The sequence below is a fragment of the Curtobacterium sp. SL109 genome (genome assembly GCF_026672405.1).
GTDB lineage: Bacteria > Actinomycetota > Actinomycetes > Actinomycetales > Microbacteriaceae > Curtobacterium.
Genome location: NZ_JAPPRB010000002.1, coordinates 731,189 through 788,211, shown reverse-complemented (window position 1 = coordinate 788,211; position 57,023 = coordinate 731,189). Strand labels below are relative to the sequence as shown.

The following is a 57,023-nucleotide window of genomic DNA, read 5'->3' as shown; positions in this document are numbered from 1 at the left end:
TTCGTCTCGGCGTCCGACGTCGTGAACGGCAGCAGGTTGACGGTCTTGATCTGGGCCTTCTGGCCGCCGTCGTACTTCGCGTTGGCGACGAGCTGGACCTTGCCGGCCGTGGTGAACGACTTGACGCCGTACGGGCCGGAGATGGTCTTCCACAGCGGGTCGGAGTCGTAGTCCGCGATCTTGCCGGCGGCGGTGTTGATGTACTTCCACACCTGCTTGGCGCCGGCGGGGGTCTCGTCGGCGTCGGTCACCGTCGCGTCGGCACCGGTCTTGTCCCAGGCGTGCTGCGGGAGCGGGACGACCAGGCTGAGCTGGTTGGCGAGCATCCAGTCGGAGTTGTAGGCCTTGTCGAACGTGATCGTGAAGTGGGTGTCGTCGACGGCCTTGAACGACGTCCAGTTGTCCGGGACCTTGCCCTCGGAGTAGGAGCCCCACTGCGCCTTGTTGGCCTTGATGAGGTTGTACCAGAACTCGACGTCGCGGCTCGTGATCGGCTTGCCGTCCGACCACGTGCGGTCGCCCAGGGTCACCGTGACGCTCTTGCCGTCGCTCGCGAAGTCAGCGGCGGTGGCGATCGAGCCCTGCTTGTTCCAGGCGATCTTGCCGGTGGAGCCGTCGTACGCCACCAGGGGCTCGTACAGGGACTGCGCGATGGAGCCGTTGTTCGTGTTGAGGTGCGCGGCGGTGCCGATCGGCAGGATCCAGTTCGGCGTGAAGTTCGCCGGCAGCGCGTAGTTGATCTCGTCGGACTTCGCGTTCGTGGTGGCGGAACCGCCTCCGGAACACCCGGCGAGCAGTGCGCTCACCGCGAGCGCGGCTCCGGTGAGGAGGGCCCAGCGACGGGGCTTGGTCATGCGGACTCCTAGTGCGAGTGGTTCTGGTGGTCGGGGTGGGGCACAGTCAATGGCAAAAGCCGTTGGAAAAACAAACGTTCTCGTGTAAATACTTCGTTTCTGCGGATCGGGCGAAAGGGCTCCGGCCTCGGCGAGGCAGCTAGGCTCCCGGAACGACGGCAGTTTCCTGGCCGTCGTCGGCCCTTGCGCTGGTCTTCGTGCCGGATTGGAGAAAGTCGTGCCGGACCTCAGTTCACGGGTGCTGGAACTCGTCGCGTCGGGGCAGGCGTCGAGCCGCACCGAGATCGCGCAGCTCCTGGGCGCCGCGCCGTCGACCGTCTCGCACGTCGTCGCCCAGCTGCTCGACCACGGGATCCTCGCCGAGGAGGGCACCGACGTCTCCACGGGCGGACGCCCCCGCAAGGTGCTCCGGATCGGCGGGGTGGACGAGTACGCGGTCGCCGCGGACGTCGGTGGCGGACACGCTCGGGTCGGCATCGTCCTGGCGGGAGGCTCGCTCGAGTCCGTCTCGAACGTCCCGTTCGCGCTCTCCGACGGCCCGACCGCCGGGCTGGCCCGGCTGGCGGAGCTGCTGGACTCGCTGATCGCGACCCGTGGCGCGGACGGCCTGCGCGGTGTCGGACTGAGCCTGCCCGGCCCGGTCGACGTCGAGGCCGGGGTGGTCGACCTGCCGAGCCGCATGCCCGGGTGGAACGGCTTCCCCGTGGCGGCGTGGCTCGAGGAGCACTTCGGCGTCCCGGCGGCCGTCGACAACGACGCGAACTGCATGGCCGCGGGCGAGCAGACCGTGCAGCCGTCGTCACGACGACAGGCCATCACGATCAAGGCCGGTTCGGCGATCGGTGCCGGGATCGTCATCGACGGCCGGCTCTACCGCGGCTCGACCGGGGCCGCCGGCGACATCACGCACGTGCGCATCGACGCGGCCGGGGACACCCCGTGCTCGTGCGGCAACACCGGGTGTCTGGAGACCGTGGCGTCCGGGGCCGCCCTCGTGCGGATCCTCAGCGCGGCCGGCGTGCCGGTGTCCTCGACCGCCGAGGTCGTCCGGCTCGCATCGGACGCGGACCCCGAGGCCACCAGGGCCGTGCGCCTGGCCGGTCGGTACCTCGGCGAGGTGCTCGCCGCCAACGTGAACTTCTTCAACCCGGACGCCGTCTACCTCGGCGGCATCCTCTCCACCCTCGACCCGTTCGTCGCCGCGGTGCGGAGCCAGCTCTACGAGAGCTGCCACCCGCTCGTGACGCAGCACCTCGTCATCGAGCGCGCGTCGCTCGGTGCGGACGCGGGTCTCGTCGGTGCCGGGCAGTTCGCCCTGCAGCGCGGCCTCGCGGCCTCGTTGCAGGAGCTGTCCGCGCCGATCCCCCAGTCGACCACCAGGAACAGGAGTGTCCGTGTCTGACACCGTGCCCAGCAGCACCCCCGCCCAGTCTCCGGCCGGTCCTCCGGCTCGGCGGCCGGTCATCGCCATCGCCGGGTTGGCCATCGAGACGTCGACGTTCACGCCGACCAGGACCCAGGCAGAGGCCTTCCACCCGGACCGTGGGGACGAGGTCGTGGCCCGCTACGACTTCCTCGCCGGGCTGTCCGACGCCGCCGACTTCCGCGGCGCGCTGATCGGGCACGCGCTGCCCGGCGGGATGGTGACGAGGGACGCGTACGAGTCGCTCGCGTCCGAGATCGTGGACCGGCTGCAGTCCCTGGTGTCGTCGACGACCGTGGACGGCCTCTGGTACGACATCCACGGCGCGATGGTGGTCGAGGGCCTGGACGACGCCGAGTCCGACCTGCTCGGACGCATCCGCGCGGTGATCGGTCCCGACGTCATCGTGTCGGCGTCGATGGACCTGCACGGCAACGTCACCGCGGAGCTCGCCCACCAGGTCGACCTGGTCACCTGCTACCGGATGGCCCCGCACGAGGACGCCATGGAGACGAAGGAGCGCGCCGTCCGGAACCTGGTCGACGTGCTCACCACCCGCCCGGTCGGGTCGCAGCGTCCGGTCAAGGCGTGGGTGCCGATCCCGGTGCTGCTGCCCGGCGAGCAGACCTCGACGCGCCTCGAACCCGCCGCGTCGCTCTACGCCCAGGTGCCCGTCGTCGAGGCCGAGGACGGCGTGCTCGACGCCGCGATCTGGGTCGGGTACGCGTGGGCCGACCAGCCGCGCGACCGTGCCGTCACCGTCGTCACCGGGTGGGACCAGGACGCCGTGGCCGCCGGGGCCGAACGACTGGCCCGCGCGTTCTGGGACGTGCGCGAGGACTTCGTGTTCGTCGCGCCGACGGGCTCGTTCGCCGAATGCCTCGACGCCGCGCTCGCTCCCGGCGCCGCACGGCCGTACTTCGTCTCGGACTCGGGCGACAACCCGACCGCCGGCGGGTCCGGCGACATGACATGGGGGCTGACGGAGGTGCTGGCACGGCAGGAGTTCCGGTCCGAGGACGGCCCGACGGTCATCTACGCGAGCGTCCCCGGCCCCGATGCCGTCGCCACCGCGGTCGCCGCGGGCGTCGGTGCGACCGTGACCGTGACGGCGGGTGCCGCGGTCGACGACGTCCACGCCGGACCGATCACGATGACCGGGCGGGTGCACGCGGTCAAGCACGGGGACCGCGACGCCGAGACCGAGGTCGTGCTGCAGGCCGGCAGCGTGTACGCCATCCTCACGACGTACCGGAAGCCGTACCACCACGAGCACGACTTCACGGACCTCGACCTCGCTCCGCGCCAGGCCGACGTCGTCATCGTGAAGATCGGGTACCTCGAGCCGGAGCTGTTCGACATGGCCGCCGACTGGATGCTCGCACTGACGCCGGGCGGGGTCGACCAGGACCTCGAGCGCCTCGGGCACCACCGGATCGCGCGGCCGATGTTCCCGTACGATCGGGTGTTCCCGTCGGCGCCGGACCTCGGTGCCCGGATCATCCCGCCCTCGAACGAACCGCTCGGAGCCATCGCGTGACCTCTGCCACTCTCGACTCCCCGGTCTCCCTCGAGATCGCCGTCACGTCGCCCGCGGGTGCGGTCGTCGCTCGAGACGGCGGCGCCGACCGGGTCGAGCTCTGCGTCGGGCTCGAACTCGGCGGACTGACCCCGTCGCACGGGCTCGTCGAGGCCGCGGTCGCGACGGGCATCCCCGTGCACGCCCTGGTCCGGTGCCGCCCGGGCGGGTTCGTGTACGACGCGGACGAGGTCGAGCTGATGGACCGCGAACTCGAGGCCATCGTGCGCTCGGGCGTCGCCGGTGTCGTCGTCGGTGCACTCGGGGCGGACGGGTCGCTCGACCACGACGTCCTGCGGCGCTTCGTCGGCACCGCCCGCGCACTCCGGAACGACGTCGAGGTCACCCTGCACCGGGCGATCGACCACGCGGCGGACCCCGTCGCCGCCGTCGCACTGCTCGCCGACCTCGGGTTCACCCGCGTCCTGACCTCGGGCGCCGCCCCCACCGCCCTCACCGGCGCGGCGACGATCGCCCGCATGGTGTCGGCTGCCGGGCCCGTGCAGGTCATGGCCGGCGCTGGGGTCATCCCCGCGGACGTGCCGGCCCTCGTCGCCACCGGAGCGGCCGCCGTGCACCTCTCCGCGAAGCGACCGGCCGCCGACAGCGCGCACGCGGGCGTGCCGATGGGCGGGGCGGACGACGGTTCCGCGCACTTCGTGACCGACAGTGACGTGGTGCGGGCAGCGCGGTCAGCACTCAGCGCCTCTGCCTGAGTGAACGAATAGGGTTCTCCTCATGCAGGCAGCTCCCTCCCGTCCCACCGCCGACGACGTCCTCCGCGCCGCCAGCGCGGCCTGAGACCGGGGACCGCACATGTCAGTCGGGTTGCTCGCCGTCGTCGACGACATCCTCTCCGCCGCACTCAAGGCCAGCGCGAAGACCGCCGGGGTCGTCATCGACGACGCGGCCGTCACCCCGCAGTACGTGCAGGGACTGGCGCCCGCGCGGGAGCTCCCCGTCGTCGGGCGGATCGCGCTCGGCAGCCTGTTCAACAAGTTCGTCATCATCATCCCGGTGGCGCTGCTGCTGTCGTCGTTCGCGCCGTGGGTGCTGCCGTGGCTGCTCGTCATCGGTGGCACCTACCTCTCCTTCGAGGGCGCGGAGAAGGTCGCCGAGTGGTTCGGCCACCACCACGTCTCCGCCGAGGACGACTCCCGCGACGAACGCAAGCTCGTGTTCGGCGCCATCCGGACCGACCTGATCCTCAGCACCGAGATCATGCTCATCGCCCTCGCCAGCCTCGACCCCGACATGGGCTTCTGGCTGACCCTCGGCGCGCTGGCGCTCATCGCCCTCGGCATGACCGCGCTGGTCTACGGCGCGGTGGCACTCCTGGTGAAGATCGACGACGTCGGCCTGCGACTGATGGAGCACCCCTCCGAAGGGCTGCGGCGGTTCGGTGACGGCATCGTGCGCTCGATGCCCGCCGTGTTCCGCACGATCGGCATCGTCGGGACCGTCGCCATGCTCTGGGTCGGTGGGCACCTCGTGATCGCCAACCTCGCCGAGACGTTCTGGCACGGACCGTACGACCTGCTGCACGTCATCACCCACGCGGTGGAGCCCGCCGGGCCCGTCGTGGAGTGGTTCGCGGACACCGCGTCCTCAGCCGTGTTCGGTCTCGTGCTCGGCGCCGTCGTCGTGCTCGTCCTCACCGGCATCCGACGCCTGCGTCCCGCCCGCGAAACACCGGCGTCCCACACCCAGACGCCGGCGTCGCACTGACTCCGGCCCCACCCCGCCCGCGCCCCACCCCCACCCCCACCCGCACGACACCGGTGTTGCGCTGAGACGCCGCGGAAAACGGCGGCGCCTCGGGAAGACACCGGCGTCTCGCTCCAAGACACCGGCGTCTCGCGCATGGACCGCCGCGGCACCCCCTCGGTTGACAGTTAGAGCTCGAACACTTAGAGTTCTGATCATGCAGGCACCGCACTTCGACACACCGCTCCAGCTCATGCGCTGGATCGGGTGGGCCCAGCGCAAGGCCGCGGACGAGTGGGTGCGGGAGCGCGAGCTCTCGCACGAGCAGAGCTTCGTGCTCGGCTACCTGCAGCAGAACCCGGGCGCCATCCAGCGCGACATCGCCGAGATGACCCGGACCAGTGCGGCCAGCGTGTCGAGCCTCCTGCAGGGGCTCGAGAAACGGGGCCTCATCGAACGACGAGCCGACGCCGGCAACGCCCGGACGAAGCTCGTGTACGCCACCCCCACCGGCATCGACCTGATCGCCGGGTTCGAGGACGCGATGCTCGCCCTCGACGACCGCCTGCTCGCTCCGCTCAGTCCGGACGAGCGCGCCACGCTCCGCGACCTCCTGCTCACGGTGACCGCCGAGCTGCCGGAACCCACCCGGTAACCGCAGCAGAGCCTCCCGGCCGTCCGCCGGAGGCGCCAGCCTGCCCACGCGACGGTCCCGCCGGGCCGGGACATCGCACGACGCGTGCGGTCTCGCCGAACGGACCACCGCGCCACGTGACGGCCCCTGCCGTCGCGCCGTCAGCCATGCCGTGCCGGCCGTCGTCGGCGCGCGCTCAGCCCTGCCCGGAAGGGGACAGCCATGAGCACCACCATCACCACCGCAGCGGAGAAGAACCGCTGGTACCTCTCCGCCGCCCCCATCGCCCGAGCCCTCGTGCACCTGTGTGTGCCGATGGCCGCGGCGATGGTCGTCAGCGCCCTGTACAACGTCATCAACGCGGGCTTCATCGGCGCGCAGCACGACACGTCGCTGCTCGCGGCGATCACCTTCGGCACGCCGCTGCTCGGGCTGGTGATGGCGGTCGGCGGCGTGTTCGGCGTCGGGGGCAGCTCGCTCATGTCGCGGTTGCTCGGTGCCTCCGAGCACGACCCCGCCACGGCGGGCGCAATCAAGCACGTCGCGTCCTTCGCCGTCTGGGGCTCGGTCGTGACGGGCATCGTGCTCGGCGGCCTCGGGCTGCTGTTCCTGCGGCCCCTGGTCGGGCTGCTCGGGGCGGACGCCGCGGCGGTGCCGGCGACCAGCGCCTACGTCGGCGTGATGCTCGCCTTCGTGCCGGTGCTCGCCGCGGCGTTCTGCCTGGAGCAGATGATCCGCGCCGAGGGAGCCGCCCGCCAGGCGATGGTCGGGTTAATGCTGTCGACCGTCGGGAACCTGGTGTTCGACGTGCTGTTCATCCTGGTGCTGCACTGGGGCGTCGCGGGCGCTGCGCTCGCGGTGGGGCTCGCGAACCTCGTGAGCATCGTCTACTGGGTGCGGTGGCTCGGCACGCACAGCGAGAACGTCAGCCTGTCGCTGCGCTGGTTCACGCTCCGCCGCTCGGTGCTCGGTCCGGTGTTCGGCATCGGCGTCAGCGAGCTGCTGCAGGCCGGGTTCCTCATCGTCACGACCCTCGTGCTCAACAACCTGGCCGCGCAGTACGGCGACGACCCCCTGGCCGCGATGGGCGTGGCCGTCCGGATCGCCCAGGTGCCGGAGTTCCTGGTGATGGGCGTCACGATCGGGGTCCTGCCGCTGCTGGCCTACGCGTACGGCAAGGGCGACCGGGAGCGCCTCCGCTCGGCACTGCGGGCCTCGGCGCTGACGGTCGGGGCGATCGTGCTGGTGTTCTCCGGCACGGTGTTCGTCTTCCGGGAGCAGGTCTTCACCGTCTTCTCCTCGGACCACTCGGTGCTGGCGATCGGCCTGACGATCCTGGTCGCGCAGCTCGTCGCGACGGTGGTGAACGGGTTCACGGGGTTGTTCACGTCGCTGTTCCAGGCGGCGGGGCTCGCGACCCCGGCGATCGCGATGTCCCTGGCGCAGGGCGTGCTGTTCATCCCGATCGTCCTGCTCGGCAACCTGTGGTTCGGGCTCGCCGGCATCATCTGGGCGCTGACGATCACCGAGGTCCTGGTCTTCCTGGCCGGCGTCGTGATCTGGCTCGCGGCGCGGGGCCGCATCGACCGCGGGCTCGACGCGGGCAGCGCGGAGCGCGCCGAGGCGGTGCTGGAACAGGCGGCGTGACGGACGGGCGGGCCACCGGACGGGAGGCTCCCCACCAGTCCGGTGGGGAGCCTCCCGTCTGTTCACCCGCACGTCCACCGCAGGTGGCAGGCTGGTCGGCGGGCATCGCCGCCCGCAGCCCAGCCAGCCGCGAGTGGAGACCGATGCCAGAACCCGACCTGATGGTCGTCACCGACCTCGACGGCACCCTGCTCGACCACCACGACTACACGTTCGACGCGGCGCTGCCGATGCTCGACCGGCTGCGGCGAGCGAGTGTCCCCGTGGTGTTCTGCAGCAGCAAGACCGCGGTCGAGATCACGGCGCTGCAGGCACGGACTGGCCTCACCGGGCAGCCGTTCGTCGCCGAGAACGGCGCGGTCGTCGTCGGCGTGGACGGCCGGCAGCTGACCGGGCCCGCAGACGGCGACCTCGGTCGACTCCACGCCGCACTCGAGCGGGTCCGACGCGCGCTGGGCCTGCAGCTCGCGACGTTCTCCGGCGCGTCGGACGTGGAGGTCGCGGCCTGGACGGGCCTCGACCTCGCCGGGGCGCGCGCTGCCCGGTGCCGCACCGCCTCCGAGGTCCTGCGCTGGGACCCGCGCGACGACCACCGCGCCGAAGCCGTCCGGTCGGCACTGACCGAGGCCGGCTTCGACCTGGTCCGCGGCGGCCGCTTCTGGCACGTGCTGCCGGCCGGAGCTGACAAGGGCGCCGCCGTCCGGACACTCGTCGCCGACCACGAACGACGGACCGGGTCCGTGCCGCGGACCATCGGCCTCGGCGACGGACCGAACGACACCGCGATGCTCGACGCCGTCGACCTGGCCGTCGTCGTCCGCGGCGTCGGACCGGCACCGGGACCACTCGCCGACGACCGGGCAGAGCGGGTCCACCGCACGACCACCACGGCCCCGCAGGGGTGGGCCGAGGGACTGAACCACTTCCTGAGGGGCGACCGATGAGCGACTTCCACCAGAACGGCGTCATCACGACGTTCCACGACCTGACCCGACGCAGCACCGCGAGCATCGAGGACGAGCTCCGGGGCTTCGCCGAGAAGCGCCCGATGAGCCTGATCCTGCCGGCGCTGTACTCGGAGCTCGAACGACCGGCCCTCGAGCGGATCGTCGACGAGCTGGCCGAGGCGGACTGGCTCAGCGAGATCGTCATCGGGCTCGACCGGGCCGACCGCGCACAGTTCGAGCACGCCCGGGAGTTCTTCTCGCGCCTGCCGCAGCGGCACCGGATCCTGTGGAACGACGGGCCGCGGCTCCGTGCCCTCGACGCCGAGCTCGACCGCGCCGGCCTGGCACCTGGTGAGCCGGGCAAGGGCCGCAACGTCTGGTACTGCACCGGGTACGCCTTGGCGTCGGAGCGGGCCGAGTGCATCGCCCTGCACGACAGCGACATCACGACGTACGAGCGGGGCATGCTCGCGCGGCTGCTGTACCCGCTCGCGAACCCGGCGTTCGACTACGAGTTCTCGAAGGGCTACTACGCCCGCGTCGCCGACGGTCGCATCAACGGACGGGTCGGACGGCTGCTCGTCGGGCCGCTGCTCCGGTCGCTCCGCCAGGTGTACGGGGAGTCCGAGTACCTGGAGTACCTCGCGAGCTTCCGCTACCCGCTGTCCGGTGAGTTCGCGATGCGCGCGCACGTGCTGAACGGCCTGAAGATCCCGGGCGGCTGGGGGCTCGAGATCGGGATGCTGTCCGAGGTGTACCGCGACTACGCGACGCGCCAGGTCTGTCAGGTCGAGATCGCCCACGACTACGACCACAAGCACCAGCCGCTCGCCGAGGCCGACGGCACCGGCGGACTTGCACGGATGGGCAACGACATCGTGCAGTCGCTGTTCCGGAAGCTCGCCACGATGGGGGTCCCGCTGACGTCGGACTCCTTCCGGGTGCTCAAGGCGACGTACTACCGGAACGCGCTCGACATCGTCGAGGTCTACCGGCACGAGGCCGTGATGAACGGGCTGGCGTTCGACCAACACGCCGAGGAGGCCGCGGTCGAGCTCTTCACGCAGGCCGTCCTCGACGCCGGCAGCGCGTTCACCGCGAGGCCGAACGACAAGCCGTTCATCCCGAGCTGGAGCCGGGTGCGGTCGGCGGTGCCGGACGTCCTCGAGCGCCTGAGCGCGGCGGTCGAGGCCGACCAGGTGGACTGACCCGCGGGCAGCACGGCCGGCGCGGGCAGCTGGCTAGCATGGGCAGCACCGTCACCGTCGACCCACCCGCAAGGAGCCCGATGCCCGCGACACCGCTCCGGATCGGCCTCGTCGGGGCCGGCGGCATCGCCCACGCCCACATGCCCGGGCTGCTGCGCCTGGGGCCGGTGGTCGTCTTCGCCCGGGACGGCGCCGAGGACCTCGCGGCAGCGTTCGCGGAGACCGCTGCCGACGCCGGGTCCTCGATCACGGTGGTCGACTCGCTCGCGGCACTGCTCGACGTCGTCGACGTGGTCGACGTCGTGACGCCGACGTTCGCCCACGCGGAGGTCGTCCCCGCAGCCCTCGGCGCCGGCAAGGACGTCATCTCCGAGAAGCCGCTCGCGCGGACCGACGCGGACGCGGCGGACCTGGTGCAGCGCGCTCGGGACGCAGGCCGAGCGCTGTACCCGGCCCAGGTGGTGCGCTGGTTCCCCGCGTACGCGCGCCTGCAGGAGGCCGTGGCCACGGGCCTCCTGGGCGATCTCGCGGTCCTGCGGTTCGTGCGGTCCGGCGCCTTCCCGATCCGGACCGCGTGGTTCGCGGACACGGAACTGTCGGGCGGGATCGTGATGGACCAGATGATCCACGACCTCGACATCGCGCGGTGGATCGCCGGCGAGGTCACCACCGTCTCCGCCGTCGCGGTGCGCTCCGGGACGGAGGCCGAGCCGGTCGCCGCAGCGCATGTGCTGCTCACGCACGCGTCCGGCGCGATCAGCCACGTCGCCGGGGTCTGGGGGCCGCAGCACCTGGCGTTCACGACCGAGTACTCGGTGACCGGGACCCTCGGCAGCCTGTCCCACCGGTCGCGTGACGAACTCGACTCCGTCGCGGACCTCGCGGTGCCCGAGGCCGTCGACGGGTTCCTGCCGCAGGTCGACCCGGCCGAGGACCCGTACGGGCTGGAGCTCGCCGACTTCGTGGGGGCGATCGCCGGCACCGGTCCCGCTCCCCGGGTCACGGCCGAGGACGGGGCGGCCGCCGTGCGGATCGCCAACGCCGCGCTGCGCTCGATCGCGAGCGGACAACCGGAGGTGCTGTCGTGACCGCGTTGCGGATCGGGGTGCTGTCCTTCGCGCACACGCACGCCCTCGGGTACCTGTCGGCGCTGCGGGCGATGCCGGACGTCGACGTCATCGGCTCCGACCCCGACGGCGTCAGCACCGGGACGACGAGTGACGAGCTGCGGGGACGCGAGCTGGCCGAGGCGCTCGGGGTCGAGTACGCGGACTCGTACGCCGACCTCTTCGCCTGGGGCCCGGACGCGGTCATCGTCACGAGCGAGAACGCCCGACACCGGGAGCTCGTGGAGCGCGCGGCGGCGGCCGGTGTGCACGTCCTCTGCGAGAAGCCGCTCGCCACCACGTGGGAGGACGGCCTGGCCATCCGCGACGCCGTCGAGCGGGCCGGCGTGCTGCTCATGGTGGCGTTCCCCGTGCGGTTCGCCTCGGCGTTCGCGACGCTGCGGGCCACGCACGAGGCCGGGGCACTCGGCCAGCTGTTCTCCGTGCGCGGAGCCAACAACGGGATGCTGCCGCTCAGCCGCGACTGGTTCACCGACCCGGCGCTGTCGGGCGGCGGGGCGCTGGCCGACCACGTCGTGCACATCGCCGACCTGCTCGAGGCGCTGACGGGGTCGGCGCCGCGGACGGTGACGGCGGTGACCAACCGGGTGCTGCACGCGGAGCGGGCGGGCGGTGGGGCCAGCGCCGATCCGGCGGGCGGCGCTCTGCCCAGCGCCGAGACCGGTGGGCTCGTCACGATCACGTACGCGGACGGCCTCATCGCGGCGATCGACTGCTCGTGGAGCATGCCGGACACGTCGGCAGTGTGGGGCGGTCTGACGCTCGACGTCGCGGGGACCGGTGGCACGGTGTCGCTCGACGTCTTCGGGCCGGCCGCGCACGGGGTCGTGGCCGCGACCGGGCTGCCGATCGAGGCACGCTACGGCGCCGACCTCGACGCCGTGATGCTCCGCACGTTCCTCGACGCGGTCCGCACCGGCGTGCAGCCCCAGCCCGACGTGCGGGTGGGGCTGCGGACGCTGTCGATCGTGCTGGCAGCGCAGGAGTCGGCGCGGACGGGGCGGACGGTCGCGATCAGCGAGTGAGTCGCCGACGCCCCGCGGCAGCGCCGACGCGTCAGCGCTGCAGTGCCTCGGTCAGCTTGACCCGACCGCCGGTCCGGAGCAGGGCGTTCTCGTAGACCCGGGCGCCGATGACCACGACGAGCGCGGCCGACGCGATGACGACGAGCAGCGACACGACCGGCTCCCACCACTCCGCGGTCCCCAAAAAGATCCGCATCGGCATCCCGATCGGGGCGCTGAACGGCACGTAGGACATGATCCCGAGGACCGTGGGGTCGTCCGCGGCGAAGATGATCAGGAAGTACGGGATCATCACGAGCATCATCACCGGGGTCGTCACGCTGCCGACGTCCTCCTGGCGGGACACCAGCGCTGCCGACGCCGCGAACAGCGCCGCGATGAGCACGAACCCGATCGCGAAGAACACGACGAACCAGAGCATGCTCGGCCCGAGCAGCGTGAACAGGTTGTCCTGCCCGGTCACGGCGAGCGTCACCGCCGCGGCGATCGCGATCGCGACGATCTGCCCGAGCGCCATCACGCTGTTGCCGAGCACCTTCCCCGCCAGCAGCGCACGGGCGGGGATCGCGGCCATCAGGATCTCGACGACCCTGGTCGACTTCTCCTCGACCACGCTCTGCGCGATGGACTGCCCGAACGTGACCGCGGCGGCGAAGAACACGACGCCGAACGCGACCCCGACGAGCGACACGAGCCCGGGCGGCAGGGCGTCCGGGTCGAGGAGCTCGACACGCGGCGACACGGCGAGCGCCTGCACCACGTCCGTCGGCGCCTGGTCGAGGCCGACCACGCCGAAGCCGAGCGGACCCGACTCGGGCACGATCGCGGCGTCGACGTCACCACTCCGGACCAGCTGCTCGGCGGCGGCACGGTCGTCGACGCGCGTCACGTCGAGGCCGCCGGTGGAGGGCAGCGAGACGCCGTCGACGACCGCGACCGGGGTGGTGTCGTCGGAGCTGGCCTTCCCGACGAGGCCACCGACGACGATCGAGGCGACGACCATCACGAGCAGGATGGCGGCCGACACGACGAAGGCCTTGCTGCGGAGCCGCGCCTGGATCTCGCGGACGGAGACGAGCCGCACCGCCTGGCTCGAGCTGTTCACTTGACGACCTCCCGGAAGACCTCGCTGAGACGGGGCACGCGGCGGCCGAACGACCCCACCGTCCCCGTGGTGACCGCGCGCTGGAGCACGCGTTGCGCGACGGCGTCGTCGGCTTCGAACACGGCGTACCCGCCGTCGAAGTCGCGCACGTGCACGCCGGGCTCGTCGCGGATCCATGCGGCGTCGCCGTCGACCAGCAGCTCCCACGCCGCCGGGCCAGCGCTGCGACGGAGTTCCTCCTGCGGGCCGGAGGCTCGGATGCGACCGTCCGCGATGACCACGACGTCGTCGCAGAGCCGCTCGACGACGTCGAGCTGGTGGCTGGAGAACAGCACCGGGACGCCCTCGGCCGCGGTCTCGCGGAGCACCCCGAGCACGGTCTCGACCGCCATCGGGTCGAGGCCGGAGAACGGTTCGTCGAGCACGAGCACCTCGGGCCGGTGCGCCAGCGCCGCGGCGACCTGCACGCGCTGCTGGTTGCCGAGCGACAGCTTCTCCACCGGGTCGCCGGCGTGCTTGCCGAGCTCCAACCGGTCGAGCAGCTCCGCCGTGCGGGCGGCTGCGGTCCGGCGCTCGACGCCGTGCAGTCGGGCCAGGTACGTGACCTGCTCGGCGACGGGCATCTTCGGGTAGAGCCCGCGTTCCTCGGGCATGTAGCCGAAGCGCCGACGGTCGGTGGGCCCGACGGCCTGGCCGTCGATCGACACGGTCCCGCTGTCGGCAGCGAGCACCCCGAGCATGATCCGCATGGTGGTCGTCTTGCCGGCGCCGTTGCCGCCGACGAACCCGGTGAGCCGTCCTCGGCCGACCGTGAACGTCACGTCGTCGAGCACGCGGCGGTCACCGAACTGCTTCGTGACCCCGTCGACACTGAGCATCGCGTCTTCCCCTCCTGCGGTGGGGTCCCCCACTGCACGTCCGACGCTACGGAGCGGGCCCCCACCGCGCCTCCCTCCCGGGGCGGGTCCTGGCCCTCCCCCGCTGGGAGGAGACCGGTCAGCCGGGCGAGCGGGCGTCAGCCGCGCGAGCGGACCACCCCGTGCTCGTACGCCCACACGACGGCCTGCACCCGGTCGCGGAGCTGGAGCTTCTGCAGCACGTTCGACACGTGCGTCTTCACCGTGGCGTCACCGACGAAGAGCAGTCCGGCGATCTCGGCGTTGCTCAGGCCCCGACCGAGCAGCTGGAGCACCTCGGTCTCGCGCTCGGTCAGCCCCGGCACCACGCACGGCTCGGCGACGTCCGGCGCGGACGCGGCAGAAGACACGGGCACGGACGCGGACGCTGAAGACGCAGCCGCAGCCGCCGCCCCTCCCGTGGACCCGGCACTCGCCCCCGCCGTCGCGCGGCTGATGACCCGCCTGGTGACGTCCGGTGCGAGCAACGCGTCCCCGGCCGCGACGGTCAGCACGGCGTCCACGAGCTGCTCCGGGGACGCGTTCTTCAGCAGGAACCCGCTCGCGCCGGCATCGAGGGCCTGGAACAGCGTGTCGTCGTTGTCGAACGTCGTCAGGACGAGGACGGCCGGCGGGTGCTCCAGTGCAGCGATCCGACGGGCGGCCTCGATCCCGTCGACGCCCGGCATCTGCACGTCGAGGCACACCACGTCCGGCCGGTGCGTCAACACGGCGTCGACCGCAGCGGCCCCGTCCGCCGCTTCACCGACGACGGAGATGCCGGGTTCCGACTCGAGGATGACCCGGAACCCCGCCCGCACCAGGACCTGGTCGTCGGCCAGGACCACACGGACGTTCACGGTGTCGGCAGCCATGCGCGCACCAGGTACCCTCCCCGGGCGCGCGGCCCGATCTCCACGGTCCCGCCGACGGCGGCCACCCGTTCCCGCATCCCGACGTGGCCGAGTCCGCTGCCCCGGCTGCGGTCGTCCTCGTCCCCGCTGGACGGCCGGGAGGCTCGGCCCCCGTTCCCGGTGTCCGTCACCTCGACCTCGACCGCGTCCGGCAGGTAGCGCAGGCGCAGGTCCGCACGGGCGTCCGGCCCGGCGTGCTTGAGCACGTTCGTCACGGCCTCCTGCGCGATCCGGTAGGCCACCGTGGCGACGGTCGGCGGGACCGGACGTTCCTCGCCGACGACCGAGTACCGCGACGGGTGCCCGGCGGTCGTCGCGGCGTCCACGAGTTCGGCGAGACGGCTGATGCCCTCGGTGCTCGGGGCGTCGTCGAGGGGCGCGCGGGTGACGTCGCCGTCGTTCTCGCGCAGCGTGCCGAGCATCCGCCGGAGCTCCTCCACGGCGGTGCGGGCGTTCTCCTCGACCACGCCGAGCGACGCCGCGGCCTGGGCGGGGTCGCGCTCGAGCACGCGTCGAGCAGCACCGGCCTGGACGCCCATGAGCGAGACGTGGTGCGCGACGACGTCGTGGAGCTCGCGCGCGATGCGGACCCGCTCGAGCGTGACGGCCTGCGCCGCGGTGCGCTCGCGTTCGACCGCGAGCTCGAGCGTCCGCTGGTCGAGGGCGTCCTTGGCGACCGCCGACGCCCAGGCACGGTTGCCCGAGTACCAGGCGGCGCCGAAGTAGACCAGGTTGATGATGATCGACAGGAGCGAGCTCGCGACGTACGACGGGATCAGGGTGTCGCTGTCCCCGGACACCGCCGAGGGGACGGACCAGCGGAACACGATCGCCAGGAACACCCACGCGAACATGCCCACGATGACGATCCACCGCACCGCTTCCGCGCGCACCCGGTCGGAGCACCACGCACCGACCGTGTACAGCCCGATGAACAGCGTGAAGTTGATGAACAGCCCCTCGGGCACGCGGAGGAGCTGTGTGCCGGCGAACGCCAGCGCGACGAGCACCGCCACGGTCATGGGGTACCGGCGCCGGAACGCGATCGGCCCCGCGTTCGCGACGACCATGAGGGCGCACACCCACCACGGTGCCGGGTCGTCGAACATGCCGGACGAGCCGTACAGCACCGTCGAGATCGCGATGCCCGCTGCCAGCACGAGGGCGAGCACCACGTCCTGCCGGTGCTCGCGAGGCCCGACGGGCAGGCGGGACCAGTCATCGCTCGTCGCCCCCGCGCTCGTCATGCCGACAACGGTAGCGGCTGCCCCGTCCCGCCCGCAGATCTCGTACTGGTCCGGCGGCGAGGGCGACCGACCGGTCGCCGACAGGGCGCGGACGCGACCGACAGCAGACGGGAGGCGCGGTGCCAGCTGGCACCGCGCCTCCCGTCCGTCACCTGCTCAGTTGGCCGGCGGTGCGTACAGCTGCAGGTCGTTGCCCTCGCTGTCCTTGAAGGGGACGATCTTGCCCCACGGGTGCTCGCTGATCTCGCCCTGGATGTCGGCGCCCTTCTCGCGGAGCGAGGCGACCTCGTCCTCGATGCTGCCGTCCGGCTGGAAGGACACGACCGCGCCGCCGTCCTTCGAGGGGCCGGCGGACTCGCGCGCGTTCAGGCCGATGCGCAGGCCGTTGGCGTCGATCTCGCTCCAGTCCTCGGACTGGTCGGTGACGGTGAGACCGAGGGTGTCGCGGTAGAACGCGACCGCGCGCTCCATGTCGGTGACCGGGACCCAGACTGCTGCAACTCCAGTTGCCATGGTGGTGCTTCCTCTCGTCGGTGGTACGCCCGGAACGGTAGGCAGCGGCGGTGCGTGCCGGCTCAGGAATGCGCCGGGAGCGCTGCGGGCGTAGGTTGCGCCCCATGAAACGGGTGACGGTCTCCATGAGCGTCTCGCTCGACGGGTTCATCGTCGGGCCCGACGGCGGCTTCGACTGGGCGCCGCCGGACGAGGAGGAGTTCGGCGCCTTCCTCGACGAGCTCCGCGGGGTCGACGTGCACCTGCTCGGCCGACGGCTGTACGAGACCATGTCCTCCTGGGAGGACCCGGACCAGGCCGACTCGTGGGACGCCGCCGAGCAGGAGTGGGCCGAGCGCTGGAGGCAGCTGCCGAAGGTCGTGTTCTCGCGGACCCTGTCGAGCGTGACCGGAACGAACACGCGGCTGGCCACGGACGGTGTCCCCGAGGAGGTCGCACGCCTCCGCGCCGAGCCCGGCGACGGCGAGATCGCAGTCGGCGGCGCGGACCTGGCGGCCTCGGCGGCGGAGCACGACCTGGTCGACGAGTACCGCCTGCGGGTGTGCCCGGTGCTCGTGGGCGGCGGCCGGCCGTTCTTCCCCCGCGGCGAGCGCCAGGTGGGTCTCGAGCTGCTGTCGACGCGGACGTTCCGCACGGGGGCGGTGGCGCTGCGGTACGCGGTGCGGCACTGATCTGCAACGGACGGCTCCCAGGCGCATGCCCACGCCCCGGGCCGAATTCGGAACGGGCGCTGACGGATCCGGTCGGCGGAATCCGAGGACCGTGAACCAGATCCGTCACCGCGCGATCCGAACTCCCACGTCCCGGAGAACCGGTCCCGGAGAACACCGCTGACACGTGGGAATGGACGAGACGCCCTCGGCTTTGCACTGGCCATGACATCGTCAGCAGAGCGCCGCGGGTGGCTCAGCGTGGTCTCCGTCGCACTCGGGTCCTTCGTCCTGGTGCTCTCCGAGTTCCTGCCCATCGGGCTCCTGCCTGCCATCGCCACCGACCTCGACGTGCCGATCGGCACGGCCGGCCTCATGGTGGTCGCGACCGGACTGGTCGGCGCCGTCGCCGCCCCGGTCGTCACCGTCGCCACGTCGCAGCTCGACCGCCGGGTCGTCCTGGTCGCCCTCACCGTGCTGCTCGTGGTCGCCGACGGCCTGGCGGCCATCGCCCCGTCCTTCGGCATCCTGTTGGTCGCACGCATGCTCCTCGGTGTCGGCATCGGCGGCTTCTGGGCGATCGGCGCGGGCATCGCCGGGAGGCTCGTCAAGCCCTCCGCCACGATCCGCGCGACGTCCTTCATCACCGCCGGCGTCTCGGTCGCCACCGTGGTGAGCCTGCCGCTCGGCGCGTTCGTGTCGTCGATCGGCAGCTGGCGTCTCGGATTCGTCATCGGCGGGGTGCTCGGCCTCGTCGCCCTCGTGCTGCAGCTGGTGATGCTGCCGAGCATCCCGGCCGTGCAGCGGGTGCGTTTCAGCACGCTCGGCGCACTGCTGCGGGTCCCTCGGGCCCGCGTGGGGCTCATCGCCGCCGCGTTCGTCTTCGCCGCGCAGTTCGCCGCCTACACGTACGTCGCGCCGTTCCTCCAGGAGCTCGTCGGGGTCGGCCCGGACACGGTGACCCTCGCACTGCTGGTGTTCGGCGTCGCCGGGATCGTCGGCAACTTCGCCGCGGGGTTCACCCTGAACCGCAGCGTGCTCGGGACGATCGGGGCGTCGAAGTTCGTCCTCGCCGCCGCCGTCGTCGCGCTCCCGCTCCTGGCGCACTCGGTCGTCGGCGTCTTCGCCCTGCTGGTCGTGTGGGGCCTGGTCTGGGGAGCGCTCCCCCTCGGGATGCAGACGTGGATGTCGACGGCGTCCCCCGGCGGCTCCGAGACCGGGCTCGCCCTGTTCGTCACGACGATCCAGCTCGCCATCGCCGCCGGGTCGGTCCTGGGCGGCGTGGCCGTCAGCACCGTCGGCATCGCCGGGGACTTCTGGCTGTCGGCCGGCATCGCCGTGGTGGGTGCGGTCGTGCTGGTCGGGCTGGGCCTGCGGCGGTCGAGTGCCGTGCCGCAGGTCACCGACGCCGAGGTCGGGGACCCGACGCCGACGGCATCGACGCCGGTCGTCTAGCTGGCGGACGCCCCGAGCGCTCGGTGTCGTGCGGTCACCAGGCTGACCGCCACGCGTGCCGCTCGGTCGGACGCATCGTCCAGGTGGGCCCGGAACTGCTCCCCCGTCGGCGCGCAGAGGTCGCTGATGCCCCGCACCGACACGAACGGGACGTCGTGGACGTGCGCGAACTGGGCGATCGCCGCCGACTCCATGTCGACAGCGCCGACGTCCGGGAAGACCTCCCGGAGGGCCCGAGCGCGCTGGTCCGCCACGAAGACCTCGCTCGAGCCGATGACGTGTGGGCGGACGCGGAACGGGACCACGGCGGCGAGGGCGTGGTCGACCAGCCGCGGGTCGGCCGCGTAGCGCTCGGGCATCCCGGGCACCTGCCCGATCCGGTAGCCGAAGACCGTGGCGTCCGCGTTGAGGTTCACGTAGTCCCGACCGACGACGACGTCGCCGAGCTCCACGTCCGTGGCGAGGCCGCCGGCGGAACCGATGCTGATCATCGGGACGGCCGCCCCGAACAGGTGGAAGCAGCGAGCGGCGGCGATCGTCGCGTTCGTGAACCCGATCCCGCTCCGCACCAGGGCGACGCGGGCCCCGTTGACGGTGACGAACCAGGGCGCGCCGCCGACCGGCTCCGCAGGAGGATCGGTGGCGAAGGCGGCGAACGCCGCGGCTTCCTCGGCCATGGCGGCGATCACCACGACCGACGGGAGGCTCGGGCCTGTCGGTCCTGCAGCCGCGTCGTTCTCCCTGGTGCTCACTGATTGATCCTGACACGGATGCCGGGCTGTCCCGTTCAGAGCGCGAGGAGCAGGACCACCAGGGTCGCGACCGCGAACACGAACAGGACCGCTGCGGGCTGCACGTTCTTCTCGTGTGCCCGCACGTGCGCGACGACCGCGCCGGCGAAGTAGACGACCGCGCCGATCGCGGCGGCGATGCCGATCGCGGGGACCCACAGGCCGACGACCAGTCCGACCGTGGCGAGGAGCTCGAGCACGCCGAGGACGCGCATCTGAGGCACGGACACGTTGACCACGCGCATGTTCTCGGTCATCTGTGCGGTGCCGAGGAGCTTCATCACCCCGGACCCGAGCATGGCGACGGCGAGCAGCAGCGAGAGGGCGACGGCGGCGATGTGCACGGGGACTCCAGGGTCGGTAGGACGAGGCTCGCTCATTCTCCCTGGCAGGCGCCACCGGTGGCAGTGGCATGCTGCGAACACGTCGTCCAGGGCGGACGGCCGGTGGAGGAGAACTCGATGTCCGGAGTGACGCACGTGGTCCTGGTCCAGTGGAACGCCGACGGGGACCGGTCCGCCGAGGCCGACTCCCTCGCACGGGAACACCTGACGAAGATCGAGGGGGTGCTCTCCGTGCAGTCGGGGTCGAGCGTGAGCACCGAGGGCAAGGAGGGCGACTTCGACTGGATGCTCGTGGTCGAGTTCCGCGACCGGGAGTCCCTGGCGGCCTACCTGCCGCACCCGTCGCACCAGCCCGTCGGACAGTTCATCGGGGCCGGCAGCCAGCACGTGGTCGTGTTCGACATCGACCAGAGCTGAGCTGCGCTGGTCGACGCCGGCGGGCTCAGCTCGCGAGCTCGAGGTCCCAGACGGGAGCGACGTACTCGCGGGCCCAGCCCTCGCGCAGGCGGGTGACGGCGCGGTCGTAGGCCTCGAGCAGGTCCATCTCCGGCCGGACCATCGACTGCAGCTGCAGTCCTTCGTACGTGGCGAGGAGCTGCTCGGAACCGCGCGCCGGCTCCATCGTGCCGGGCTCCCGGCCGAGCTGGACGTCACGCTCGAGGGCACGCTGCACGAACGCGTGGAACCGACGCCACCGCATGTGCAGCATCGGCGCGAGCGGGTGGTCGGGCGCGGCGGCGATGTTGAGCGTCGACGTCAGGAAGCGCATCAGCGACGGGTCGGCGATGTTCGACGTCACGATGGCGCGCAGGAACCGGATCGTGCCGTGCTGCTCGGCGATCCCCATGAGCGGGCCGGTGCGCTGCTCGTTCCACTGGTCGATCGTGGCGAGGAGCAGGCCGTCCCAGCTCGGGAACACGGCCTCGACGGTCGCAGCGGTGGTGTCGGCCTCGCGCGCGACGCTCTCGACGGTGACCTCGTGCAGCGGTCGGGTGCGCAGCGACTGCATCATCCCGGCGACGATGCGCGATCGCATCGACTCCGTGTCGTCGGCGGGGGCGTCAAGTTCGTGCGTGTGCATACACCGATCCCACCGCTCAGGGCCGCGAACGAGCCAGCCCCAGAATGAGGGGAACGCGCTTTCCGGCCGTCCGGAGACCCGGCACCGGCCCTTGGTAGCGTGCCCCCATGACGACGCTGCCTGCCGACCGACCGTCCTCCGAGGCCGAGGTGCGCGCCGCGCTGCTGGCCCTGGACCACGCGACGAAGCACCCCTTCTCGGTCGTCGACGAGGACGGTGCCGTCGTCGCCGGCTGGGGAGGAGCAACCGGCCGCGAGCGGTTCACCTACCGGTACACCGTGCGGCTGCTGCCCGAGACGGCCGAGTACACACGGCTGACGACGTCGACGACCAGGACGTCGTCGAACTCGACCGGCTCGTACGCGTTCAACTCCCTGTGGATCTCGAAGCCGGTGAACGAGGTGCTCCGCGCCCACGGGTGGCGGCCACGGCGCACCGCGGTCGGGAAGTTCCTCCGGCGCCTGGTCGGACGCGCGGACTGACCCGAGCGCCCGGCTCCGACACACGTGCACGGCGGGTGCGTGACGGCCTGGAGGCTCGTGGCGGGCCCGCCACGAGCCTCCAGGCCGTCATCTGGTCGCGCTCGACGCGACCCGGTCAGCGGGCGTCCGCGCTGATCGCCAGGGCGGCGCCGATGGCGCCGGCGTTGTCCCCGAGCACCGCTGCGCGCAGGTCCACGTCGACGCGGTAGTCCTCGGACCGGTCGAGGGTCCGGAGCAGGTCCTCGCGGATGAGCGGCAGGCAGATCGCCGCGCTGCCGCCGAGGACCGTGACCCTCGGCTGCCAGAGCGTGTGCAGGGCGGCGAGCCCGCGGCCGACGGCGACGGCGTAGTCACGGAAGACCGCTCGGACACGCTCGTCGTGCTCCGCCACCGTCATCGCCTCGGCGATCAGGGTGCGGTCGGCTGCGACGCCGCCCATGGCCTCACTCAGCCGCCGCTGCAGGGTGCTGCGCGCCGCGGCCTGCTCGAAGCACCCGGTGAGCCCGCAGTAGCAGCGCTCGGGGTCACTGCTGATCGGGATGTGGCCGCCCTCGGGGTGCGCGCCGTCGGCACCGCGGACCGGTCGGCCCTCGACGAGCATCGCGACGCCGACACCGGTACCGAGGGTCACCATGAGGAGCCGGTCGGTCTGGGTGCCCGCGCCGGCCCGGAGTTCCCCGTAGGCCGCAGCGACCGCGTCGTTGTCGATGCCGACGGGCACGCCGAGCCGGGCCCGGAGCTGGTCGACGACGGGGAAGCCCGTGAACCAGGGCAGCGTCGCGCTGTTGTGGACGACGCCGGCCGCGACGTCGACGGGGCCGCTCGCCCCGATGCCGACCGCTGCCAGGTCAGCACCGGACGGGACGACCCGCTCGACGAGCTGCGCGAGCCGGTCGACGCGATCCGCCTCGGTCCCCGCGCCGAGCTCGGCCGACGGGACGTCGACCGCGGCGACGACCTCGTCGTCCACCACGCCGATGACCCGCGAACCGGTCCCGCCGAGGTCGACGCCGACCCGGCAGACGGCCGGGGCGCTCACAGTGCGGCCGTCACCTTCTGGCCGAAGCGGAAGCGCCCGGCGACCTCGCCGGTGGCCTTCGCGAACGCGAGGGTGAGCAGCTGGGTGCGGACGGACCCGACGGCGAGCCGTGCGAGTGCGCTGTCCCGGTCCGGCGTGGCGAGGAGCTCGGTGCCGTCGTACGCGCGGGGACCCACGGTCAGGACGGTGGCGCCGGAGCGGACCAGGTCGCGGGCGAGCCCGGGCAGGAACGGGTCCTCGGCACCGCCCGGACCGAACAGCACGGCGGTCAGGCCGGGACCGGCGAGCTCGTACGGACCGTGGCGGAACGCGCCCCCGACGAAGCCCTCGACCGGCACCTTGCTCGACTCCTTCGTGATGAGGGCACCCGTGAGCGCGGTCGCCGCGTCGTCGCCGATCCCGATGTACGCGAACCGGGCGCGGGGGGCGTTCCAGGCCTGCTCGGCGAACGCGTCGGGGACGGGCCAGGCGTCGAGCAGCGCGGCGACGTCGTCCGCGATCCGGCGGACCTCCTCGTCGACGGCCTCGACCGAGCCACCCGTCAGCAGGGCGAGGGCTCGGTGTTGAGCGGCCAGGGTGTTGAGGTAGCTCTTCGTGCTGACCGTGGCCTCGGGGCCGCTGTGCAGCTCGAGCACGATGTCGGCCATGCCGGCGAGCGGGCTCGTCGTGTCGTCCGTCGTGGCGATGGTCAGCGCCGGCTTGCACGACCCGGTGAGCTGGTCGGCCAGGGCCGCGACCTCGCCGCTCCTGCCCGACTGGGACGTCGCCCACAGGAGCGTGCGGTTCGTGACGCGCTGCGGGACGTCGAGGAGCTGGCCGGCGTCGATCCGGACGACGGGCAGGCCGGCCGCGGCGAGCGCCCGTTCGATCGGGACCGCGGCGTAGTCGGACGAGCCCATCCCGGTCAGGACGATGCGGTCGTGGTCACGGAGGTCGACGTCGCGGAGCGCTGCCGGGAGCGGGGCGTCCGCCTGGCGCCGGAGCGCTGCCGGCTGCTCGGTGATGTCGTCGATGTAGGAGGAGGTCTCGGCGGTGCCGTTGGACATGGTGGTTCCCTCGTTGGTTCTGGGACGGGTGGATCTGGGAGGAGGAGGAGCAGGCGCGCTCAGCGCGGCACGGGCACGCAGCGGAGCACGTCCCCGTAGGCGGCGCGGTCGTCGACCGCGACACCGTCGTCGGTGATGACGGCGTCCACGTCGTCGAGCGCACACACGGTGGCGAGTGAGCGCCGGCCGAGCTTCGAGCTGTCGGCGACCACCGCGACGTGCTGTGCGGCGTCGATCATCGCCCGCTTCAGGGGCAGCTCGACGACGTTGATGTTGGTGATGCCGGCGTCGGGGTCGACGCCCTCGGCGCCGAGGAAGGCCCAGTCGACGTGCAGCCCCTCGACTGCGTGCGTCGCGACCGGTCCGACGAGCGTGAAGACCGTGTCGAGCAGCAGGCCGCCGGTCACGTGGACCTGGTGCGCGCGCTGCGCCCGGAGGCACATCGCGACCATGAGGTCGTTCGTCACCACGGTGAGGCCGCGGTGGTCGCCGAGCGCCGCCGCCACCTGGTACGCGGTGGACCCGTTGTCGATGAGGACCGACTGACCGTCGGCGACCAGCGCGGCCGCGGCGACGCCGATCGCGGTCTTCTCGGCGAGGTGTTGCGACCGCCGCACCTCGTAGGGGGTGTCGATCGTGTCGGCCGGGTCCGCGGGGAGCGCGCCGCCGTGCATGCGCCGGATCAGGCCCGCCCGCTCGAGGCGTTCCATGTCGCGCCGGATCGTCGACGAGTCCACGTGCAGGGCGGCGCTGAGGTCGACGGCTCGCACGTACCCGGTGTCCCGCACCTGGTCGAGGATCGCCTGACGCCGCTCGGCCGGTGTCTGCGGCATCGGCGACCCCCAGGAGTGGTGTGCAGGTGCCTCGATCGTAGTCATGCGCCGGTACGGACCTGCTCGGCGGTGGCACGCGCGGCGCCCCCGGTGCGGAAGTGCTCCTCGAGCTCCTCGAGCGTCCGGCCCTTGGTCTCCGGCATCTTCAGGCAGAAGCCGACGAAGACCAGGCACACGACCGCGAAGATCGACATCGTGGCAGGTGCCCCGATGGAGTCGAGCAGCGGGAGCGAGAAGACGCCGATGACCAGGTTCGTGGCGAAGATCACGAAGGTCGCGGCCGCGGTCGCCTTGGCCCGCACGTGCAGCGGGAAGATCTCCGAGATCACGACGTAGGCGACGAGGCCCGGGCTCACCGCGTACACGACGATGTACACGGCGAGGCAGATGAGCGAGAGCGCTGCGGTGCTGCTGTTCACGGGGAACGCGAGCAGGACGGCCAGGGCCCCGAGGGACACCGTCATGCCGATGGCGCCCACGAGCAGCATCGGACGGCGACCGACCCGGTCGACGAGGGCCATGCCGACCCCGGTGAAGACGACGTTGACGACCCCGAGGCCCACGGTCGCGAGCAGCGACGCCGATGCGCCCATGCCGATCGACTGCAGGATCTGCGGGGCGAAGTACACGATGAGGTTGATGCCGCAGCCGTTCGCGAAGAAGGCGACGAGGATCCCGATGACCACCATCGGACGCACCCAGCCGCGGAACAGGTCACGCCAGCGTCCGCGCTGTGCCGTGGCGTCCTCGCGGTTGACCGCCTCGATCTCCTCGATCTCGTGTGCGACGTCGTCCCGTCCGCGGATGCGACGCAGCACCGTGAGCGCGGCCTCGGGGCGGCCCTGCACGACGAGCCACCGCGGCGACTCGGGGATGAGCAGGACGCCGAGGGCCAGCAGGACGCCGGGCACCGCCGCGAGGCCGAGCGACCAGCGCCAGGCCTCGGTGGACGCCAGCGCGGCGTTGATGCCGTAGCCGGCGAGGATCCCGAGCGTGGTCAGCAGCTGGAACCCGGCCACGAGTGCGCCGCGGAGCCGGGACGGCGCGAGCTCGGCGATGTACACGGGGACCAGGACCGACGCTGCGACGACGCCCAGCCCGACGACCACGCGGCCGACCATCAGGACGGCCAGGTCCGGCGCGACCGCGGACACCAGGGCGCCGAGGCTGAACAGGACCCCGGAGAACAGGAGCGTCCATCGACGGCCGAACCGGTCGGCGAGGGGGCCACCCGCGAGGGCGCCGATCGCCCCGCCGAGCGTCGATCCGCTGACGACGGCGCCCGTGAGGAAGCTGCCGAGGTGGAAGTCACCGGCGACGAACCCGCCAGCGCCTCCGGAGACCCCGATGTCGTAGCCGAAGAGCAGACCGCCGAGGGTGCTGACGGCGATGGCGATGTACACGTAGCCCGTCATGCGGTCGTGAGTGCGCGGCACTCGGGTCGTCGATGTCATGCGGCTCAGTGTTGCTGCGCGGATTCGTGCAGACAAGAGGCCAAGCGTGCGCGTATTCGTGCACGCATCGGACACACGACGGAAACGCGCTCCGGCCTAGGATCACGGCCCCGAGGGGCCCCGCGCCCTCAGCTGATCGCCGCGAGCAGCACCGTCGGGTCGCCCTCCATCCAGCGGCAGTCCATCGTGAACCGAGCCACGCGCGGCCCCTCGGGCGTGACGCGGACGTGGAAGGTCCAGGTGTTGCCCATCAGGGCGTGGCGGGTCGACGTCGTGTCTGGACCTTCGCCGGGCAGGTGGTGCTGCGCGAGGGCGTAGGCCTCGACGAGGTACCCGTCGCCGAGGCCGCGGGCGGTGACGTTGCTGACCGCGTGCATCGTGTCGAGCGGGCCGACGGCGCCGATCATCGTCGGGATGACCGTCTCGCGGCCGCGCAGGACGGGGAACTCCAGGCCGATCTTCGTCGTGGCCGGCGTCATGTCGACGACGACGTCCTCGGTGAGGAGCCCGTCGAGCACGGCGGCGTCGGCGGTGTCCAGCGCCCGGGCCCAGAGGAGCGGCAGACGCCCGAGCTCCCACTCGGTCTCGAACGGCAGGGGCGTGGTGGTCTCGGTGCTGCTCATGGTGCTGCTCACGGTGGTGTTCCTCCGGTCGTGTGGTGGTGGTGGCGCCCCTGCTGGGGCGGATGTGGACGAGCACACCAGCTGCGTGTCGACGTCCCGTCGACACGCGATCGACGGCTCGTCGACGCGATCAAGGGGCCAGGAGGCTGTCGGCACCACCGGAGCGTCGCCGGGACCGACCGCGCCGTCATCCGTGGAACCACGGGTCATCGGTCACGCCCTGCCCAGCCAGCGACGGACACCGGCCCGGATGCTGCATGATCTGTGAGGGACCACGCACGCTGACGGGGATCGGGGGGCTCGTGACGCGACCACGGCTGCTCGTCGCGCGTGCTCGTGCCCGGCTCGCGCTCCTGGTGCCGGTCGCGTCCGTCGTCGCAGCGGCCGTCGCGCTGCCGCTCCTGGCGATCGGGCTCGGTGACGCGGGAGCCGAGTCGGGCGCCGCCACCGTCCTCGCCGCCCAGCCGGCGCGCGCCGCCGCCACCGTCGTCACCGAACAGCTCGGCGACGCGCCCACCACTCAGGCCCGCCGGGTGCGCGCAGCCATCGCGGACCGGCTGCCCGCCGACAGCGCAGACGTGACCTGGTCCGCGTCGGTGACCACGGCCGTCGCCGCGGGGAGCGCCGGACAGGAGGCCCGGATCGCCGCCGTCCCGAGCCTCCCGTCCGTCGCCCACGTCGTCTCGGGCACGTGGCCGGCCGAGCCCACCACGAGCGGTCCGGTGCCCACCGCCGTCCAGGCGGACGCAGCGCAGCGCCTCGGTCTCCGGGTCGGCGACACGGTCGCCGTCGGCCCCCGCTCGGCCCTGGTGCTCCGCGTCGCGGCGACGTGGCGGGCGCAGGACGCCGGCGCTGCGGTCTGGTCGGGTGCCTCGGACGTCGGGTCGGGCACGGACGACGGCGTGGCCGGCCCCTTCGTCGTGCCCCCGCGGTCGATCGCGGACGTCCCGGGCACGGCCACGGCGACCTGGACCACCACGCCGACCACCGACCGGGGGCGACTCGTCGCGCCGGACGGGCTGCGTCGAGGACTGAGCGCGGTCACCGCGGCGACCTCCGGCGACACCGGTGCGCTGGCTGGCGCGGACGTGTCCGGCACCCTCCCCGCGACGTTGGCGCGGATCGACGTCGGCATCGCGACCGCCCGCGCCCTCGTCCGGATCGGCGTCGCGGTCGCCGCGGTCCTCGGCGTCGTCGCCGTCAGCGTGCTGTTCGTGCTCCTGCGCGACGCGCGGTCCCGCGAGGACGCGCTCTTCACCGCACGCGGCGCGACCCGCGCCCAGCTCGTCCGCTGGACCTGCCTGGAGACCCTGGTGGTGGCAGGTGCCGGAGCCGTGGTCGGCGCCGTCGTGGCGGTCGTCCTCGCCGGTCTCCTCGGGCACGGAACCACACCGACCGTGTGGGTCGGCGTCCTGACACCCGTCATCGCGGTCGTCGTCGCGGTGGCCACCGCCGGTGTCGTCGCCGCGCGGCGGACGTCGTCCGTCGGAGCCACCGGCACCTGGGTCGCGGTCGTGCTGACCGTCGCCGTGGTGGCGGCAGCGGCGTTCGCGACCTGGCGGCTCTTCACCGTCGGCGTGCCGGTCTCCCGCGTCCGCGGACAGGTGGAGACCGACCCGATCGCCGCCGTGTCACCGGTCGTGACGGTGTTCGCGAGTGCGCTGGTCACGGTCGTCCTCGTGGGCGTGGTCGCTGCGCTCGTCGCCCGCGCCGTCCCGCGGTGGCGCGGTTTCCTGCCAGGTCTCGTCGTGCGCCGGCTCGCCAGGACCTGGGCGTCGACGGCCCCGGTCGTCGTGCTCGTCGCGATGGCGGTCGCGGTGGGCGGGCTCGCGGCCGGACTCGCGGCGACGACCTCGGCCGTGGACGGCGCGACCGCCTCCGCCGTCGTCGGACCCGCGGTGCGGGTGACCGCCGACGGTGACGACGCCGTGGATGACGGGGCCACCGTCGTCGCGCCGACGGCAGGGGTCTCCGGCCGGGACACCGTCTCGACGCCCGTGCTCACCGACGAGGTGACCGCGGGTGACCGCCGCGTCCCCCTCGTGGCCATGCCGGCGGCTGCGGCGACGGACGTGCTCGGACGCGCGGGTGCCGCGGCGTTCCGGGACGTCGACGTGCCGGGCCGAGCGGGCACCGCGCTGCCCGTCGGCACCCGCCGGGTCGAGGTCACCGTGCGTGTCGGGCAGGCCACGCTCGACGGCACGCCCAGGTCCGACGCACGCGGCGCGGTCCGGTCCGCGCTCTGGGTGGTGGACCAGGACGGGGTGGCCGCCGAGCTGCCGCTCACCGCCGACGACGGCGCCGACGTGGCGCTCGGGGAGACCGGCCGCCTGCACGCGGTGCTCCCCCCCGCCGCCGGGGCACGGGGGACGACCTGGCGACTGCTCACCGTCGACCCCACCCTGACCTTCAGCAGCCGTCCCGCCGACGTCGACGCGGGGATCGCACCCGCGCGGCTCCGGGTGACGGTCGCCGTCGCCGTGGCCAACGTGCCGGCAGCGGCTGGGGACCGCGTGCTCGAGGACCTCGGTGGTCCCACCCGGATCCCCCTCGGAGCGGCGGCGTCGGGGCGGCCGCTGCCCGTCGTGGTCACCACCGCGCTCGCGGCGGAACTCGGACTGCGGCCCGGGTCGCCGCTCGACCTCGACGCGGCGTCGACGGCGCGCACCCTGCACACCCGGGTCGCCGGTGTGGTCGAGCGGGTACCAGGCAGCGCCTCCACGACCGCCGTCGCCGCCGACCTGCCGGCACTCGTCGACGCGTCCGTCCTCGGCGGCCCGGCGGTGGACGGCACGGCGGGCGCGGTCCCGCGGGCCGACGAGACCTGGATCGCCGGCCCCGACCCGACGACGCTCGCCGCGCAGGCCGCTCGGCACCTGACGGTGTCCGGGTCCGTGAGCACCCGGGCCGCCGTGTCGTCGACACCCGTGCTCGCCCCGGCGGTGGGGGCCCTCGCGGGGGTGGCGGCGTTCGGCACCCTGCTGGCGCTCCTGGCGTTCGTCGGGGGTGTCGTCAGCAGTGCCGACCCGCAGCGCTCCGCGACCTCCCGAGCGCTCGGCGTCTCCCCCGCTGCAGCCGGACGGTCCCGCGTCGCGGAGCTCGTCACCCCGGTCGTCGCTGCCACGCTCGGCGGGCTCGTCGGCGGGGGCGTGACGGTCGCGACGGTCGCCGCACCGTTCGCGATCGCCGCCGTCCCCGGTGCGACCGGCCTGGTCACGGCCGATCCCGTCGTGGTCTCCGCCGGCACCTTCCTCGTGCCGGTCGTCGTCCTGGCGGGGGCCGCCCTGCTGGCAGCCGTCGCCGGCCGCCGGACCCGCAGAGCCGTGGCCGAGGGAGGACACCGATGAGCGGCCGGCACACCCGTCGAGGTCCTGGCACCCCCCTCGGGAGAATCGTCGCGGAGCACCGCGCACCCCTCGTGGCCATCGCGGTCGTGACCCTGCTCGCCGCACTGCTGGCCGGGTCCGTGCTGTCGGTCCTCGGCGCGCTGGCGACGGCCGGCACCCGAGCCGACCTCGACCGGGCGACCGCGACGGACCGGGACCTGCAGGCGACGTTCGCCGTCGTCGCGGGGGACGCCGAACCACCCGCGACGGCGCAGACCGTGTTCGACGGGCTCGGCGACGACCTCGACGCGGTGCACCGGTCGATGCCCGGAGCACTGCGCGCCGCGACCGGACGAGCGGGCTGGTACGCGGCCACCGGGTACCTCGGGCTCGACGCACTGCCGTCGAAGGTCCCGGCGTCGGTGTCCGTCGCGACCGACCCCGCGTTCGCCGACGTGGTGCGCTTCACCGAGGGCCGGGCGCCACGACCGGCGCGGGACTCCGCCACGGTCGAGGTCGCCGTCTCCCCCGCCGTCGCCGCGGCCGTCGGATGGCGGGTGGGGCAGGTCCGGACCGTCGCCGGCGAACTGTCGCTCGAGCTCGTGGGTGTCTACCGGCCGCTCGACCGGCACGACCCGACGTGGGGACACGTGCCCACGACGCTCCGGCCGGCGACCGCGGGGACCGGTGACGGCGGCACGACGGTGTCGGCCACGGCGTTCGCCGCGACGGGGTCCTTCGGCCACGTCGCCGATGACGGCCGCACCACCCAGGGCCACGCGTGGTTCCCGGTCCGCACGGACACCGTCACCGCGTCCGGACGCCCGGGCCTGGTGGACGCCGTCGGCCGGTTCCTCGCCACCCGGCAGCCCCTGCCGAGCACGGCGGCCGGGTCGGTGGCCTTCTCGACGGGTCTGCCGGGGCTGCTCGACGCCTCCGTGGCCCGCGACGCCACGGTCGGCACGCTCGCGGCGGCACTCGGCTCCGGGCCGGCCGGTGCGCTCGTCGCACTCGGTGCACTGCTGGCCCGACTCGTGCTCGACCGTGCCGAGGCCGGCCTGCGGCTGCTGGGAGCGCGCGGCGCCTCCGACCGTGTGGTCCGCTCGGTCGCCGCCGGGCTCGTCGCCGTCGCCGCGGTCCCGGGTGCCGCTGCGGGCGGGGTCCTCGCGGTCCTCGTGCAGCTGACGCCGCTCGGTGGGTCGGCGCCCGCCCCGCTGCAGGCCGTGGTCGCTGCGCTGCTCGCCGCCGTCGTGCCGTGCGCCGCGGCGGCGGTCCTCGCGCCCACGGTGCGGGTCGGAGCACGTCGTCGCGCCGTCCGACCGGTCGTCGAGGCCGCCGTGCTCGTCGCGACGGTGGCGGCGGTCGTCGTCACGACCAGGAGCGGCGTCACGACCAGCGCGCCCGGCGGCTCGGTGGACCCCCTGGCCGCGGTGCTGCCGCTGCTGCTCGCCGGGTCCGGCGTCGTGGTCGTCCTGCGCCTGCTGCCCGTCGTGCTCGGACGGCTCGTCGCCGTCGCCCGACGTCGCCGTGGCGTCGCGATGCTCGTCGGGGTCGTGACCGCCGCGCGCTCCGCCGTCGCGCAGGCCGTCCCGCTCGTCGTCGCCGTGATCGGCATCGCCGTGGCCCTGTTCGCGACCGTCGTCGGCAGCACGCTCGAGGACGGGGTCGCCCAGGCGGCCCGCCGGAGCGTCGCGGCGGACGTCGCCGTGTCGTCGGTGGCCCTCGACCCCGACCAGGTCGCCCGCGTCGCCCGCGTCCCCGGCGTCGCTGCCGCGGTCGGTGTCTCCACCACGGACGAGGTGTCCTTCGACACCCCGGACGGCGCCGTCCAGGCCGTGGTCCTCGTCGCCGACGCGGACCGACTCGCCGCTGTGCAGCGCGACGTCCCGGGAGCGCTCCCCGCACCGGCGGCACTCCGGACGACCCGGGGCGAGCGTGTCCCCCTCGTCGCGTCGCGGTCCCTCGCCGAGGCCACCGGGCGGGACTCCAGCGTCCTCGGGACGGACACGCGCGTGGTGGCGACCGCCCCGGACGCGGTCCCGTTCACCCTCGCGAAGCGCTGGGTGCTCGTCGACACGGCCGTCGGGGTGGCTCGGACCATCGACGCCGACCCGCGCGTCCCGGGCACCCGTGCGGTCGCGGTCTCGGCAGCGGTGCTCGGTGGTGCGCTCGGCCTCGGCACGCTGGTCGTCGCGGGGGTGACGGCGGGGTCGTCGCGTCGGGCTCGGACCCGCCTGCTCGGGGTGTTCGGCACGACCCCGGGTGACGCGCGGGCCGTCGTCGTGGCCGAGACGCTCCCGCTCCTCGTGGCCGCACTGGTCACGGGGACCGCCGTGGCCGTCGGGGTCGTCGCGACCACGCTGCCCTCGGCTGACCTGCGCTCGTTCACCGGAGCCGTCGTCCGACCGGTGGTCTCGGTCGACCCCGGGCTGCTCGCCGGGGTGGCCGGTGGACTGCTCGTGGCGCTCACGGGCGTCCTCGTCCTGACCGTCCGCGCCGGCGCCCCCGCGCACCACCGCCCGACCAGGAGGAACCGATGAGCACCACCCCCGACATCGTCTGCCGCGACCTCGTGCGGATCTACCGGTCCCGCGACGTCGAGGTGCAGGCGCTCCAGGGCCTGACCCTGACGGTCCGAGCGGGCGAGATGGTCGCGCTCGTCGGTGCCTCGGGCAGCGGCAAGTCGACGCTGCTCGGGATCCTCTCCGGGCTCGACGCCCCCTCGGCCGGGCAGGCCGTCGTCGCGGACGTCGACCTCGGGTCACTCGACCGTCGCGGTCGCACCCGCTTCCACCGCCACAGCGTCGGCTTCGTCTGGCAGCAGACCGCGCGCAACCTCGTGCCGTACCTCACGGTCAGCGAGAACGTCGCAGCGGTCCTCACGGTCGCGGGCGTGCGCGGCCGTCAGCGTGACGAACGGGTCCGCGAGGTGCTCGACCTCGTGGGCATCGGCGACCACGGTCACGAGCTGCCCGGGGCGTTGCCGGGTGGTGTGCAGCAGCTCGCCGCGATCGCCGTGGCCCTGGCCAACCGCCCGCGGGTCCTGCTCGCCGACGAGCCGACGGGTGCGCTCGACCGTGCCGCCGCCCGGGCCGTGCTCGCGACGATGCGGGCGGTGAACGAGCACGAGGGCGTCACCGTCCTCATCGTCACCCACGACCCGACCGTCGCCGAACAGGTGCGACGGACGGTCCGGATCCGGGACGGACGCACCTCGACCGAGACCATCCGCGACGACCTCGGGAACAGCCCGGGAGAGGAGTTCGCCGTGATCGACGAGGCGGGGCGCCTCCAGCTGCCCGAGTCCTTCCAGCTGGCGCTCGGGCTGCGCGACCGCGTCCGGCTCAGCCTGCAGGACGACCACGTCGTCCTGCGCCGCGGCGACGACGAGGTGGACCGGTGAGCGGCCCCGTGCTCGAGGCCTCCGGGCTCGGGTGGGACGTGACCACCGCGGCCGGCCCGCTCCGGGTCGTGCACGACGTGGACCTGCGCGCGGACCGCGGCGAACTCGTGGTCGTCCGCGGTGCCTCCGGGTCCGGCAAGACCTCGCTGCTGCGGCTGCTCGCCGGCCTCGAGCGTCCGGACCGCGGCACGGTCGCCGTCGACGGGACGACCCTGGCCGGCCGGAGCGAGGACGAGCTCCGCGCACTCCGCCGCGACCGCCTGGCGATCGTCTTCCAGGACTTCTCGCTCCTGCCCGTGCTGACCGCGGCCGAGAACGTCGAGGTGCCGCTCCGCATCCGGCGCACCGAGCCGGCCGAGCGGGACGCGATGGTGGCCGAGGCGCTCGCGCTCGTCGGCCTGACCGGACACGAGCACCAGCGCCCCGACGAGCTCTCCGGCGGTCAGCAGCAGCGGGTCGGCATCGCCCGAGCGGTCGTCGGTCGACCGGGACTCCTGCTCGTCGACGAACCGACGGCACAGCTGGACAGCGCGACCGCCGCGGGGATCGTCGACCTGGTCGCCGGCCTCGTGCACGACACCGGGCTCGCCGCGGTGGTCACCACGTCGGACGACGCGTTCCTCGACCGGGCGACGCGGGTCGTCGACATCGAGCGCTGAGGGCAGTTGCCGTCAGCGCCAGAGGAACAGCAGCACGACGAGCCCGGACATCGTCAACGCCATCGCGCTGCAGATCACCGCGACGACGACGTCGTCCTGCGGCACCTCGTCCGCGTCGACCTCGCCGGCCCGACGAGCGCCGTGCGGTCCGACCTGGCCCGTCCACCCGTCCCCGTTCACGAGAACCGCGCGACGAGACCGGGCACGACGGCGTGCGGCTGGATCGCGACGAGGCGGTAGGACGCGCCCCCGTCGAACGTCAGCACGACCGTGTGCGGGCCGAACAGGTACGGCGACGCGGTGAGCCGGGGCCGGTTGGCGGTGAACTCGTAGACGACGTCCGTCCTGACGATCTCGGACCCCCTCGTCTCGTAGATCGACACCTCGTCGGGTGAGGTCGCCGTCGCACCGTCACAGGTGCTGTCGACGAGCCACTGTGTCGTCCCGATGCCGCGCAGGTCACTCGCGCTGATGACCGTGGACCTGACGTCGTCGCCGCAGATCTGCAGCCCCGGGTGGTCGGCGGCGCGGACGGCCTCGGTGAGCCCGGGGACGGTGTCCGTCCACGGCAGGGGGGTCTGCTCGCCGGGTCGTGGCGGTTGCCCCGGTGGGAAGACCGCGGGCGACGCCGAACTCGTCGACGATGCCGAGCTCGACGACGATGCCGAGGTCGAGGACGGCGCCGTACTCGATGACGACCCCGCGCTCGACGACGGCTCCGCGCTCGACGAGGCCGTGCGAGACGGCCCCGCGCCACCGGCTCCCGTCGCCGGCTCGGTCTCGACCGGCGACTGCGCGCAGCCCGCGAGCAGGCCGGACACGACCAGCACCGCCGCGACGACGGCCCCCGCCGTGGTCCTCGTCCGTTCCATGGGGTCCTCCTCCTGGTGGGGCACGACTGAGTGTCCGCTCCCGATGTCGGCGAACCTACGGAGCCACGGTGTCGACGACGTGACGGTCGTACCGGCAGGATGGCACCGACGGCACGGACGCCCGCGGCCCCGCGCGGCTCACGCTGTCACCGGACTGTCACACGCCTGCCGCGGTCGAGCCACGCCGACGCCGGAGACTCATGGACATCCGGACCAGGAGGACCCCATGCCGAGAACCGCCCGACGCCCCCGCCGCACCGGGATCACCGCGACCGCCGCTGCCGTCGCCACCGCGATCGTGACCTGTGTGGCAGCGTCGCTGAGCATGAGCGCGCTCGGCGCCCCGCTCCAGGACGGCACGCCCGTGTCGACGACCACGACCGCCACCAGCGCGTACTTCGCCGGCTGTGGGCGCGAGGCCGTCTCCTCGCCGCTCACGATCCCGATCTGGTGCGCGTCGACCGACCAGGTGCTGCAGGACCTCACCTGGTCCTCGTGGGGCGGGCAGACGTCCCGCGGCGTCGGCAGCTTCGTCGACAACCCCTGCGACTGCGCGAGCGGGGAGCTGCACCGGTACGCGGTCGCGGTCGCCTTCCACGACCGGGTCGACGTCGCCGGCACCACCCGGTACGAGCGCCTCCGGATCACCTTCGCGAACGGCCGCCCCGCGTGGGCCAGCCGTCCGACGATGTCGTTCCGCTGGAGCGACCAGGGGTTCGTCACCGACCAGGTGCTCTCGTGACCGACCCGGGCGACGGCGGCGCGATGGTGCTCCTCGCCGAGGACGACGACGACGTCCGCGAGACCACGCGCCTGCTGCTCCTCCGACGGGGGTTCCGCGTGCAGGAGGCCCGTGACGGCGTCGTCGCACTGGGCCTCGCCCGGGCCGCCCTGCCCGACATCGCCCTGGTCGACGTCGCCATGCCGCGGATGGACGGCATCGCGCTCGCCCGGGAGCTCGCCGAGCTGGCCGTCCCCGTGGTGTTCCTCACCGCCAGGGACCTGCCCACCGACATCGCCGGCGGGCTGCACGCCGGCGCGGACGACTACGTCACGAAGCCGTTCGACCCCGACGTCCTCGCGGCCCGGCTCACCGCCGTCCTCCGTCGCACCGGCGCACGACCGGCACGGACGGAACGGCTCGGCGCCCTGGTCGTCGAGCACGACGCCAAGCGGGTGCTGCGCGGTGCGACACCGATCACGCTCAGCGCGACGGAGTTCCGCGTCCTGCAGGCCCTCCTCGCGAACCGCGGTGCCGTGCTGTCCCGCGAGCAGGTGGTCGCGATCGTGTGGGGCTCCACGTGGCAGGACCCGCGGATCGTGGACACGAACGTGCAGCGCCTCCGCCGGAAGCTCGGGGTCGACGTCGTCGAGACGGTCCGCGGCTTCGGCTACCGGGTCGCGGCGGCCGGCCCGTGACGACCTGGAGCTCGACGCCGGGCACGACGGCCCCGCGCCCGGTCATCACCACGCACGTGCCCTGGCACCGCTCGCTCCGGGTCAGGACCGCCGCCGCCATGGCCCTGCTCGCCCTCACCCTCGTCCTCGCCGCCGGGGCGGTCTTCGCGCACACGTCCATCACGGGTGCCCGCGACCAGCTCCGCACGCAGGCCACCGCCCAGCTCCGCGAGATCGCCGCGACCGACGCGTTCGGCGGCACCCTGCCGTCGCGTGCCACCCGCGACCCCGCCGCACTGCCCGCGGAGCTCCGCGGGGCGTTGGACGCACGTGCCGTCGTGACGTACGACGACGGCACCTCGATGTGGGCCGCCCGGGGCGAGGGCGCCGACCTGCTCGCGACGCGCGTGTCCGGCGCACCGGTCCGACAGCAGTGGGCCGACCTGGTCCGCACCTTCGCGGTGAGCGGCGCCGGTGCCGCGCTGATCGCCGCGCTGGTGTCCTGGTTCGTCGCCGGACGGCTCACCCGTCGACTCCGCGTCACCGCCAGCACCGTCAACGACGCCATCGCGGGTCGGCAGGCGGACCGCCCGACCGCCGAGGACGACGAGGTGGGCGTGCTGTCCCGCGGCATCGCGGACACCGCAGCCGCGCTCGCCGTCCGGCTCGAACAGGAGCGCGCCGTCAGCGCCGACGTCGCCCACGACCTGAAGACCCCCCTCACGGCGCTCAGCAGCGCAGCCGCGCTGCTCGGGGACGACGAGGACGCCGACCGCATCCGACGACTCGTGCGGCGGCTGCGCGACCTGGTCGACGACCTCCTCCGGCTCGCCCGCGCGCAGCACGACGCCCCGGCCTCCGACGTCCGGCCACGGTCCCTCGCGCGGTCCGTCGAACGGGTGCTCGCCGACTCCCCGTCGAGCCACGTCCCGGTCCGGGTGCTCGCGGACGCCACCGTCGGGCTCGACCCCGACCGACTGGCACGTGCCCTGACGAACCTGGTCGGCAACGCGGAGCGCCACGGCGACGGCGACGTCGAGGTGGTCGTCGACGGCACCGAGGTCCGCGTCACCGACCGCGGGCCGGGGTTCCCCGAGGCGCTCCTCGCAGAGGGACCTCGGCGGTTCGGCGCGCTCGGCACCGCCGGCGGCACCGGGATCGGCCTCGCGATCGCCCTGCACCACGCCGACGCCACGGGAGCGCGGCTCGTGCTCCGCAACACCGACCGGGGCGCGAGCGCGAGCCTGGTCTTCGACCGCGCCCTGTCACCGGACTGACACACGCCTGCCGCAGCCGAGCCACGTCCCGGACGCACGCTGGTCCCATGACCACAGCACGCGTACGGACCATCCTGCCGATCATCGGCGTCACCGCGATGGCGCTCCTGCTGACCGCCTGCTCCGGCGGCGGCACCGGAGCAGCGACCGCCGCCCACCCGTCGACCGGGGCCTCGACCGGCACCTCGACGTCCGCCAGTCCCACCACCGGCCCCACCACCGCTCCGAGCAGGTCCACGCCCGCCGCCGCGACGCCGTCCACCGCTGCCGGAGCCGCGGCCCCGGCGCCCTCCCGCGGCTCCGGGACGGCCGCCGCTCCCGCACCCGCCAGCACCACCTCCGGCGACACGGCGAGCACACGGTGCGCCACCTCCCAGCTCACCGGGTCGGTCGCGGACGGCGGTGGCAGCAGCGCGGGCGCCACAAGGGTCGCGATCATCCTGCGCAACACCGGCGCGCGGTCCTGCACCCTGCAGGGCTGGCCCGGCGTCTCCTTCGTCGGGGGCGGCAACGGAACCCAGATCGGCAACGCGGCGACACCCGACCGCTCGACGCCGCACCAGACCCTCACCCTCCGACCGTCCGGTGAGGTCCAGGCGGTCGTGACCGTCCGGGACGCCGGCGACTGGGACTCCGCCACGTGCCACCCGCGCGTGACCGACGGCTTCCGCGTGATCCCGCCGGGGTCGCGCCAGTCGCTCTTCGTGCCCGCCACCGGGGCGCTGTTCGAGTCCTGCGCTGCGCCGGCGGTCCACCAGCTCAGCACGAGCGCGCTCGCGTCGTTCTGACGCCACCACCCACCGGACGGGAGGCTCTCCCCGCGACCGCCACCGAGCCTCCCGTCCGGCAGTGCTGACCACCGCCACCGGCGACGCCGAAGGTGCGCGACGGCCGCAGCCGCCCTAGGGTGGCTGCTGCACCCCGCTGTCGGGGATCATCGGGGGGACCATGGCTGGGGAACTACGGGTCGATGCGGGCGGGCTGTCGTCGCTGGTCGGCGACCTGAACGTCCACGGCGGGAGCGCCGGGCAGCAGGCGGCCGCCGCCGACGCCGCGCTGAGCACGGCTGTCGCCGCCGCCACCTCGCCACAGCTGAGCGGTGCCCTCGGACGGCTCGCCGGCCGCTTCCGTGGGCGCAGCGACGACATCGGTGTCCGCATGACGAGCCTCGCGGCGTCGCTCACCACGGCGCACGACGCGATCACCGCGACCGACAGCCACCTCGCTGCCGACGTCAGCGGCATGGGCCGGTGAGCGTCCTCGCCGGCGCGCTGACCGCCGCCGACGTCACGGACGTCACCGACGACGCCGCCGCGCTCCGTTCGGCCGCCCAGCGGTTCGCCGCCGCCACCGACGGCGTCCTGTCCGCCGCGACCGCCGCGTCGCGGTCCTGGTCCGGGCTCCCCGCCGTCTTCACCTCGGACGCCCTGCAGCCGGCGCTGACGCCGCTGATGGCGCCAGCGGTCGACAAGGCCAGGCACCTGCAGAGCGCCGGGGACGCGTTCCTCCGGGTCGCGTCCCGCGCCGCCAGCCGCATCGAGGAACTCGGCCTGGCCCACGACGCACTCGTGCGGCAGATCGAGGCCTTCCACGCCTCGGCCCCCGGGCAGGTCGCCGCCGAAGCCGCGAAGGCTGCGTCCTCCGGGGACCTCCTCGGCGCGGTCGGCGCCGTCGTCAGCAACTGGCAGCAGGTCCCCGCACTCGTCACCGAGGAACTCGGGCTGCGGATGCGCGTGCAGGCCCACAACGACGACGTCACCGCGACCCTCGACGCCGTCGCGGCCGAGCTCGACGGGATCACGCCGTCGACGGTCGCCGCCCACGCCGTCAGCACCACCGCGTCGGCCGCCAGCACGCAGGTCGGTGGCGGCGACGACAACTGGTTCGAGGACGCCTGGCACACGGTCAAGACCGTCACCGAGCTCGGTGTCACGATCGCGGGCGCGCAGGCCGCCGCCGGGCTCCCGTACCTGCAGGACGCCGCAGCCACCGCCGGCAACGTCTTCGCCTCCCTCGGGAACGCGATGGTGAACCACCCCGACGAGGTCCTCGAGCTCCTCGGCGGCCTGGCGACCATGGCCCTCGGGACCGCGATGGAGGGCGGCGGGGTCGCCCTCGACCTGACCGTCGTCGGTGCCCCTGCGGGTGTCGCGCTGAACGTCTCCGGCGCGGGCGTCATCGCCGCCGGCGCAGCCCTCGCCGGCACGGGCGCCATCGGGCTCGGCGTGCACGCGGCGACCGACGACCGGAGCACCCCGTACCGGACGGACAACGCCGAACGTGCCAGGAACGCCAAGGAGCCGAACGAGCAGCACCCGGGGCGGAACAACGACGGGACGTACCGGTCGGACGGGAACCAGCTCTCGCAGGCCGAGGTCAAGGAGAAGGAGCTCCGCGGCGTCCGCGAGGTCGCCGAGGACGAAGGCCTGCCCTTCCGCACCGACCAGAAGCTCGCCCACGTCGATGGCGCGCCGAACGGTCGCCTGTTCGACGGTCTGCTGGAGAAGCCAGACGGCACCCTCGCCGGGGTCGAGGTGAAGAGCGGCACCGCGTCGAGGAACACGCAGCAGCGGCTCTTCGACGACATGGTCAGCTACGACAACCCCGCGACCGTCACGATCGACGGCAAGGTCTGGAAGATCACGTCGGTCATCCTGAAGGAAGTCCCGTAGCGTCGACACCGACGCCACACAGCCGCGCGCTCCGCCGTGCTCACACCACCACTCAGACGGGGATCTCGTGTTCATCCACACTGTCAACAGCGCCAGCAACTCGAAGCTGTCGAACGAATTCCGCTCCCACCGCGACCAGATCCGGCGCATGCTCGGGCTGCTCGACGGCACGAGCGAGGGCCGCTTCGCCTACCAGCTCTGGTTCGTCCCGGACGAGGCCGGCTGGCCCGATGCTCCGGGCTACTCGAACGAGGACTGGAACAGCCGGTACATCCAGGCCGGCGGGAGCGCCGACCGCATGAGTGTGGAGCTGCAGCGCGTCGAGGACGGCCAGCTGCGTCACTACGTCGTCGGACGGCCCCACGACCTCGGCGAGCCGCTCTCCGAGTCCGTGAAGGTGGCGGGCACCGAGCACGCGGTCCACCCGGCAGAGGTGTTCGACGCGGACGAGGCGACCGACCTCTTCTTCCACTACTTCGGCGACAGCGGCACCGTCCCCGACGGGTACGTCCTGCGGATGCTCGACCTGTCCTAGGGTCCCCGGACCGACGCCGATGTTCATCATGACCACCAACGCCGCGTCGAGCATGCCGCTCATCGACAGCATCCGGCCGTTCCGCGACCAGATCCGCTTCAACCTCGGGCAGCTCGACAACGACGAGGACTGGTCGTACCAGCTCTCGTTCGTCCCGGACAGCGCCGGGTGGCCCGACGCGCCCGGCTACGACGACGAGGACTGGAACAGCCGCTACCTGCAGGCCGGCGGCAGCGCCGAGCGCATGAGCGTGGAGCTGCAGCGCGTCGAGGACGGCGAGCTGCGCCACTGGGTCGTCGGACGGCCGCACGACCTCGGCGAGCCCCTCACCGAGGCCGTCAACGTCGCCGGCACCGACCACCCCGTGCACCCGGCAGAGGTGTTCGACGCCGACGAGGCCACCGACCTCTTCTTCCACTACATCGGCGACAGCGGCACCGTCCCCGACCGGTACGTCCTGCGGCTCCTCGACCTGTCGTAGGGGTCCGGGGCCTGCGCCGATGTGCATCGTCGCCGGGGTCGCCGAGGCGACCACGCACCGCATCAGGGGCGGTCCTGGTCCTCGCCGTCCCACAGGTCCGCGCACTCGAGGGGCTCGGCGCCGTGCACCCGGAGGTACTCGCCCGCGCCCCGGTCACCGGCGAGCGCGGCGTCGAGCGCGTCCCAGTGCGCCCGACCGATCAGGACCGGATGCCCTGGTCGCCCGCCGTACACGGCACGGCGGAGCGTCTCCGGTCCGACACCGGTCCCGCCGAGCACCCGAGCGACAGCCGACGCCGGCAGCCGCGGGTTTTCGACGAGGGTGACGATCACCGCATCGACGTCACCACGGGATCGGAGCGCACGGAGCCCGGCACGGAGCGACGCGCTCACACCCGCACGCCAGTCGTCGGCCGTGACGAGCGTGGCGGGCTGGTCGTGGTCCTCCTCGGACCGGAGGAGCTCGCCCGCCTGCGTCCCGGCGGCCCCGAGGACGACGGTGACGTCCGGGCAGCCACCGTCCCGCAGCGCCCGCACCGCGGTCGACGTCCAGAGCACACCGGCGGAGTCACGGACGAGCCCCTTCGGCTGACCCATCCGCGTCCCCTGTCCCGCGGCCAACACCAGGCCGGCGACGTGGGTCACGGCTGTGCCTGACTCACGACCGAGCCGGACTCACACGAAGCCCGGCAGGGAGGCCCAGGCTGCCGGGGCTTCCGGCACACCGTCGCGGATCACCGTGCCGGAGATCAGCCCGTACGGACGGTCGGCCGCGTAGAAGACCTCGTTCGGGTTGTCGAGGCCGAACGGTGTCAGGTCGACCAGGAAGTGGTGCTTGTTCGGCATCGAGAACCGGACCTCGGCGAGCTCGGGGAACGTCTCGATCGCCGCGGTGCCCATCGCGAAGAGCGTCTGCTGCAGCGCGAGCGAGTGCAGTTCGCCGAAGGTGGCGAGCATGCGTTCGAGGACCGCGGCGTGCAGCGTGTTCCAGTCGATGCCCGCGTCCACCGCCTCGGGCAGGTACCGCCACCGCGCCGTCACCGAGGTCGCCAGGATGCGGTCGTCGGTCTCGCCCAGGGTCGTGTAGCGGTCACGGGGGAACCCGTGGAACTCGCTGCCGGTCGACTTGAGCACCGTCAGGTCGGTCACGCCGGCCACCACGTGCACGTCGGCGCCGTCGAACTGCACGACCGCGGTGCGCGTGCCGCTGCCCGACCGCACGAACGCGTGGTCGTGTTCCTGGCCGTCGACGAGGATCCGCGACCAGGCGTGCTGGTCGGCGGACAACGTGGCGCCGTCGTACCAGTCGTACGCCGTCGTGAAGTGGCGGCCGAGGCGCAGCAGGAACTCCTCCGGGCTGTGCACGCCGTGCTCCCGCGCGAAGGCGTAGACCGTGTTCTTCTGCGTGTCCGTGGCGACGACGTTCGCGTTGTCGCCCGACGTGTACGAGTCGGCGAGGGCCGCACCGCGCAGCTGGGTCGAGATCGTCAGGTCCTCGATCTCGTGCCGCTCGGTGTCGCGGGTGACGCGCACCAGGCGGACCTCGGCCTTGCCGTACTGGTTCGCGCCGAGACGCACGGTGGAGGTGGGGGTGACGGGCTGTTCGGTGGTGTCGGTCATGGCGATCAGTTCCCTCGGTAGGTCGAGTAGGCGAAGGGGTTGAGCAGCAGCGGCACGTGGTAGTGCGCCGCGGGTTCGGTGGGGACGGTGACCACGACGTCGACCCGGGGGTGGAAGGCCGTCACGCCCTGCGCCCGCCAGTACTGCCCGGTGGCGAACGAGAGCGTCCAGTCCCCCGGCTCGAGCGCATCGGGCCCGAGTGCGGCGATCCGGCCCGCGGAGTCGGTCGTGCCGGTCGCGACCACGGCGCCGGACGGACCGGTCAGGGTCACGTCGACGCCCGTAGCGGGCATGCCACCGGTGGTGTCGAGCACGTGGGTCGTCAGGTGGCTCATGCGAAGCTCCGGTCCAGTCGCAGCAGGGCGATCTCGCGCAGCTGGTCGGCGACCTCCGCACGCTCGGTCGTGTCGTCGTTGCCGAGCCGACGGTCCAGCTCGGCGAGGATCTCGGGCGCCGTCCGCCCGGCCGCCCGGATCAGGAAGACCCGGTCGAACCGCTGCTCGTAGGCGGCGTTGCCCGCGCGGATCGCCTGCGCGGTGCCGTCGTCCGCTCCAGCCGACGACGACTGCTCGTGCCGGGATGCCGCTGCTGCCGCGGTCTGTCCCTCCGGCCGGTCGCCGATGCGCGGGTGGTGCGACAGCGCCTCCGTGACCTCGTCGTCCGTCCACGTCGCGGCGAGCGCTGCCGCCCGCGCGCGGAGTTCGGCGACCGAGCCGTAGGGCCGGCCGTCCAGGACGGCGGCGACCCATCGTGGGACCGCAGCCCACGTGCTGACCAGCTCCCGAGCCTCCAGGCTGTCCAGACGGTCCAGGTCTCGGATGTCCATCGGTCCTCCGTTCACGGTGCCGCCACCTCGTCGAGTGCGTCGTAGGCGTCCGCGATCGCGGCGACGCGCGCTCGGCCAGCGGCGCCGCTCGCGGTGTAGACGTCGTTCGCGAGCGCGGCGACGACGGCCGCCGGTGCCGCGAGGCTGTCGAAGGCGGACGGTGAGTCCACCGGGCAGATGACGACCGTCCGCGCCGGGGCCGCGAGCACCGCGCCGGTGGGGTCGGTCAGCACGACGACGTCGGCTCCGGCCTCCGAGCAGCGTGCGACGACCCGTCCGACGACGGCGGCGTGGCGACGGATCGAGACCACGACGACGACGTCCTCGGCGTCGAGGTCCGCCAGCTCCTCGCCCAGGCTCTGTCCGGCGGCCGGTGCGAGCCGGACGTCGGCGCGGACCTGCGCGAGCTGAGCGCGGAGCTGCAGGGCGAGCGGGTGGGCGTTGCGCAGGCCGATCACGGTCACCCGGCGTGCGGCGACGATGCGGCGCGCGAGGTCCGGCCGGTCGGCGCGCGCCAGGGAGGTCAGCGCGGCGTCGAGGTTCCGGCCCTCGACCGTCCGCTCGTCGACGTCCGGGGACCGCGTGGCTGCCCAGGGCAGGCCGGAACCGCGCGCGACGAGCAGGGACGCACGGACCTCGCCGGCGTCGCGGAACCCGAGCGCGCGCACGAGCCGGCTGACGGTCGCCTTGGATGTGCCGGACTCGGCCGCCGTCTCGGCCGACGTGCGCAGGAGCAGCAGCTCGGGGTCGGTGCGGACGAGGGCGGCCACGCGCCGTTCGGCCGGGGTCAGGTCGTCCCACAGCGCGTCGATCCGCGAGCGCAGGTCGATGGTCACGGCGCGACCCCCGTGTCCGACGCGGCGACGCCCGCGGCCACGGCCAGCACCGCTGTGGTCATCGCGTCGATGCCCACGGCGATGTCCTCCGTCGACACGAACTCGTCCGGGTGGTGGCTGATGCCGCCCGGGTTGCGCAGGAACAGCATCGCGACGTCGGTGACCCGGCCGAGCGACATCGCGTCGTGTCCGGCCCGCGAGAAGAGCTCGAGCGGCTGCTCCTGCCCGGTCGCGGTGATCCCGGCGCGCACGGCGTCCATCAGGTGCGGCGCACACAGGACGGCGGGTGCCCGGTGGACCTCGCTCGCCGTGACCTCGAGGCCCCGGCGGTCGGCGATCTCAGCGAACGCCTGCTCGATCGCGTCCCACACCCGGTCCCGGCCCTCGTCGAACTCACCGCGCAGGTCGACCGAGAACCGGGCGTGCCCGGGGACGACGTTCACCGCGCCGGGTTCGACGTGCATCGAGCCGACCGTGCCGATGTGCTGCTCGGCGATGCAGATCCGCTCCACGGCGAGCGCCGCCTCGGCTGCACCGAGCAGCGCATCGTGCCGCATCTCGTACGGGGTGCCGCCCGCGTGCCGGGCCTCGCCCACCACGTCGACGCTGAACCGTCTGGCTGCCGCGATGCTCGTCACGACGCCGAGCGCCTGTCCGGCTTGCTCCAGGTGCGGGCCCTGCTCGATGTGCGCCTCGAGGTAGCCGGCCAGGGTCGTCGGGTCGACCGCGGCCTCGTGCACCCGCGCTGGGTCCAGGCCGTGGGCGGTGAACGCGTCGCGGAGGGAGATGCCGTCCTCGTCGGTCAGGTCCCACCACGCGTCGTCCCACACGCCGGCCATCGCCGACGACCCCATGAGCGCCTTGCCGAAGCGGGTGCCCTCCTCGTCGGAGAACGCGACGACCTCGATCGCGACGGGGAGGTCCGCGACCCGGTCTCCGAGCATCTCGACGACGGCGATGCCGGTCAGGACACCGACGATCCCGTCGAAGCGTCCGGCGTCCACGACGGTGTCCAGGTGCGACCCGATGAGCAGGACGGGCCGGGCATCGTCGCCGGCCACGCGGCCGTGCAGGTTGCCGGCTGCGTCCTCCCAGGTGCGCAGCCCAGCCGCCGCCATCCACCCGGCGGCGAGCGCGTCTGCGCGGGCGTGCTCCGGGGACAGGTACACGCGGCGGATGCCGTCGGCGGACGAGCTGATCCTCGCGAGGTCGTCGCAGCGGTCCGCCACGATCCGCGCGAGGGCGGTGGCCGGACGGGAGGCGCGACTCACCGTGATCCCGCCGCCACCGTCACCGGGGTGGTCGCGCTGGACCGAGTTGCGTCGCGCGTCGCACTCGCGTACACGTCGAGTGCCGCGTCGACGCCGGCGCCCTGCGGCACCGACGCTCCGCCGCGCCGCAGGCACTGCTCGAGCGCCGACAGCGTGGTGACGACGGTGTCCTTCCGGGCGTTGACGCCCATCGTGCCGATCCGCCAGACGCGACCGTGCAGGGGTCCGAACGAGGTCCCGATCTCGATGCCGTGGTCCTCGAGCATCGCGGAGCGCACGGCGTCACCGACGACGGTCTCCGGGATCTCGACGGCGACGACGTTGTGCATCTTGTGGCCGACGTCGCCGAAGACCTGCAGTCCGAGCGCCTGGACGCCCTCGAGCATCGCGCGGCCCGCCGTCTCGTGCCGTGCGCCGACGGCCTCCAGGCCCTCCTCGAGCACCACCCGCGCGCACTCGCGCGCGACGTAGAGCATGGTCGTCGCCTCGGTGTGGTGGTTGAGCCGTCGCGGGCCCCAGTAGTCGAGGACCATGCCGAGGTCGAAGTAGTTCGAGCGGATCGGGTCGTCCTGCACGTCGTCACCCGGCTCGCGGATGCCGGCCTCGATCGAGCTGCGCGAGCGGACGACCTCGGTCGCGCGCTCGGACAGGCTGGTCGGCGAACTGCCGGAAGGACCGGCCAGGCACTTCTGCAGCCCGGCGGTCACGGCGTCGATGCCCCACGCGTCCATCTCGAACGGGTTGCCCACCAGGCTCGCGGTGGTGTCGGTGTAGAGCAGCACCCCGTGCCGGGCACACACGGCGCCGAGGTCCTCCAGCGGCTGGTTCATCGTGGTCGAGGTGTCGCCCTGGACGACGGCCAGGACCTTCGGCTTCGTGGCGATGATCGCCTGCTCGATGACCGACACCGGGAAGACCTGTCCCCAGTCGGTCTCGATCGTGTGGACCTCGGCCTGGGCACGCCCGGCGATCTCGGCGAGCAGGTGCCCGAACCGGCCGAACACGGGGACCAGCACCCGGTCGCCCGGGGCGAGGAGCGACACGAGCGCCGCCTCGATGCCGGCGCGCGAGGTGCCGTCCACCAGGATCGTGGCGTCGTTGCGGGTGCGGAACAGCTGGCGGTAGAGCTCCTGGGTCTCGGTCATCGTCGCCGTCATCCAGGGGTCGTACTGCCCGACGAGCGGTGCGGACGCCGTGCGGAGGACCCGCGGGTCGGCGTTGACCGGGCCGGGCCCCATCAGGAGTCGTGCGGGCGGGTCGACTGGCTGCATCGGGTGATCCTTCCGTTCCAGGATCGATCGTAGGGAACGCGTGTTTCAGCCACGTGACAGCGGTGTTGCGGGCCCGGCCCGAGCCTCCAGGCGGTCGTCAGCCGACCAGCGCGACCGCCAGGTCGACCAGCGCCACGTCGGATCCCGGCGCGCCGACCAGGCACACGCCGACCGGTGCACCGTCGACGGTGAGCGCCGGTGCGGACACCGCGGGCGCGCCCGCGATGCCGGCCACGGCGGTCATCCGCAGGGTCGCGGTGCGGGTCCGGTCCACGGCAGCCGCATCGGTAGTCCGGAGCGGGGCGGGACCAGGGACGGTCGGGAGGCACAGCACCCCTCCGGCGAGCACGGCACGGACCGCGGACCGGAACGTCACGAGCCGCGCGCGTGCGTCCTGCACGGCGGAGGCCGTCACGGCCGCGGCCGCGGCGAACCGGGCGGCGACGTCGGCACCGAGCGCACCGGGGTGTGCGGTGACCCACGCACCGTCGTTCCGCCACGCCTCGGCGGCCTGCACGGTACGGACGACCTCGGCGAGCTCGTCCAGGGGCGGCAGCTCGACGGTGGTGACGGTGCGACCGATGCGGGCGAGGAACGCCTCGAAGGCCTCCCGGGTCGCGGGGTCGACCATGCGCAGGAGCTCGTCGGCGACGAGCAGGTCCGACGGACCTGGCCCGGGGTCGCCCAGGGCCACGACTGCGGCGGCGCGCAGGGTCGCTGCGTCACGAGCCAGCCAGCCGACGGTGTCGAAGGTCTGGGCCAGCGGCAGGAGCCCCTCCCGAGGAACCGCGCCGTGGGTCGTCCGGAGGCCCCACAGCCCCTGGTACGAGGCCGGGACCCGGACGCTGCCGGCGGTGTCGGTGCCGAGGGCCAGGTCCGCCTGTCCGAGTGCCACCGCGGCGGCCGCTCCGGAGGTCGAGCCTCCCGGCATCCGCTCCGGTGCGGCACCGTTCGGCGGGGTCCCGGTGTGGGCGTTCCGGCCGGCGATGCTGTACGCGAACTCGTCGGTCCTGGCGATGCCGGTGACCGACGCGCCGGCGTCCAGCAGCACCTGCACGGCGGGGGCGTTCGCGACGGAGACGGACGCGCCGCGCTCGTACTCGGGGTTGCCGGCGCCCACGACCTGGCCGCGGACGGCGAACAGGTCCTTCACCGCGACGCGGACGCCGGCGAGCGGCGCGTCCGGCCGGGTGGTGCCGGGCACGAGCGGGTCGCCGACCACGCGCCACATCGTCCGGTCGACGGCGGCGGCACGGCCGGTGACGTGCGCAGCGGCGATGCGCCAGACGCCCGGTCCGTCCTGCGCTCCGGGTCGGTCGGGTCCGTCTGGTCTGTCGCTCCGGCGCCAGAGCTGCGTCTGCAGTCCCTGCCCGCCGCCCGTGAACTGCGACGTGGCGACGACCAGCACGGTGTCGTCGCTGAGGACCCGGAGTTCGGTGCGGCCGATCCGCCGCGCAGCGATGCCGCCGCGGGCGGACCGGAAGGCGCTGATCCGGTCGTGACCGACGAGGAGTCCGGCGGCGTCCCCCGGATCGTGTCCGGCCCCGGCTCGAACGACGCGTCGAGCACGGCGACGTCGTCGGCTGCCAGGGCGGCCTCGTACCGGTCGAAGGCGGCACGGAGCCCGGCCGGCCAGGTGGGCTCCGGCCGTGACTGCCCATCCCGGGGCTGCTCAGCCACGGGGCACCGCCGCGAAGTCGGCCTTGCGGACGGTCGCGTGCACGCCGCAGACCAGGTCGACGACCTGCGAGATCCGGAAGTCGGTCGTCGCGCTGAGGTACGCGTACGCGATGTGCTCGTCCACGCCCCAGCGCGCCCGCAGCAGCACGATCGCCTGGCGGACACACGTGCGGAGGGCCTCGTCCAGGTCGGCGTCGAGGCCCGTCGGCACGAGGAACTCCGTCGTCTCGCCGAGCGGCCCGGCGAGCTCGCCGAACTCCTGCAGCGCACGGGCCCGCGGGACGACGTCGATCCGGTAGGTGGCGCGGAGGGAGGCCTCCATCGCGGTGAGTGCGACCTCGCCGTCACCCTGGGCGAAGTGCGGGTCGCCGACGTAGACACCGGCGCCGGGCACCTGGACGGGCAGGTGGAGGGTTGAACCGACCGTCAGCAGCGCGATGTCGATGTTGCCGCCGTGGGCCCCGGGCGGGACGGAGTGCGGCCGGGCGGAGTCCGCGACGGTGACGCCGACGATGCCGGCGAAGGGGCGCAGCGGGAACGTGATCAGACCGGGTCCGCCCTCGACGACGGGCAGACGTCCGTGCAGCTCGCCGTCCTGCTCCACCACGTCGGCGAACACGCTCACGGCCAGCTGGCCCCGGGGCAGCTCGCCGTGCAGTGCGCCGCGGCCGTGCCGGTTCGAGATGATGCCGTAGGGCACCCGGGGCAGCGCCTCGAGCAGGGTCATCGACACGACGTCGCCGGGCTCGGCGCCCTCGACCGCGACCGGGCGGGACACCACGTGCGGGCCGTCCGTCCGCCCGCGTTCCGCCGACCTCGCGATGGCCACGGCGTCGTCGAGCACGAGCTCGCGCGGGACCCCGTGCCGCCCGAAGAACGCCACCGGGTCGCGGCCCTGGTCGTCGAGGACGCCCTCGTGGCTCACGGTGTCGAACGTCACGGTGGCCCCCGGGGCGACGGTCAGGACCGGCGCGTCGTCACGTGCGGGGAGGCGGCCCCAGAGCACCTCGCCGGGTGCGGACGACACCAGGTGGTCGCCGAGGACCGGGCCGACGCCCGGTTGCAGGACCCCGTGCGGCAGGACCGCAGCGAGGTCCGAGGGCGTGGGACGCCGGGCGCGGGTGACGTCGCCGGCGACGTCACGGTCGACGAGTTCAGACACGACTGAGCAGCCTTCCGTCGGTGGCGGTGACCCCGCCGGTGGCCGTGGCGACCCGGTTGCCGTGCAGCCACGTCTCGAGGACCCGGCCGCGCAGGGTCGCACCGTCGTAGGCGGAGATCGGGTTGCGGTGCTCGAGCGCCTCGGCGTGCACGGTCTCCGTGGCGTCGGGGTCGAACACGACCAGGTGCGCGAGGGCGCCTGGTGCGATCACGCCGCGGTCACCGAGCCCGACCAGCGCCGCAGGACCCGTGGTGAACGCGGGCAGGAGCCGGTCGAGCGGGATGCCGCGGCGCACGGCCTCCGTCCACGTCGCCCGGAAGCCGACCTGCAGTCCGGCGATCCCGCCCCACGCCAGCCCGAAGTCGCCGCCGGTGCCGCGCTTCAGGTCCACCGTCGAGGGCGAGTGGTCCGTCGCGACCAGGTCGATCGTCCCGTCGAGCAGTCCGTCCCAGAGCGCGTCCTGGTTGCCGGCGTCGCGGATCGGCGGGCAGCACTTGAACTCGGTCGCGCCGTCCGGCACGTGGTCCGCGTCGAGCGTCAGGTAGTGCGGGCAGGTCTCGACCGTGATCGGCAGCCCCTCGGCCTTGGCCGCTCGCAGCATCGGCAGCGCACCGGCGTCCGACAGGTGCAGCACGTGGGCACGGGCGCCGGTCGCGCGGACCCCGTCGATCACCCGGGCGATCGCGTCCTCCTCGGCGACGGGGGGCCGCGAGTCGAGGAACGCGCGGTACCCGGTGCCGAGCGCACCGTTCGCTGCCAGCCGGTCCGGGTCCTCCGCGTGCACGATGAGCAGCCCGTCCAGAACAGCGACCTCCGCCAGCGCGGCACGGAGCCCGGCGGCGTCGAGGTGACCGAACTCGTCGACCCCCGATGGCGCCAGGAAGCTCTTGAACCCGAAGACCCCGGCCTGCCACAGCGGGCGGAGGGCACCGGCGTTCTCGGGGACCGCGCCGCCCCAGAACCCGACGTCGACGGCCACGCGTCCCTCGGCCGAAGCCTGCTTCACCGCGAGGGCGCCGACCGTCGTGGTCGGCGGGATCGAGTTCAGCGGCATGTCGACGATCGTCGTGACACCCCCCAGTGCGGCAGCGCGCGTGGCCGAGGCGAAGCCCTCCCACTCCGTGCGGCCCGGTTCGTTGACGTGCACGTGCGTGTCGACCAGCCCCGGCAGCAGCACTGCGCCCGTCGGCACCTGCACGACCGCGTCGACCGTGACGTCGGCGTCGACCGGCAGCACCGCGTCGACGCGGCCGCCACGGACGACCACGGTGGCGGGCCGGAAGGCACCGTCCGTCCAGACGCGGTCACCGCGGAACGCCGTGGAGGCCCGGCTCGCCTCCGGTACGTCGGTTCGGGATCCGTTCATGACGCCGAGGATCGCACAGCCGTGTTTCCGGGATGCGTCGGCTGTTCCCGGGCCGTAATGCCCACGAAACACCGGGATCGTACGCTCGTGCTCCACCGAGACTCGGGTCCCCAGGCAGGAGGTCGTCATGCACAGCACGTGTCAGGACCGCCCCGCCAGGGCGTGGAACCGGGGCATGATCGCGCACGGTCGACGGCGGGCGTCCGTCCTGACCCCGTCGTCCTCTGCCTCGATCGGAACCCCTGACCATGGACCTCACCACCGTCCGCTCCGTGCGGACGCCGTCGCACCGCGACGACATCGCCCTCGCCCCCGGTGAACGCCTGCTCGGTGGCGGCACGTGGCTGTTCTCCGAGGAACAGCCGGACCTGGTCGGCCTCGTCGACCTGACGGCGCTCGGCTGGCCCGACCTCGAGCGCACCGACGACCTGCTGACGATCGCTGCCACGTGCACGATCGCGACGCTCGTCGGGACCGCGCCGGACGCGGACTGGTCCGCTTGGCCGCTGGTCGCCCGGTGTGCGAACGCGCTGCTGGCGTCGTTCAAGATCTGGAACACGGCGACCGTCGGCGGGAACGTCGGCGTCGCGCTGCCCGCCGGGGCGATGACGGCGTTGCTGGTCACGCTGGACGCCGTGGCGGTCGTCTGGACGCCGGACGGCGGTGAGCGCCGCGTGCCGGTCGAGCGACTCGTGCTCGGCGTCCGCTCGACCGACCTGGCGCACGGCGAGGTCATCCGCGCGTTCGAGGTCCCGACGCGTGCACTCCGGGGTCGCACCGGGTACCGCCGGACCGCCCTCAGCCCGCACGGCCGCTCCGGGACACTCGTCACCGCACGCTGGGACGACGCCGGCTTCGTGCTCGTGGTCACCGCCGCGACGCCTCGACCGCTCGTCCTCCGCTGGGACGCCGTACCGGACGACGCCGCGGTCGTCGCCGCGCTGGACGCGCACCGGGACTGGTACGACGACCCGCACGGCTCCCCCGCGTGGCGTCGGGCCGTGAGCACCCGCTTCGCGCAGCAGCTCCGCGCCGAGGCGCAGGCACAGGTCGGCGGTGCGGCATGAGGTTCGACGTCGACGGACACCGGCACGACGCCGACCCGCAGCCCGGTCAGGTCCTCCGCACGCTCCTGCGCGACCAGGGCGTCACCGCCGTCAAGAAGGGATGCGACTCCGGCGACTGCGGTGCCTGTTCCGTGCTGGTCGACGGCGATCCCGTGCACTCGTGCATCTACCCGGCGCACCGCATCGAGGGGCGCAGCGTCACCACGGCAGCTGGTCTCGGCACCCCCGACGCCCCGCACCCGGTGCAACGGGCGTTCGCCGACGCCGCCGCGTTCCAGTGCGGCTTCTGCACCGCGGGCATGGTCGTCACCGCCTCCACCTTCGGCCCGGACGACCTGGCCGACCACCACCGCCGCCTCAAGGGCAACCTGTGTCGGTGCACCGGGTACCGCGCGATCGAGGACGCCCTGGCCGGGGTCGTCAACACCGTCTGCGCCGCTCCCGGGGACGCCGGCGGGACGTCGGTCCGGGCTCCGGCGGCCGCGCGCATCGTCTCCGGGCGCGAGGAGTACACGCTCGACGTCCCGCCCGCCGGCGACGTGATGAGCACCGAGACGCTCCTGCACCTGGCCGTGCTCGGCAGTCCGCACGCGCACGCCCGCATCGCCACGATCGACACGTCCGCCGCCGAGGCGCTGCCGGGCGTGCACGCCGTGCTGACCTGGCGCGACGACCCAGGCGTGCTCTTCTCGACCGGTCGACACGAGTCGCGCCTCGACGACCCCGACGACACGCTGGTGCTCGACCGGGTCCTGCGGTTCCGCGGGCAGCGGGTCGCCGCGGTCGTGGCCGACAGCGTGCGGATCGCCGAGCATGCCTGCGCGCTCCTCGCCGTCACGTACGAGGTCCTGCCGAGCGTGCACGACACCGACGCCGCCCGAGCACCGGGCGCGCCCCTGGTGCACGGCGAGAAGACGACCGCCGAACACCGCATCGCCGAACCCGGGCGCAACGTCGTCGCCGCGCTGCACGGCGAGACCGGCGACGTGGACGGCGCGCTGGCGACCGCGGCCGCGACGGTCGACGGCACCTGGACCACCGGCCGGGTCTCGCACGCGGCGCTCGAGACCCACGCCACCCGCGGTCGGTTCGACGACGACGGCCGCCTGGTCCTGCGCACCGCGACACAGGTCCCCTTCCTGGTCCGTGACGAGATCGCCCGCGTGTTCGGCCTGGCTCCCGACCGCGTGCGGGTCATCGCGAAGCGGGTCGGCGGCGGCTTCGGCGGCAAGCAGGAGCTGCTGACCGAGGACCTCGTGACCCTGGCCGTGCTGCGGACCGGCCGCACCGTGCAGTACGAGTTCAGCCGCCGTGACGAGTTCACGACGGCACCGACCCGACACCCCATGCGGGTCCGGGTGCGCCTGGGCGCGACGGCCGACGGCAGGCTCACCGCGCTGCACGTCGACCAGTCGTTGGACACCGGGGCGTACGGCAACCACGGCATCGGCGTGATGTTCCACTCGGTCAGCGAATCCGTCGCCGTCTACCGGTGCACGAACAAGCGCGTCGACGCCGAGTCCGTCTACACGAACAACCTGCCCTCGGGGGCGTTCCGCGGCTACGGCCTGGGGCAGGTGGTCTTCGCCGTCGAGTCCGCGATGGACGAACTGGCCCGCCGGCTCGACATCGACCCGTTCGAGCTACGGCGCCGCAACGTGGTCGTTCCGGGTGACCCCCTCGTCGTGACGGACCCGGACGAGGAGACCGACCTGCACTTCGACGGCAGCTACGGACTCGACCAGTGCCTGGACCTGGTCGAGCGCGCACTCACGCCGGACCCCGACACCACTGCCCGCGACGCCCTGCTGCCCCGGATGGACGGCCCCGCGCTCGACGACTCCGCCGACTGGGCGTACGGCACCGGCATGGCACTCGCGGCCATCGCCACGCTCCCACCCCGAGGGCACCACGCGCACGTCACCGTCGAGCTCACCGGCGAGGGGCGCTACCGCATCGGCGTCGGCACCGCGGAGTTCGGCAACGGCACCACCACCGTGCACACCCAGCTCGTCGCCACGGCGCTCGGCACCACCCCGGAGAAGATCGAGGTCCACCAGTCGGACACGGACGTCACGCGCCACGACACCGGGGCGTTCGGGTCCGCCGGAGTCGTGGTCGCCGGCAAGGCCCTGTACGCCGCTGCCACCGCGCTCCGCGAGCAGGTCCTCGCACGGGCCCTCACCGTCGTGGCGGACGCGACGCCCCGCACCGCCGCCGGGGTCCTCGGTCCCGCCGCCGTCCTCGGTCCCGACGGCGTCCGGGTCGGGGACGTCCACGTCGCCACGGACGAGCTGCTCGCCGACGGGCCGCTCATCGCCCACGGCCAGCACGACGGCACGCCCCGCTCGCTGGCCTTCACGGTGCACGGCGTCCGGGTCGCCGTGCACCGGCCGACGGGCGAGGTCCGGGTGCTGCAGAGCGTGCAGGCCGTCGACGCCGGCACCGTGCTCAACCCCGAGCAGCTGCGGGGGAAGGTCGAGGGCGGCGCAGCGCAGACGATGGGCTCGACGCTGTACGAGGAGGTCGTGCTCGACGACGCCGGCCGGGTCACGACGGACAGCTTCCGGAACTACCGGGTGCCGAAGATCTCCGACGTCCCGGCGACCGAGGTGCTCTTCGCCGAGACGCACGACCCGCTCGGGCCGCTCGGCGCGAAGTCGATGAGCGAGGCGCCCTACAACCCCGTCGCCCCCGCGGTGGCGAACGCGGTCCGCGACGCCATCGGGGCCCACCCCCACCGGCTCCCGATGACCCGCGACCGGGTCTGGGCCCTGGCGAGCGAAGGGACACGCTGATGTTCGAACTCGCGGACCGGCTGCTGGCCGTGCTCGACACCGGCGGGACGGTCGTCGTCGCCACCGCGGTCGACATCGCCGGCAGCGCCCCGAACGGCACCGGCACCTCGATGGCGGTGCTGCCCGGCGGCCAGGTCGTCGGGACGATCTCCGGCGGGTGCGTCGAGGGGGCGCTCCACACCGTCGCCGAGGAGGTCCTGGAGACCGGCGACGCGGTCCTCGAACGCTTCGGCTTCACGGACACGGACACAGACGCAGACGCAGACGCCTCAGCCACGGTGCCCGACGCCGCCTGGGCCGCCCCGGCCCTCCGCTGCGGTGGCCGCGTGGACGTGCTCGTGCACCGTGTGACGCCCGCCGACACCGTCGTCGTCGAGGCCCTGCGCCGTGCCGCCGCCGGCGTCCCGACCTCGCTCGGCCTGTCGCTCGCACCCGCCACGCTCGGCACGCCCGTGACGAACCCCGACGGCTGCGGCGGCCGCGTGTTCACCGAGCACGCGGGCGGTCGTGCACGCTGCCTGGTCGTCGGCGCCGTCGAGTTCGCGGTCGCCGTGACGAACGCCGCCGCGATGCTCGGGTACGCCGTGTCGGTCTACGACCCGAGCCCGGTGTTCCTGACGCCCGAGCGGTTCCCCGCGGCGCAGGAGCTCGTCCTCGGGTGGCCCGCCCGCACCCTCGCCGACACCGCCATCGACGGGAGCACCGTCGTCGTCGTGCTCTCCCACGACGACCGCTTCGACGCCGCCGTGGTCGACATCGCCCTGCGCCGGGGTGCCGCCTACGTCGGCGCGATGGGCTCCCGCGCGACCCACGGACGCCGTCTGGCCGAGCTGCGAGCGCTGGGCACGCCGGACCTCGAGCGCCTGCGCTCCCCCATCGGCCTCGACATCGGCGCCCAGACCCCGGCCGAGGTCGCCGTCGCGGTCATGGCGGAGGTGATCGCGGTCCGGTCCGGCACCGATGCGCGCCCCCTGGCCCACCGCGAGGGTCCCGTCCACCGCCGCCCGCTCGCGGTCCGCTGACGAGCCTCCAGGCCGACCGGCGAGCCGGACGACCACCGCGACCGGGGCCGGCACCGCCCCGACCAGCGCGCCGCCGGTCAGACGGCCGGCGTCCGGGTCAGCCGCTCGCGCAGCCGCGCCGCCAGCTCGCGCTCGTCCGCGCCGACCAGCTGCCCGTCGCGGACGACCACGCGACCGCCGACGACCACGTGCCGCGGCCGACGCCCGGGCGACGCCCACAGCAGCCCGGCCATCGGGTCGTCGACCCCGGCGTCGGCCACGCCGGAGACGTCCCAGACGCACAGATCGCCGGCCGTCCCGGCACCCAGGTGCCCCAGCTCCGGGCGGCCCAGGCCGGTCGCTGACCCCTCGGTCGCGGCGCCGAGCAGCTGCCGGGCCGACAGCGGCGGGCCGACCAGGGCTGACACCTGCATGGCCAGCCGCGCGTCGGCGAGCAGGTGGCCGGCGTCGTTGCTGCCGCCGCCGCTGGTGCCGAGGCCGACCGGGATGCCGGCGTCCAGCAGCCGCGCCACCGGCGCGATCCCCCAGCCCATCGGCACGTCGCAGCCCGGCGCGTGCGTGGCGCTGACCCCGGCAGCGGCGAGCCGAGCGATCTCGTCGTCCGTGACGTCGCAGAGGTGCGCGAGGGTGACGTCCGGCGCGAGCCAGCCCCACTCCTCGAGCAGGTCGACGGGGCGGCGGTCGTAGCGCTCGAGCGCGATCGCGGTGTCGACCTGTTCGTTGGCCTGGGTCCGCCGTCGGAGCCCGTGCCGTGCGGCCACCTCGCCGAGGGCGCGGAACGTCGCCTCACCGTCCGAGTGCACCCCGGCCGGTCCGACCGCGACCTGCAGGCGGCCGTCCGGGTCGGTGCCGCCCACC

General features: G+C 73.6%; 56 protein-coding genes (2 of these 56 running past the window's edge). 29 read left to right on the top strand and 27 right to left on the bottom strand.

Annotated features, from left to right (window positions below):
• A protein-coding gene (locus OVA28_RS05235; RefSeq protein WP_268096032.1) for a peptide ABC transporter substrate-binding protein crosses the window boundary here: on the bottom strand, positions 1-854 show its start. The gene continues 943 nt to the left of window position 1, outside the view; only the first 854 of its 1,797 coding nucleotides appear in the window; it begins with the start codon at positions 852-854; its stop codon lies off the left edge, out of view.
• 217 nt (positions 855-1,071) lie between these two features.
• On the opposite strand from OVA28_RS05235, the gene OVA28_RS05230 reads away from it, so the two are divergent.
• The 10 genes from OVA28_RS05230 (at position 1,072) to OVA28_RS05185 (ending at position 12,151) form a co-directional block, all read left to right on the top strand.
• Complete coding sequence (locus OVA28_RS05230; protein ID WP_268096031.1) at positions 1,072-2,256, top strand: ROK family protein; 1,185 nt, start codon at positions 1,072-1,074, stop codon at positions 2,254-2,256.
• A complete protein-coding gene (locus tag OVA28_RS05225) occupies positions 2,249-3,817 on the top strand; it encodes a M81 family metallopeptidase (protein ID WP_268096030.1) in 1,569 nt (522 codons plus the stop codon). The genes OVA28_RS05230 and OVA28_RS05225 overlap by 8 nt, the downstream gene beginning before the upstream one ends.
• Entirely contained in the window at positions 3,814-4,572 is a 759-nt protein-coding gene (locus OVA28_RS05220) for a copper homeostasis protein CutC (RefSeq protein ID WP_268096029.1), read from the top strand. Before OVA28_RS05225 ends, OVA28_RS05220 begins: the two co-directional genes overlap by 4 nt.
• A gap of 100 nt (positions 4,573-4,672) precedes the next feature.
• Complete coding sequence (locus tag OVA28_RS05215) at positions 4,673-5,584, top strand: DUF808 domain-containing protein (protein ID WP_268096028.1); 912 nt, start codon at positions 4,673-4,675, stop codon at positions 5,582-5,584.
• A 196-nt stretch (positions 5,585-5,780) separates the two neighbouring features.
• Positions 5,781-6,218 (top strand): MarR family winged helix-turn-helix transcriptional regulator, encoded by a 438-nt coding sequence (locus tag OVA28_RS05210; protein ID WP_228504442.1) that lies wholly within the window; start codon positions 5,781-5,783, stop codon positions 6,216-6,218.
• 201 nt (positions 6,219-6,419) lie between these two features.
• On the top strand, positions 6,420-7,844 hold the full coding sequence (locus tag OVA28_RS05205) for an MATE family efflux transporter (protein WP_268096026.1): 1,425 nt from the start codon (positions 6,420-6,422) through the stop codon (positions 7,842-7,844).
• A gap of 143 nt (positions 7,845-7,987) precedes the next feature.
• On the top strand, positions 7,988-8,788 hold the full coding sequence (locus OVA28_RS05200; protein WP_194659769.1) for an HAD-IIB family hydrolase: 801 nt from the start codon (positions 7,988-7,990) through the stop codon (positions 8,786-8,788).
• Complete coding sequence (locus tag OVA28_RS05195) at positions 8,785-9,999, top strand: glycosyl transferase (RefSeq protein ID WP_194659768.1); 1,215 nt, start codon at positions 8,785-8,787, stop codon at positions 9,997-9,999. The genes OVA28_RS05200 and OVA28_RS05195 overlap by 4 nt, the downstream gene beginning before the upstream one ends.
• Before the next feature lie 80 nt (positions 10,000-10,079).
• Complete coding sequence (locus OVA28_RS05190; protein ID WP_268096024.1) at positions 10,080-11,087, top strand: Gfo/Idh/MocA family protein; 1,008 nt, start codon at positions 10,080-10,082, stop codon at positions 11,085-11,087.
• Complete coding sequence (locus OVA28_RS05185; RefSeq protein WP_268096023.1) at positions 11,084-12,151, top strand: Gfo/Idh/MocA family protein; 1,068 nt, start codon at positions 11,084-11,086, stop codon at positions 12,149-12,151. Before OVA28_RS05190 ends, OVA28_RS05185 begins: the two co-directional genes overlap by 4 nt.
• A gap of 31 nt (positions 12,152-12,182) precedes the next feature.
• Here OVA28_RS05185 and OVA28_RS05180 read toward each other — a convergent pair whose 3' ends face one another.
• The 5 genes from OVA28_RS05180 to OVA28_RS05160 all read right to left on the bottom strand — a co-directional run bounded on the left by OVA28_RS05180 (position 12,183) and on the right by OVA28_RS05160 (position 16,826).
• On the bottom strand, positions 12,183-13,256 hold the full coding sequence (locus OVA28_RS05180) for an ABC transporter permease (protein WP_194659766.1): 1,074 nt from the start codon (positions 13,254-13,256) through the stop codon (positions 12,183-12,185).
• On the bottom strand, positions 13,253-14,134 hold the full coding sequence (locus tag OVA28_RS05175) for an ABC transporter ATP-binding protein (RefSeq protein WP_194659765.1): 882 nt from the start codon (positions 14,132-14,134) through the stop codon (positions 13,253-13,255). Before OVA28_RS05175 ends, OVA28_RS05180 begins: the two co-directional genes overlap by 4 nt.
• A 137-nt stretch (positions 14,135-14,271) precedes the next feature.
• Positions 14,272-15,027: a response regulator transcription factor gene (locus OVA28_RS05170; RefSeq protein WP_268096021.1), complete on the bottom strand. Its 756-nt coding sequence runs from the start codon at positions 15,025-15,027 to the stop codon at positions 14,272-14,274.
• The gene (locus OVA28_RS05165) at positions 15,009-16,313 is read right to left on the bottom strand and encodes a sensor histidine kinase (RefSeq protein WP_268096020.1); all 1,305 of its coding nucleotides are present in this window, start codon (positions 16,311-16,313) and stop codon (positions 15,009-15,011) included. The genes OVA28_RS05170 and OVA28_RS05165 overlap by 19 nt, the downstream gene beginning before the upstream one ends.
• 156 nt (positions 16,314-16,469) lie before the next feature.
• Positions 16,470-16,826: a VOC family protein gene (locus OVA28_RS05160; protein WP_194659762.1), complete on the bottom strand. Its 357-nt coding sequence runs from the start codon at positions 16,824-16,826 to the stop codon at positions 16,470-16,472.
• A gap of 104 nt (positions 16,827-16,930) precedes the next feature.
• On the opposite strand from OVA28_RS05160, the gene OVA28_RS05155 reads away from it, so the two are divergent.
• Together OVA28_RS05155 and OVA28_RS05150 are read left to right on the top strand one after the other, a co-directional pair.
• Entirely contained in the window at positions 16,931-17,497 is a 567-nt protein-coding gene (locus OVA28_RS05155; protein WP_268096019.1) for a dihydrofolate reductase family protein, read from the top strand.
• 204 nt (positions 17,498-17,701) lie between these two features.
• The gene (locus tag OVA28_RS05150; protein ID WP_268096018.1) at positions 17,702-18,931 is read left to right on the top strand and encodes an MFS transporter; all 1,230 of its coding nucleotides are present in this window, start codon (positions 17,702-17,704) and stop codon (positions 18,929-18,931) included.
• On the opposite strand, the gene mtnN is transcribed toward OVA28_RS05150, so the two are convergent.
• Positions 18,928-19,683 carry a 5'-methylthioadenosine/S-adenosylhomocysteine nucleosidase gene (gene mtnN / locus OVA28_RS05145; RefSeq protein WP_268096017.1) on the bottom strand — a complete coding sequence of 252 codons (756 nt, stop codon included), beginning with the start codon at positions 19,681-19,683 and terminating at the stop codon, positions 18,928-18,930. The genes OVA28_RS05150 and mtnN overlap by 4 nt on opposite strands.
• Positions 19,684-19,718: 35 nt before the next feature.
• Entirely contained in the window at positions 19,719-20,066 is a 348-nt protein-coding gene (locus tag OVA28_RS05140; RefSeq protein WP_268096016.1) for a DoxX family protein, read from the bottom strand.
• Positions 20,067-20,183: 117 nt separating this feature from the next.
• On the opposite strand from OVA28_RS05140, the gene OVA28_RS05135 reads away from it, so the two are divergent.
• The gene (locus OVA28_RS05135) at positions 20,184-20,483 is read left to right on the top strand and encodes a Dabb family protein (protein WP_194659758.1); all 300 of its coding nucleotides are present in this window, start codon (positions 20,184-20,186) and stop codon (positions 20,481-20,483) included.
• Between the two features lie 25 nt (positions 20,484-20,508).
• Here OVA28_RS05135 and OVA28_RS05130 read toward each other — a convergent pair whose 3' ends face one another.
• Entirely contained in the window at positions 20,509-21,147 is a 639-nt protein-coding gene (locus OVA28_RS05130) for a TetR/AcrR family transcriptional regulator (RefSeq protein ID WP_194659757.1), read from the bottom strand.
• A gap of 107 nt (positions 21,148-21,254) precedes the next feature.
• On the opposite strand from OVA28_RS05130, the gene OVA28_RS05125 reads away from it, so the two are divergent.
• On the top strand, positions 21,255-21,629 hold the full coding sequence (locus tag OVA28_RS05125; RefSeq protein ID WP_268096015.1) for a hypothetical protein: 375 nt from the start codon (positions 21,255-21,257) through the stop codon (positions 21,627-21,629).
• A gap of 115 nt (positions 21,630-21,744) precedes the next feature.
• Here OVA28_RS05125 and OVA28_RS05120 read toward each other — a convergent pair whose 3' ends face one another.
• The 5 genes from OVA28_RS05120 to OVA28_RS05100 all read right to left on the bottom strand — a co-directional run bounded on the left by OVA28_RS05120 (position 21,745) and on the right by OVA28_RS05100 (position 26,636).
• A complete protein-coding gene (locus OVA28_RS05120) occupies positions 21,745-22,668 on the bottom strand; it encodes an ROK family protein (RefSeq protein WP_268096013.1) in 924 nt (307 codons plus the stop codon).
• Complete coding sequence (locus OVA28_RS05115) at positions 22,665-23,714, bottom strand: SIS domain-containing protein (RefSeq protein ID WP_268096012.1); 1,050 nt, start codon at positions 23,712-23,714, stop codon at positions 22,665-22,667. Before OVA28_RS05115 ends, OVA28_RS05120 begins: the two co-directional genes overlap by 4 nt.
• Before the next feature lie 59 nt (positions 23,715-23,773).
• The gene (locus OVA28_RS05110) at positions 23,774-24,547 is read right to left on the bottom strand and encodes a DeoR/GlpR family DNA-binding transcription regulator (protein ID WP_268096011.1); all 774 of its coding nucleotides are present in this window, start codon (positions 24,545-24,547) and stop codon (positions 23,774-23,776) included.
• Between the two features lie 41 nt (positions 24,548-24,588).
• The gene (locus tag OVA28_RS05105) at positions 24,589-26,001 is read right to left on the bottom strand and encodes a sugar porter family MFS transporter (protein WP_268096010.1); all 1,413 of its coding nucleotides are present in this window, start codon (positions 25,999-26,001) and stop codon (positions 24,589-24,591) included.
• Positions 26,002-26,129: 128 nt separating this feature from the next.
• Positions 26,130-26,636 carry a nuclear transport factor 2 family protein gene (locus OVA28_RS05100; protein WP_268096009.1) on the bottom strand — a complete coding sequence of 169 codons (507 nt, stop codon included), beginning with the start codon at positions 26,634-26,636 and terminating at the stop codon, positions 26,130-26,132.
• A gap of 290 nt (positions 26,637-26,926) precedes the next feature.
• On the opposite strand from OVA28_RS05100, the gene OVA28_RS05095 reads away from it, so the two are divergent.
• From OVA28_RS05095 to OVA28_RS05080, 4 genes are all read left to right on the top strand, one after another.
• Positions 26,927-29,971: an FtsX-like permease family protein gene (locus tag OVA28_RS05095; protein ID WP_268096008.1), complete on the top strand. Its 3,045-nt coding sequence runs from the start codon at positions 26,927-26,929 to the stop codon at positions 29,969-29,971.
• Positions 29,972-30,042: 71 nt separating this feature from the next.
• Positions 30,043-32,490, top strand: a complete 2,448-nt coding sequence (locus tag OVA28_RS05090; protein ID WP_268096007.1) for a hypothetical protein — start codon at positions 30,043-30,045, stop codon at positions 32,488-32,490.
• A complete protein-coding gene (locus OVA28_RS05085; protein ID WP_268096006.1) occupies positions 32,487-33,353 on the top strand; it encodes an ABC transporter ATP-binding protein in 867 nt (288 codons plus the stop codon). The genes OVA28_RS05090 and OVA28_RS05085 overlap by 4 nt, the downstream gene beginning before the upstream one ends.
• A complete protein-coding gene (locus OVA28_RS05080) occupies positions 33,350-34,012 on the top strand; it encodes an ABC transporter ATP-binding protein (RefSeq protein WP_268096005.1) in 663 nt (220 codons plus the stop codon). The genes OVA28_RS05085 and OVA28_RS05080 overlap by 4 nt, the downstream gene beginning before the upstream one ends.
• 12 nt (positions 34,013-34,024) lie before the next feature.
• Here the strand turns inward: OVA28_RS05080 and OVA28_RS05075 are convergent, their stop codons facing one another.
• A complete protein-coding gene (locus tag OVA28_RS05075) occupies positions 34,025-34,192 on the bottom strand; it encodes a hypothetical protein (protein WP_268096003.1) in 168 nt (55 codons plus the stop codon).
• Positions 34,189-34,884, bottom strand: coding sequence for a hypothetical protein (locus tag OVA28_RS05070; RefSeq protein WP_268096002.1), 696 nt, complete (start codon positions 34,882-34,884; stop codon positions 34,189-34,191). Before OVA28_RS05070 ends, OVA28_RS05075 begins: the two co-directional genes overlap by 4 nt.
• A 226-nt stretch (positions 34,885-35,110) precedes the next feature.
• On the opposite strand from OVA28_RS05070, the gene OVA28_RS05065 reads away from it, so the two are divergent.
• The 8 genes from OVA28_RS05065 (at position 35,111) to OVA28_RS05030 (ending at position 41,247) form a co-directional block, all read left to right on the top strand.
• Positions 35,111-35,626, top strand: coding sequence for a hypothetical protein (locus OVA28_RS05065; RefSeq protein ID WP_268096001.1), 516 nt, complete (start codon positions 35,111-35,113; stop codon positions 35,624-35,626).
• The gene (locus OVA28_RS05060; RefSeq protein WP_268096000.1) at positions 35,623-36,303 is read left to right on the top strand and encodes a response regulator transcription factor; all 681 of its coding nucleotides are present in this window, start codon (positions 35,623-35,625) and stop codon (positions 36,301-36,303) included. Before OVA28_RS05065 ends, OVA28_RS05060 begins: the two co-directional genes overlap by 4 nt.
• Entirely contained in the window at positions 36,300-37,559 is a 1,260-nt protein-coding gene (locus OVA28_RS05055) for a sensor histidine kinase (protein ID WP_268095999.1), read from the top strand. Before OVA28_RS05060 ends, OVA28_RS05055 begins: the two co-directional genes overlap by 4 nt.
• A 47-nt stretch (positions 37,560-37,606) precedes the next feature.
• A complete protein-coding gene (locus OVA28_RS05050; RefSeq protein WP_268095998.1) occupies positions 37,607-38,347 on the top strand; it encodes a DUF4232 domain-containing protein in 741 nt (246 codons plus the stop codon).
• A 160-nt stretch (positions 38,348-38,507) separates the two neighbouring features.
• The gene (locus OVA28_RS05045) at positions 38,508-38,813 is read left to right on the top strand and encodes a hypothetical protein (RefSeq protein WP_267419579.1); all 306 of its coding nucleotides are present in this window, start codon (positions 38,508-38,510) and stop codon (positions 38,811-38,813) included.
• Positions 38,810-40,231 carry a hypothetical protein gene (locus OVA28_RS05040; RefSeq protein ID WP_268095997.1) on the top strand — a complete coding sequence of 474 codons (1,422 nt, stop codon included), beginning with the start codon at positions 38,810-38,812 and terminating at the stop codon, positions 40,229-40,231. Before OVA28_RS05045 ends, OVA28_RS05040 begins: the two co-directional genes overlap by 4 nt.
• 67 nt (positions 40,232-40,298) lie before the next feature.
• Positions 40,299-40,766, top strand: a complete 468-nt coding sequence (locus tag OVA28_RS05035; protein ID WP_268095996.1) for a hypothetical protein — start codon at positions 40,299-40,301, stop codon at positions 40,764-40,766.
• Between the two features lie 28 nt (positions 40,767-40,794).
• The gene (locus OVA28_RS05030) at positions 40,795-41,247 is read left to right on the top strand and encodes a hypothetical protein (protein ID WP_268095995.1); all 453 of its coding nucleotides are present in this window, start codon (positions 40,795-40,797) and stop codon (positions 41,245-41,247) included.
• A gap of 62 nt (positions 41,248-41,309) precedes the next feature.
• Here the strand turns inward: OVA28_RS05030 and OVA28_RS05025 are convergent, their stop codons facing one another.
• The 10 genes from OVA28_RS05025 to allB all read right to left on the bottom strand — a co-directional run bounded on the left by OVA28_RS05025 (position 41,310) and on the right by allB (position 51,278).
• A complete protein-coding gene (locus tag OVA28_RS05025; protein ID WP_268095994.1) occupies positions 41,310-41,891 on the bottom strand; it encodes a nucleotidyltransferase family protein in 582 nt (193 codons plus the stop codon).
• A 30-nt stretch (positions 41,892-41,921) separates the two neighbouring features.
• Complete coding sequence (gene pucL / locus OVA28_RS05020; RefSeq protein WP_268095993.1) at positions 41,922-42,866, bottom strand: factor-independent urate hydroxylase; 945 nt, start codon at positions 42,864-42,866, stop codon at positions 41,922-41,924.
• 5 nt (positions 42,867-42,871) lie between these two features.
• Entirely contained in the window at positions 42,872-43,201 is a 330-nt protein-coding gene (gene uraH / locus OVA28_RS05015; RefSeq protein ID WP_268095992.1) for a hydroxyisourate hydrolase, read from the bottom strand.
• Complete coding sequence (gene uraD, locus OVA28_RS05010; protein ID WP_268095991.1) at positions 43,198-43,692, bottom strand: 2-oxo-4-hydroxy-4-carboxy-5-ureidoimidazoline decarboxylase; 495 nt, start codon at positions 43,690-43,692, stop codon at positions 43,198-43,200. Before uraD ends, uraH begins: the two co-directional genes overlap by 4 nt.
• Before the next feature lie 11 nt (positions 43,693-43,703).
• Positions 43,704-44,528 (bottom strand): MurR/RpiR family transcriptional regulator, encoded by an 825-nt coding sequence (locus tag OVA28_RS05005; protein ID WP_268095990.1) that lies wholly within the window; start codon positions 44,526-44,528, stop codon positions 43,704-43,706.
• Positions 44,525-45,799, bottom strand: coding sequence for an allantoate amidohydrolase (locus OVA28_RS05000; protein WP_268095989.1), 1,275 nt, complete (start codon positions 45,797-45,799; stop codon positions 44,525-44,527). The genes OVA28_RS05005 and OVA28_RS05000 overlap by 4 nt, the downstream gene beginning before the upstream one ends.
• Positions 45,796-47,070, bottom strand: coding sequence for a pyridoxal-phosphate-dependent aminotransferase family protein (locus OVA28_RS04995; RefSeq protein WP_268095988.1), 1,275 nt, complete (start codon positions 47,068-47,070; stop codon positions 45,796-45,798). Before OVA28_RS04995 ends, OVA28_RS05000 begins: the two co-directional genes overlap by 4 nt.
• A gap of 97 nt (positions 47,071-47,167) precedes the next feature.
• Positions 47,168-48,478: an amidase gene (locus OVA28_RS04990; RefSeq protein WP_326493738.1), complete on the bottom strand. Its 1,311-nt coding sequence runs from the start codon at positions 48,476-48,478 to the stop codon at positions 47,168-47,170.
• Between the two features lie 264 nt (positions 48,479-48,742).
• A complete protein-coding gene (locus tag OVA28_RS04980; protein WP_442780820.1) occupies positions 48,743-49,831 on the bottom strand; it encodes an acetamidase/formamidase family protein in 1,089 nt (362 codons plus the stop codon).
• A gap of 73 nt (positions 49,832-49,904) precedes the next feature.
• Positions 49,905-51,278, bottom strand: a complete 1,374-nt coding sequence (gene allB / locus OVA28_RS04975) for an allantoinase AllB (RefSeq protein ID WP_268095984.1) — start codon at positions 51,276-51,278, stop codon at positions 49,905-49,907.
• A gap of 248 nt (positions 51,279-51,526) precedes the next feature.
• On the opposite strand from allB, the gene OVA28_RS04970 reads away from it, so the two are divergent.
• The 3 genes from OVA28_RS04970 to OVA28_RS04960 are packed head-to-tail and all read left to right on the top strand — an operon-like array spanning position 51,527 to position 56,165.
• Positions 51,527-52,345 (top strand): FAD binding domain-containing protein, encoded by an 819-nt coding sequence (locus OVA28_RS04970; RefSeq protein ID WP_268095983.1) that lies wholly within the window; start codon positions 51,527-51,529, stop codon positions 52,343-52,345.
• A complete protein-coding gene (locus OVA28_RS04965) occupies positions 52,342-55,143 on the top strand; it encodes a molybdopterin-dependent oxidoreductase (protein ID WP_268095982.1) in 2,802 nt (933 codons plus the stop codon). The genes OVA28_RS04970 and OVA28_RS04965 overlap by 4 nt, the downstream gene beginning before the upstream one ends.
• A complete protein-coding gene (locus OVA28_RS04960) occupies positions 55,143-56,165 on the top strand; it encodes an XdhC family protein (protein ID WP_268095981.1) in 1,023 nt (340 codons plus the stop codon). Before OVA28_RS04965 ends, OVA28_RS04960 begins: the two co-directional genes overlap by 1 nt.
• 77 nt (positions 56,166-56,242) lie before the next feature.
• On the opposite strand, the gene OVA28_RS04955 is transcribed toward OVA28_RS04960, so the two are convergent.
• Positions 56,243-57,023, bottom strand: the 3' portion of a protein-coding gene (locus OVA28_RS04955; protein ID WP_268095980.1) for an amidohydrolase family protein. Its footprint extends 515 nt past the window's final position; the window shows 781 of its 1,296 coding nt (coding positions 516-1,296); the start codon falls outside the window, past its right edge; it ends in the stop codon at positions 56,243-56,245.

Bases quoted from the DNA above. Each gene is read 5' to 3' on its own strand.
- OVA28_RS05190 (WP_268096024.1), top strand. From the start codon at position 10,080: ATGCCCGCGACACCGCTCCGGATCGGCCTCGTCGGGGCCGGCGGCATC.
- OVA28_RS05135 (WP_194659758.1), top strand. From the start codon at position 20,184: ATGTCCGGAGTGACGCACGTGGTCCTGGTCCAGTGGAACGCCGACGGG.
- OVA28_RS05175 (WP_194659765.1), bottom strand. From the start codon at position 14,134: ATGCTCAGTGTCGACGGGGTCACGAAGCAGTTCGGTGACCGCCGCGTG.
- OVA28_RS05210 (WP_228504442.1), top strand. From the start codon at position 5,781: ATGCAGGCACCGCACTTCGACACACCGCTCCAGCTCATGCGCTGGATC.
- OVA28_RS05200 (WP_194659769.1), top strand. From the start codon at position 7,988: ATGCCAGAACCCGACCTGATGGTCGTCACCGACCTCGACGGCACCCTG.
- OVA28_RS05105 (WP_268096010.1), bottom strand. From the start codon at position 26,001: ATGACATCGACGACCCGAGTGCCGCGCACTCACGACCGCATGACGGGC.
- OVA28_RS05155 (WP_268096019.1), top strand. From the start codon at position 16,931: ATGAAACGGGTGACGGTCTCCATGAGCGTCTCGCTCGACGGGTTCATC.
- OVA28_RS05150 (WP_268096018.1), top strand. From the start codon at position 17,702: ATGACATCGTCAGCAGAGCGCCGCGGGTGGCTCAGCGTGGTCTCCGTC.
- allB (WP_268095984.1), bottom strand. From the start codon at position 51,278: ATGAACGGATCCCGAACCGACGTACCGGAGGCGAGCCGGGCCTCCACG.
- pucL (WP_268095993.1), bottom strand. From the start codon at position 42,866: ATGACCGACACCACCGAACAGCCCGTCACCCCCACCTCCACCGTGCGT.
- OVA28_RS05130 (WP_194659757.1), bottom strand. From the start codon at position 21,147: ATGCACACGCACGAACTTGACGCCCCCGCCGACGACACGGAGTCGATG.
- OVA28_RS05070 (WP_268096002.1), bottom strand. From the start codon at position 34,884: ATGGAACGGACGAGGACCACGGCGGGGGCCGTCGTCGCGGCGGTGCTG.
- OVA28_RS04965 (WP_268095982.1), top strand. From the start codon at position 52,342: ATGAGGTTCGACGTCGACGGACACCGGCACGACGCCGACCCGCAGCCC.
- OVA28_RS05115 (WP_268096012.1), bottom strand. From the start codon at position 23,714: ATGTCCAACGGCACCGCCGAGACCTCCTCCTACATCGACGACATCACC.
- uraH (WP_268095992.1), bottom strand. From the start codon at position 43,201: ATGAGCCACCTGACGACCCACGTGCTCGACACCACCGGTGGCATGCCC.
- OVA28_RS05205 (WP_268096026.1), top strand. From the start codon at position 6,420: ATGAGCACCACCATCACCACCGCAGCGGAGAAGAACCGCTGGTACCTC.
- OVA28_RS04960 (WP_268095981.1), top strand. From the start codon at position 55,143: ATGTTCGAACTCGCGGACCGGCTGCTGGCCGTGCTCGACACCGGCGGG.
- OVA28_RS05065 (WP_268096001.1), top strand. From the start codon at position 35,111: ATGCCGAGAACCGCCCGACGCCCCCGCCGCACCGGGATCACCGCGACC.
- OVA28_RS05045 (WP_267419579.1), top strand. From the start codon at position 38,508: ATGGCTGGGGAACTACGGGTCGATGCGGGCGGGCTGTCGTCGCTGGTC.
- OVA28_RS05030 (WP_268095995.1), top strand. From the start codon at position 40,795: ATGACCACCAACGCCGCGTCGAGCATGCCGCTCATCGACAGCATCCGG.
- OVA28_RS05050 (WP_268095998.1), top strand. From the start codon at position 37,607: ATGACCACAGCACGCGTACGGACCATCCTGCCGATCATCGGCGTCACC.
- OVA28_RS05110 (WP_268096011.1), bottom strand. From the start codon at position 24,547: ATGCCGCAGACACCGGCCGAGCGGCGTCAGGCGATCCTCGACCAGGTG.
- OVA28_RS05170 (WP_268096021.1), bottom strand. From the start codon at position 15,027: ATGGCTGCCGACACCGTGAACGTCCGTGTGGTCCTGGCCGACGACCAG.
- OVA28_RS05160 (WP_194659762.1), bottom strand. From the start codon at position 16,826: ATGGCAACTGGAGTTGCAGCAGTCTGGGTCCCGGTCACCGACATGGAG.
- uraD (WP_268095991.1), bottom strand. From the start codon at position 43,692: ATGGACATCCGAGACCTGGACCGTCTGGACAGCCTGGAGGCTCGGGAG.
- OVA28_RS05165 (WP_268096020.1), bottom strand. From the start codon at position 16,313: ATGACGAGCGCGGGGGCGACGAGCGATGACTGGTCCCGCCTGCCCGTC.
- OVA28_RS05195 (WP_194659768.1), top strand. From the start codon at position 8,785: ATGAGCGACTTCCACCAGAACGGCGTCATCACGACGTTCCACGACCTG.
- OVA28_RS05085 (WP_268096006.1), top strand. From the start codon at position 32,487: ATGAGCACCACCCCCGACATCGTCTGCCGCGACCTCGTGCGGATCTAC.
- OVA28_RS05125 (WP_268096015.1), top strand. From the start codon at position 21,255: ATGACGACGCTGCCTGCCGACCGACCGTCCTCCGAGGCCGAGGTGCGC.
- OVA28_RS04970 (WP_268095983.1), top strand. From the start codon at position 51,527: ATGGACCTCACCACCGTCCGCTCCGTGCGGACGCCGTCGCACCGCGAC.
- OVA28_RS04995 (WP_268095988.1), bottom strand. From the start codon at position 47,070: ATGCAGCCAGTCGACCCGCCCGCACGACTCCTGATGGGGCCCGGCCCG.
- OVA28_RS05215 (WP_268096028.1), top strand. From the start codon at position 4,673: ATGTCAGTCGGGTTGCTCGCCGTCGTCGACGACATCCTCTCCGCCGCA.